The 56,299-nt window shown below is 60.2% G+C and carries 52 protein-coding genes, 2 tRNA genes and 1 pseudogene (2 of these 55 running past the window's edge); 32 read left to right on the top strand and 23 right to left on the bottom strand.

All coding sequences use genetic code 11. The features are described 5' to 3' along the window. The 4 genes from G518_RS0105645 to G518_RS0105625 form a co-directional block, all read left to right on the top strand. A protein-coding gene (locus tag G518_RS0105645; RefSeq protein WP_028601698.1) for an enoyl-CoA hydratase/isomerase family protein crosses the window boundary here: on the top strand, positions 1–122 show its final stretch. Its footprint begins 688 nt before the window's first position; only the last 122 of its 810 coding nucleotides appear in the window; its start codon lies beyond the left edge, outside the window; the stop codon is at positions 120–122. A gap of 160 nt (positions 123–282) precedes the next feature. Further along, entirely contained in the window at positions 283–1,197 is a 915-nt protein-coding gene (locus G518_RS34020; RefSeq protein ID WP_051236074.1) for a PhaM family polyhydroxyalkanoate granule multifunctional regulatory protein, read from the top strand. Positions 1,198–1,319: 122 nt separating this feature from the next. Further along, the gene (locus tag G518_RS0105630) at positions 1,320–2,582 is read left to right on the top strand and encodes an FIST signal transduction protein (RefSeq protein WP_028601697.1); all 1,263 of its coding nucleotides are present in this window, start codon (positions 1,320–1,322) and stop codon (positions 2,580–2,582) included. A gap of 119 nt (positions 2,583–2,701) precedes the next feature. Further along, complete coding sequence (locus tag G518_RS0105625; RefSeq protein ID WP_028601696.1) at positions 2,702–3,664, top strand: NAD(P)H-dependent flavin oxidoreductase; 963 nt, start codon at positions 2,702–2,704, stop codon at positions 3,662–3,664. Positions 3,665–3,669: 5 nt separating this feature from the next. Here the strand turns inward: G518_RS0105625 and G518_RS0105620 are convergent, their stop codons facing one another. Beyond that, complete coding sequence (locus G518_RS0105620) at positions 3,670–4,401, bottom strand: helix-turn-helix domain-containing protein (RefSeq protein WP_028601695.1); 732 nt, start codon at positions 4,399–4,401, stop codon at positions 3,670–3,672. 120 nt (positions 4,402–4,521) lie between these two features. Between G518_RS0105620 and G518_RS39855 the strand changes: the two genes are divergently transcribed. The 4 genes from G518_RS39855 (at position 4,522) to G518_RS0105600 (ending at position 9,135) form a co-directional block, all read left to right on the top strand. Then, the gene (locus G518_RS39855; protein ID WP_156909288.1) at positions 4,522–5,376 is read left to right on the top strand and encodes a hypothetical protein; all 855 of its coding nucleotides are present in this window, start codon (positions 4,522–4,524) and stop codon (positions 5,374–5,376) included. Beyond that, entirely contained in the window at positions 5,373–7,307 is a 1,935-nt protein-coding gene (locus G518_RS0105610) for an MFS transporter (protein ID WP_051236072.1), read from the top strand. The genes G518_RS39855 and G518_RS0105610 overlap by 4 nt, the downstream gene beginning before the upstream one ends. Positions 7,308–7,381: 74 nt before the next feature. After that, positions 7,382–8,335: a Bug family tripartite tricarboxylate transporter substrate binding protein gene (locus tag G518_RS0105605; protein ID WP_028601692.1), complete on the top strand. Its 954-nt coding sequence runs from the start codon at positions 7,382–7,384 to the stop codon at positions 8,333–8,335. Next, the gene (locus G518_RS0105600; RefSeq protein WP_036593617.1) at positions 8,335–9,135 is read left to right on the top strand and encodes a cyclase family protein; all 801 of its coding nucleotides are present in this window, start codon (positions 8,335–8,337) and stop codon (positions 9,133–9,135) included. Before G518_RS0105605 ends, G518_RS0105600 begins: the two co-directional genes overlap by 1 nt. A gap of 49 nt (positions 9,136–9,184) precedes the next feature. On the opposite strand, the gene tgt is transcribed toward G518_RS0105600, so the two are convergent. Further along, a complete protein-coding gene (gene tgt, locus G518_RS0105595) occupies positions 9,185–10,357 on the bottom strand; it encodes a tRNA guanosine(34) transglycosylase Tgt (protein WP_028601690.1) in 1,173 nt (390 codons plus the stop codon). 11 nt (positions 10,358–10,368) lie between these two features. Continuing rightward, entirely contained in the window at positions 10,369–11,697 is a 1,329-nt protein-coding gene (locus G518_RS0105590) for a methyltransferase (RefSeq protein ID WP_028601689.1), read from the bottom strand. 188 nt (positions 11,698–11,885) lie between these two features. On the opposite strand from G518_RS0105590, the gene G518_RS0105585 reads away from it, so the two are divergent. Continuing rightward, a complete protein-coding gene (locus G518_RS0105585; protein ID WP_028601688.1) occupies positions 11,886–12,197 on the top strand; it encodes a non-heme iron oxygenase ferredoxin subunit in 312 nt (103 codons plus the stop codon). 29 nt (positions 12,198–12,226) lie between these two features. Here G518_RS0105585 and G518_RS40345 read toward each other — a convergent pair whose 3' ends face one another. Beyond that, entirely contained in the window at positions 12,227–12,367 is a 141-nt protein-coding gene (locus tag G518_RS40345; RefSeq protein WP_169457900.1) for a hypothetical protein, read from the bottom strand. 73 nt (positions 12,368–12,440) lie between these two features. Further along, positions 12,441–13,472 (bottom strand): tRNA preQ1(34) S-adenosylmethionine ribosyltransferase-isomerase QueA, encoded by a 1,032-nt coding sequence (queA, locus tag G518_RS0105575; protein WP_028601687.1) that lies wholly within the window; start codon positions 13,470–13,472, stop codon positions 12,441–12,443. A gap of 69 nt (positions 13,473–13,541) precedes the next feature. Here queA and recG point away from each other — a divergent pair, with 69 nt between their 5' ends. The 4 genes from recG to ubiA all read left to right on the top strand — a co-directional run bounded on the left by recG (position 13,542) and on the right by ubiA (position 18,744). Further along, positions 13,542–15,659, top strand: a complete 2,118-nt coding sequence (recG, locus tag G518_RS0105570) for an ATP-dependent DNA helicase RecG (RefSeq protein ID WP_036593717.1) — start codon at positions 13,542–13,544, stop codon at positions 15,657–15,659. A gap of 277 nt (positions 15,660–15,936) precedes the next feature. After that, complete coding sequence (locus G518_RS0105560) at positions 15,937–16,929, top strand: LysR substrate-binding domain-containing protein (protein WP_028601685.1); 993 nt, start codon at positions 15,937–15,939, stop codon at positions 16,927–16,929. Beyond that, positions 16,926–17,753, top strand: a complete 828-nt coding sequence (locus G518_RS0105555) for a phosphatase PAP2 family protein (protein WP_084651495.1) — start codon at positions 16,926–16,928, stop codon at positions 17,751–17,753. The genes G518_RS0105560 and G518_RS0105555 overlap by 4 nt, the downstream gene beginning before the upstream one ends. Positions 17,754–17,850: 97 nt before the next feature. Further along, the gene (ubiA, locus tag G518_RS0105550; RefSeq protein ID WP_036593615.1) at positions 17,851–18,744 is read left to right on the top strand and encodes a 4-hydroxybenzoate octaprenyltransferase; all 894 of its coding nucleotides are present in this window, start codon (positions 17,851–17,853) and stop codon (positions 18,742–18,744) included. Positions 18,745–19,079: 335 nt separating this feature from the next. Here ubiA and proC read toward each other — a convergent pair whose 3' ends face one another. Both proC and G518_RS0105540 read right to left on the bottom strand, forming a co-directional pair. Further along, positions 19,080–19,910 (bottom strand): pyrroline-5-carboxylate reductase, encoded by an 831-nt coding sequence (gene proC, locus G518_RS0105545; protein ID WP_028601682.1) that lies wholly within the window; start codon positions 19,908–19,910, stop codon positions 19,080–19,082. Between the two features lie 51 nt (positions 19,911–19,961). After that, positions 19,962–21,029, bottom strand: coding sequence for a CDP-6-deoxy-delta-3,4-glucoseen reductase (locus G518_RS0105540; protein ID WP_028601681.1), 1,068 nt, complete (start codon positions 21,027–21,029; stop codon positions 19,962–19,964). Positions 21,030–21,078: 49 nt separating this feature from the next. Between G518_RS0105540 and G518_RS0105535 the strand changes: the two genes are divergently transcribed. The 6 genes from G518_RS0105535 to G518_RS0105510 all read left to right on the top strand — a co-directional run bounded on the left by G518_RS0105535 (position 21,079) and on the right by G518_RS0105510 (position 27,635). Beyond that, positions 21,079–21,990, top strand: coding sequence for an SDR family oxidoreductase (locus G518_RS0105535; RefSeq protein WP_028601680.1), 912 nt, complete (start codon positions 21,079–21,081; stop codon positions 21,988–21,990). A gap of 356 nt (positions 21,991–22,346) precedes the next feature. After that, the gene (locus tag G518_RS38290) at positions 22,347–23,303 is read left to right on the top strand and encodes a class I SAM-dependent methyltransferase (protein WP_051236068.1); all 957 of its coding nucleotides are present in this window, start codon (positions 22,347–22,349) and stop codon (positions 23,301–23,303) included. Next, on the top strand, positions 23,300–24,688 hold the full coding sequence (locus G518_RS34010) for an APC family permease (RefSeq protein ID WP_036593614.1): 1,389 nt from the start codon (positions 23,300–23,302) through the stop codon (positions 24,686–24,688). Before G518_RS38290 ends, G518_RS34010 begins: the two co-directional genes overlap by 4 nt. Positions 24,689–24,952: 264 nt before the next feature. After that, complete coding sequence (locus tag G518_RS0105520) at positions 24,953–25,294, top strand: helix-turn-helix domain-containing protein (RefSeq protein ID WP_028601679.1); 342 nt, start codon at positions 24,953–24,955, stop codon at positions 25,292–25,294. Between the two features lie 39 nt (positions 25,295–25,333). After that, positions 25,334–26,677: a type II toxin-antitoxin system HipA family toxin gene (locus tag G518_RS0105515; protein WP_028601678.1), complete on the top strand. Its 1,344-nt coding sequence runs from the start codon at positions 25,334–25,336 to the stop codon at positions 26,675–26,677. A gap of 448 nt (positions 26,678–27,125) precedes the next feature. Then, the gene (locus tag G518_RS0105510; RefSeq protein ID WP_084651493.1) at positions 27,126–27,635 is read left to right on the top strand and encodes a MarR family winged helix-turn-helix transcriptional regulator; all 510 of its coding nucleotides are present in this window, start codon (positions 27,126–27,128) and stop codon (positions 27,633–27,635) included. Positions 27,636–27,678: 43 nt separating this feature from the next. Here G518_RS0105510 and G518_RS0105505 read toward each other — a convergent pair whose 3' ends face one another. Genes G518_RS0105505 through G518_RS0105455 form a run of 11 tightly spaced genes read right to left on the bottom strand, consistent with a single transcriptional unit; the run spans position 27,679 to position 40,738 of the window. Next, positions 27,679–28,413 carry an SDR family NAD(P)-dependent oxidoreductase gene (locus G518_RS0105505; protein WP_028601676.1) on the bottom strand — a complete coding sequence of 245 codons (735 nt, stop codon included), beginning with the start codon at positions 28,411–28,413 and terminating at the stop codon, positions 27,679–27,681. Beyond that, positions 28,410–29,228: a cyclase family protein gene (locus tag G518_RS0105500; protein ID WP_028601675.1), complete on the bottom strand. Its 819-nt coding sequence runs from the start codon at positions 29,226–29,228 to the stop codon at positions 28,410–28,412. The genes G518_RS0105505 and G518_RS0105500 overlap by 4 nt, the downstream gene beginning before the upstream one ends. Before the next feature lies 1 nt (position 29,229). Next, positions 29,230–30,483, bottom strand: a complete 1,254-nt coding sequence (locus tag G518_RS0105495) for an SDR family NAD(P)-dependent oxidoreductase (protein ID WP_028601674.1) — start codon at positions 30,481–30,483, stop codon at positions 29,230–29,232. Further along, positions 30,480–31,658 (bottom strand): thiolase family protein, encoded by a 1,179-nt coding sequence (locus G518_RS0105490; RefSeq protein WP_028601673.1) that lies wholly within the window; start codon positions 31,656–31,658, stop codon positions 30,480–30,482. Before G518_RS0105490 ends, G518_RS0105495 begins: the two co-directional genes overlap by 4 nt. A gap of 3 nt (positions 31,659–31,661) precedes the next feature. Next, the gene (locus G518_RS0105485; RefSeq protein WP_028601672.1) at positions 31,662–33,263 is read right to left on the bottom strand and encodes an ATP-dependent acyl-CoA ligase; all 1,602 of its coding nucleotides are present in this window, start codon (positions 33,261–33,263) and stop codon (positions 31,662–31,664) included. A 7-nt stretch (positions 33,264–33,270) separates the two neighbouring features. After that, positions 33,271–33,753, bottom strand: coding sequence for an aromatic-ring-hydroxylating dioxygenase subunit beta (locus G518_RS0105480; protein WP_028601671.1), 483 nt, complete (start codon positions 33,751–33,753; stop codon positions 33,271–33,273). After that, complete coding sequence (locus tag G518_RS0105475; protein ID WP_028601670.1) at positions 33,750–35,081, bottom strand: aromatic ring-hydroxylating dioxygenase subunit alpha; 1,332 nt, start codon at positions 35,079–35,081, stop codon at positions 33,750–33,752. The genes G518_RS0105480 and G518_RS0105475 overlap by 4 nt, the downstream gene beginning before the upstream one ends. A 4-nt stretch (positions 35,082–35,085) precedes the next feature. After that, a complete protein-coding gene (locus tag G518_RS0105470) occupies positions 35,086–36,045 on the bottom strand; it encodes a tripartite tricarboxylate transporter substrate-binding protein (RefSeq protein WP_028601669.1) in 960 nt (319 codons plus the stop codon). Between the two features lie 47 nt (positions 36,046–36,092). Continuing rightward, a complete protein-coding gene (locus G518_RS0105465; protein ID WP_028601668.1) occupies positions 36,093–37,061 on the bottom strand; it encodes a PDR/VanB family oxidoreductase in 969 nt (322 codons plus the stop codon). 12 nt (positions 37,062–37,073) lie between these two features. Next, complete coding sequence (locus tag G518_RS0105460; RefSeq protein ID WP_028601667.1) at positions 37,074–38,573, bottom strand: indolepyruvate oxidoreductase subunit beta family protein; 1,500 nt, start codon at positions 38,571–38,573, stop codon at positions 37,074–37,076. A gap of 8 nt (positions 38,574–38,581) precedes the next feature. After that, complete coding sequence (locus G518_RS0105455; protein WP_028601666.1) at positions 38,582–40,738, bottom strand: thiamine pyrophosphate-dependent enzyme; 2,157 nt, start codon at positions 40,736–40,738, stop codon at positions 38,582–38,584. 526 nt (positions 40,739–41,264) lie between these two features. Here G518_RS0105455 and G518_RS0105450 point away from each other — a divergent pair. Then, positions 41,265–42,125, top strand: coding sequence for an SIR2 family NAD-dependent protein deacylase (locus tag G518_RS0105450; protein WP_084651492.1), 861 nt, complete (start codon positions 41,265–41,267; stop codon positions 42,123–42,125). 41 nt (positions 42,126–42,166) lie between these two features. After that, positions 42,167–43,258: pseudogene (locus G518_RS34005) on the top strand (agmatine deiminase family protein). A 202-nt stretch (positions 43,259–43,460) separates the two neighbouring features. Here G518_RS34005 and G518_RS0105440 read toward each other — a convergent pair. Both G518_RS0105440 and G518_RS0105435 read right to left on the bottom strand, forming a co-directional pair. Beyond that, positions 43,461–43,536: transfer RNA gene (locus tag G518_RS0105440), tRNA-Lys, on the bottom strand. Between the two features lie 43 nt (positions 43,537–43,579). Beyond that, positions 43,580–44,368, bottom strand: a complete 789-nt coding sequence (locus G518_RS0105435; protein WP_051236066.1) for a tRNA threonylcarbamoyladenosine dehydratase — start codon at positions 44,366–44,368, stop codon at positions 43,580–43,582. A gap of 416 nt (positions 44,369–44,784) precedes the next feature. Between G518_RS0105435 and G518_RS0105430 the strand changes: the two genes are divergently transcribed. Both G518_RS0105430 and galU read left to right on the top strand, forming a co-directional pair. Further along, positions 44,785–47,634 (top strand): valine--tRNA ligase, encoded by a 2,850-nt coding sequence (locus G518_RS0105430; RefSeq protein ID WP_028601663.1) that lies wholly within the window; start codon positions 44,785–44,787, stop codon positions 47,632–47,634. 48 nt (positions 47,635–47,682) lie between these two features. Next, entirely contained in the window at positions 47,683–48,570 is an 888-nt protein-coding gene (gene galU / locus G518_RS0105425) for a UTP--glucose-1-phosphate uridylyltransferase GalU (protein WP_028601662.1), read from the top strand. 7 nt (positions 48,571–48,577) lie between these two features. Here the strand turns inward: galU and G518_RS0105420 are convergent, their stop codons facing one another. The 3 genes from G518_RS0105420 to cysM are packed head-to-tail and all read right to left on the bottom strand — an operon-like array spanning position 48,578 to position 50,331. Continuing rightward, on the bottom strand, positions 48,578–48,805 hold the full coding sequence (locus tag G518_RS0105420) for a sulfurtransferase TusA family protein (RefSeq protein ID WP_028601661.1): 228 nt from the start codon (positions 48,803–48,805) through the stop codon (positions 48,578–48,580). Positions 48,806–48,813: 8 nt separating this feature from the next. Then, positions 48,814–49,377, bottom strand: coding sequence for an NUDIX hydrolase (locus G518_RS0105415; protein WP_028601660.1), 564 nt, complete (start codon positions 49,375–49,377; stop codon positions 48,814–48,816). A gap of 51 nt (positions 49,378–49,428) precedes the next feature. Beyond that, positions 49,429–50,331 carry a cysteine synthase CysM gene (gene cysM, locus G518_RS0105410; protein WP_028601659.1) on the bottom strand — a complete coding sequence of 301 codons (903 nt, stop codon included), beginning with the start codon at positions 50,329–50,331 and terminating at the stop codon, positions 49,429–49,431. 38 nt (positions 50,332–50,369) lie between these two features. Here cysM and G518_RS0105405 point away from each other — a divergent pair. The 9 genes from G518_RS0105405 to rplF all read left to right on the top strand — a co-directional run. Next, a tRNA-Leu gene (locus G518_RS0105405) sits at positions 50,370–50,454 on the top strand. A gap of 104 nt (positions 50,455–50,558) precedes the next feature. After that, a complete protein-coding gene (gene glpK, locus G518_RS0105400) occupies positions 50,559–52,091 on the top strand; it encodes a glycerol kinase GlpK (protein ID WP_028601658.1) in 1,533 nt (510 codons plus the stop codon). 37 nt (positions 52,092–52,128) lie between these two features. After that, on the top strand, positions 52,129–53,736 hold the full coding sequence (locus G518_RS0105395; RefSeq protein ID WP_028601657.1) for a glycerol-3-phosphate dehydrogenase/oxidase: 1,608 nt from the start codon (positions 52,129–52,131) through the stop codon (positions 53,734–53,736). A gap of 189 nt (positions 53,737–53,925) precedes the next feature. Beyond that, entirely contained in the window at positions 53,926–54,294 is a 369-nt protein-coding gene (rplN, locus tag G518_RS0105385) for a 50S ribosomal protein L14 (protein ID WP_028601656.1), read from the top strand. Between the two features lie 13 nt (positions 54,295–54,307). Then, the gene (rplX, locus tag G518_RS0105380) at positions 54,308–54,628 is read left to right on the top strand and encodes a 50S ribosomal protein L24 (RefSeq protein ID WP_028601655.1); all 321 of its coding nucleotides are present in this window, start codon (positions 54,308–54,310) and stop codon (positions 54,626–54,628) included. 12 nt (positions 54,629–54,640) lie between these two features. Continuing rightward, a complete protein-coding gene (rplE, locus tag G518_RS0105375; RefSeq protein WP_028601654.1) occupies positions 54,641–55,180 on the top strand; it encodes a 50S ribosomal protein L5 in 540 nt (179 codons plus the stop codon). A gap of 11 nt (positions 55,181–55,191) precedes the next feature. Then, on the top strand, positions 55,192–55,497 hold the full coding sequence (gene rpsN, locus G518_RS0105370) for a 30S ribosomal protein S14 (protein WP_028601653.1): 306 nt from the start codon (positions 55,192–55,194) through the stop codon (positions 55,495–55,497). A gap of 18 nt (positions 55,498–55,515) precedes the next feature. Further along, on the top strand, positions 55,516–55,911 hold the full coding sequence (rpsH, locus tag G518_RS0105365; protein WP_028601652.1) for a 30S ribosomal protein S8: 396 nt from the start codon (positions 55,516–55,518) through the stop codon (positions 55,909–55,911). A gap of 12 nt (positions 55,912–55,923) precedes the next feature. Further along, a protein-coding gene (gene rplF, locus G518_RS0105360; RefSeq protein WP_028601651.1) for a 50S ribosomal protein L6 crosses the window boundary here: on the top strand, positions 55,924–56,299 show its 5' portion. 158 nt of this gene lie beyond the right edge of the window; only the first 376 of its 534 coding nucleotides appear in the window; the start codon lies at positions 55,924–55,926; its stop codon lies beyond the right edge, outside the window.

Here is a 56,299-nt window from a genome sequence, read left to right as displayed (position 1 = left end):
GGTACCGGCAAGCTGGCCCGAGTTTCGACACCTCGCTCGCACTGGAGTTCATGGGTTTTGGCGGACCAGACGTGCAGGAAGGCGTGGCCTCGCTGCGCGAGCGGCGGGCGCCCAAGTACTGATCCTCGACGCACCCACCGCTTTAGTGCTCTTTCTGGAGCTTACGCTCCAAATCCACGGAATCATGGGCGCCACCGCCCTGGTTTCGGGTAAGCTGTATGCGCGTCGCGTGAAGGGCATTCGCGGCGCCCCATTCATTCCATGAATTCGAAAGGCGCTGCCATGAATGATGACTCCGGCGTATCTGCATTCGGCAAATTCATTCCCGGTTTCGACTTTTTAAAGAATCTCGCGAGCGGCCAGGCGGCCGCGGGCAAGGGCGCAGCGTCGCCCTTATCCGGGCTGGGAAACTGGGTGGCTCCCACGGTGAGCGTGGAAGAGCTGGACAAGCGCATCAAGGAATTGAAGGCGGTGCTGTTCTGGCTTGAGCAGAACGCCACCGCACTAAAGGCGACCGTACAGGCGCTGGAAGTGCAGAAAATGACCTTGGCTACCTTGGCCGGTATGAACATGAGCATGGCCGAAGTGGCCAAGGCGTTCACCATTCCTACGGCACCCGATCAACCTTCCAACTCCGGCACCTCGGCTCCAGCCGCTCCAGCCGCGTCTCCTCAGCCGTGGCCTTTCGGTGTTACTCCACCAGCCAGCACTGTTTCGCCCCCAGCTTCCGAACCGGAGCCAGAGCTTGAGCCAGAAGAAGAGTTAGAAGACGAGCTGGAAGAAGAGCCCGTGCAAGCGCCCGCACCCGCACCTGCTGCGCGCTCCAAGAAAGCCGCAGCGACCCACGAAGCGCAAGCTCCTGCAGTGGCTGATCCCATGCAATGGTGGGGAGCGCTGACGCAGCAGTTTCAGCAAATTGCCGCTGACGCCTTGCGCGATGTCGCGTCTCAAGAACCACTCGCCAAAGCCGCTGCAAAATCGGCCGGTACTGCGCCTGCACCGAGCGCTGGCAAAGCCACCAACAAGCCCGGTATCAAGAAGGCGGTTGTCAAGGCCAAACCACCAGCAGCCAAGAAAGTCGCAGCTAAAAAGCCCGTGGCCAAAAAACCGGTAGCCAAAGCGCCTGCGGCCAAGAAGGCAGCGGCAGGCCCTGCGGCTGGAGGTTGGCCGCTACCACCGCCTTCCAAACGGAAGTGAATCGAATCTAAGCTGGTCGCACCCCTGTATTCAGGGGCGCGACCAGCTTCTCTCTCTACCGTTGGCATCGCCTCTCTTCCTCCGCCCACCACCCGTGTGGCGGAGTTCCGCTTCCAATTGACATGAAACTTTTTCCTCACGGGCACGCCACTCATCCGCAATGGCAAATGGCGGCGGGTCTGGTCCTGGCGCAACTGCGTGCCTTGATGGCGCTGCCCGAGTACGCCAGCGTTCCATCGCTGGGCCTCATCTACATCACCGATCCCTATGCCCCCTACGCGAGCGAGATCCTCGATCACCTCAGTGCGGAGTTGCCTGAGGTCACGGATTGGGCTGGCACGGTGGGTGTTGGCGTGGCCGCCAACAACGCCGAATACATGGATGAGCCAGCGCTCAGCGTGATGCTGTGCGAGTTGCCCAGTGATCAATACCGGGTTTTTTCCGGCGTTGCACCGCTTTCTGCCAACCTGGGCTTCGAGCCCTTCACAGCCCTTGTGCATGCGGATGCACAGACGCCGGATCTTGCCGAATTGGTTGCCGAATTTGCTGGCACCACAGAGACCGGCTATTTGTTCGGTGGCCTCGCCTCAAGCCGTACGCAGGCGGTGCAATTCGCTGTGGGAGGCAACGGCAATGTCCGAGGGCAAGGGGCTGCCAGCGGTGTATTCAGCGGAGGGTTGTCAGGCGTTGCATTTGGTGCCGGCGTGCCGCTCATCTCTCGCGTGACGCAGGGCTGCCAGCCGATCGCGCCTGAGCGCGTCATCACCGAGGTCGAAGGCAATGTGCTGCTGGCCCTGGATGGTGAGCCTGCGCTGGATGTACTTTTGCGTGATCTGGGGATTAACCTTGATCAACCGCGCGAAGCTCTGGAGACTGTCCGCCGCACGCTGGTGGGGCTGTCCAATCCTGGCGAAGAAGCGGTTCGCCGCACCGGTAGCTTCGGCGCAGAAGTGGTGGTGCGCCACATCATTGGCCTGGATCCGGCTCGGAAGGGGGTGGCCATCGCAGAGAAGCCCACTGTGGGCCAACGAGCTGCCTTCTGCCAACGCAACGTAGAGGCCGCACGTGCTGATCTGGTGCGCATATGTGCAGAGATCCGCGAAGAGCTGGAACCAGAGGAGCTAACCCAGACCACCGCCCAAGCGCTGGCGGCGTCTTATCAGGACGCATCACCACATCCTGCCAGGCGCATCGCCGGCGCCGTATACGTTAGCTGTGTCGGTCGAGGCGGTCCGCACTTCGGAGGCCCGAGCGCAGAGCTCCAGATCGTACGCCGCGCTTTGGGCGATGTGCCCCTGGTGGGTTTCTTTGCCGGCGGTGAGATCGCGCGCCACCATATCTATGGATATACCGGTGTTCTGACCGTGTTCGCCAGCCCGGATTGACCCTGTCAGCGTTAGCCCGCACCTGCACCTGCACGCGCGCTCCACTGAGTAGATTTTTTCACATTCCAGACTTGACTGAGTGGTGCCGGCGTTCGAGTTGAGTCCACCCGGAGAAGAAAATGATCAAGACAGCCCTGACCCGCCTTTTCGACTTGCGCTACCCCATCGTGCTGGCGCCCATGGGTGGCGTGACAGGAGGCGCGCTGGCCGCTGCGGTTTCCAACGCAGGTGGCCTGGGCTTGGTGGGTGGTGGCTACGGGGATCCCGATTGGTTGCGCACGGAGTTGGCACTCGTCAGGCAGACCACTTCCGCCCCATGGGGTGCCGGCGTGATCACCTGGGCGGTGGGGCCCGAAATCATCCGGCAAATCCTGGCGCAAGAGCCGCATGCGGTCATGCTCTCTTTTGGTGATCCGCGTCCCTATGGCGAGATGATCAAGGCAGCCGGTTGCAAGCTCATCTGTCAGGTGCAGGATCTGGCGGGCGCGCTGCTGGCGCGTGAGGCCGGGGCTGATCTCATCATCGCCCAGGGAACTGAAGCTGGCGGCCACGGGAGCCAGCGCTCGACGCTGGCGTTAGTGCCCGCTGTGGTGGATGCTGTGGCGCCTGTACCCGTGCTGGCAGCAGGCGGTATTGCGGATGGCCGGGGCTTGGCGGCAGCCTTGATGCTGGGAGCGCAGGGGGTGTTGATAGGTACGCGCTTTGTCGCCAGCGACGAAGCCTTGGGATCACCCCTCGCAAAAGAGCGCATCGTTCGCTCGACTGGCGATCAGACCGCGCGCACCACTGTGTTCGACATTGTGCGTGGCCTATCCTGGCCGGAGCCTCATACCGGGCGGGCGCTGCGCAATCAGTTCATGGCCCGCTGGCACGGAAACGAGCCAGGCCTGGTTGACGCCTTAGCCGCGCAATCACTGGCCTTCAAGCAGGCCCAGCAGAGCGGGGACTTTGATACCGCCATGGTGTGGGCGGGTGAAGGCGTTGATTTGATCCAGTCTGTGGAGCCGGCTGGCGATATCGTGCGGCGCATCGGGGACGAGGCCGAAAGCCGGCTTTCGGTTGCCTCCGCCCTCGTAAGCTAAGCTTTTTAGCGCCGCAGGCGCTCGAACGCCGCAAACTCCCATTCCCGCATGCAAAGCAGCAAGGTATAGCCCTTGCGGTCGCTCACTTTCAGTTTCTGATCCGTCTGGTGTTGCTGGGCGAAATCCTGCGCAACACGCTGCAAACGCTCCAGAAACGAAGGCGCTAGCGCGCGGCCTATGCTGCCGTGTACCAGCTGTAGCCCTTCGGCAGGGCCGTCGAAGCCGCCACTGAAGTAGTCCAGCACGACGTGTTCCCGAAAGTAGTCCATCACGGGGCCGTGCGGTCGCCACCGGAAGGTCTTGGCCACTTTGAGGCGGTAGCGGTTCAGGGGCTTGAGCTCGATGATGCCAATTCGATCCAGCTGCGCCAGGCATTTGATGACTTCGGCGTTTGTCACTCGATAGCTCGCCACGATCTGCTCCAGCGTCCATTGGCTCAACACATTGATAGCGACCAGCAGCAGTTTTTCGTCTTGCACCACGGTCCGTTCCTGCTCAGCAGTTAGTTCTCGGAGCAGCGGCTGCTCGTCTGCCACGCGCCGGGCCAGCTCGGCAAAGTCGAGTTTGAGTGCACGGCAGATGGCGTCGATGCGCGAAAGCGGCATATCGCCCTTGGCCAGCATCCGCTTGACGCTGGATTCAGCCATGCCCAATGTCTGGGCTAGATCTGCATAGGTCATCTGCGCGGATTTCAGCTCCTTTTTGAGGGCGGAAATCAGGTCTGCCGTGGTGCTCATGGAGTTAAGTATCAAAATAAGATACTCAGAGCGTAACCTAATGGGTAAAAGTTGCAAATTCGGCTGCTGTCAGCCTTGCCATGGATAAATTCCGCGCATTCTTTGCCAATAGGAGCTTATGTGCCCTCCCTCAGATTGACCGCCATCTTTTCTCGCTGGGTATCCAATGCCCGGCAAAGCGCCTCCGGATCGCCTTCCGTTACCGAGTTCATGCTGGCCGCGTTCGTCCTGCTGGGCTTGCTGGTTGCGGTGTGTTCGCCAGTGGTTGGTTTGCCGCACACCTACCATGCGTTCGCTGATCAGCGAGACTGGCTGGGTCTTCCCTACGCCATGGATGTGCTCACCAATCTACCGTTTGCGCTGATGGGTTTTTTCCTGCTTCGCGCTGCCAGACAATCGCGCGGCCAGGTGTCTTCTGTCCATTCGGCGCTGGCGACCCTGACCGGCCTGGGTCTGGTGACGACCATGCTCTGCTCGTCGATCTATCACTTGCAGCCAGACGCCAGTGGCCTGGCCTTGGACCGCCTGGGCATGGCGTTGGCTTTTGCGGGCGTGCTGGGGCTGGCGTCGGCCAACCGCGTGAGCGATCGAGCTGGGTGGATGATGGCTTGCGCGGTGGGGGTGTTGGCTCCGCTGGCGGCGTGGTGGGATCTGTCCACCGCCAATATGACCCCTTGGGCCGTGCTGCAAGGGGCGGGACTTGTGCTCTTGCTGGTGCTGGCGGTGCGCCCGGCGCGCGCAGGCGCCGTGCGCATCCCCTTGTGGCCCGTTTTGTTCTTCTACGCACTGGCTAAAATCCTTGAGCTTGCTGATGAGCCCGTGCTGGCGCTCACGCAGGGCTTGATCTCAGGCCACAGCGCCAAGCATCTGGTCGCCGCCTTGGCGTTGTGGCCAGTAGCGTCCTCTTTTCAACGCCTAGGTCCAAGAAAACCAGCGGCAGTTGAAAAATCCAAATTTAGCAAGCAGGGTGCATGAACATGGCTTTAGATCCCACGCCCGGCGCGAAGGCGCCGAACCAATTCGCGTTGCTGGGGCAGCGTCGCTTCGCGCCTTTCTTCTGGACCCAGTTCGCCGGAGCCGCCAACGACAACCTGTTCAAGTTCGCCTTCACGGTATTGGTCACTTACCAACTCAGCGTAGGCTGGCTGCCGCCCGCTATGGCGGGCATGGTGATCGGGGCATTGTTCATTCTGCCTTTCTTGCTGTTCTCGGCCACCAGCGGCCAACTCGCCGACAAGTTCGAGAAAACAGCCATGATCCGCCTGGTCAAGAACCTGGAGATCGCCATCATGGGGATCGCCGCTTGGGCTTTCATGGTGTCCAACGTGGCGGTGCTGCTGCTCTGTGTGTTCCTGATGGGATTGCACTCCACGCTTTTTGGGCCGGTGAAGTTTGCCTATCTGCCCCAAACACTCAACGAGCGTGAATTGACCGGTGGCAACGGCATGCTGGAGATGGGCACCTTCGTGGCCATTCTGCTCGGAAACGTGGTGGGCGGTTTGCTGATGTCCATTCCTTCCATTGGCCATGGTGCCGTGGCCGTGAGTTGCCTTGTGCTGGCAGTGGCTGGCCGCGTGACCGCGCAGTTCATTCCGAGCGCGCCTGCCACGGACCCTGGCCTGGCCATCAATTGGAACCCCGTCACTGAAACCTGGCGCAACCTGAAGCTGGCTCGCAGCAACACGGTGGTGTTCCGATCCATGCTGGGTATCTCATGGATGTGGTTCTTCGGTGCTGTTTTTCTGGGTAACTTTCCGGCCTTCGCCAAGGACGTCTTGCATGGCAACGAACAGGTCGCCTCCTTGCTGCTGGTCTTGTTTTCCGTGGGCATAGGCGTGGGGTCTCTGCTCTGCGAGCGCTTGTCGCACCGGCATGTCGAAATCGGATTGGTGCCCCTGGGTGCCTTGGGCATGACAGTCTTCACCGTCGATCTGTACTTTGCCTTGCAGGGCTTGCCTGCTTCTTCCGGGCACACGCTGGGCAGTTTCCTGGCCCAGCCGTCACATTGGCGTGTGATGGCTGATCTGATGCTGCTCAGCCTCTTTGCGGGTCTCTACAGCGTGCCTATGTACGCATTGATCCAGTTGCGCAGCGCACCCACGCATCGTGCCCGCATCATTGCCGCCAACAACATCCTGAACGCGCTGTTCATGATTGCCAGTGCATTGTTGGCGGGCGCCTTGCTTGGTGCCGGGTTCAGCATCTCGCAGATATTTCTGATCCTGGGCCTGGCCAATGCTGTCGTAGCGCTCTATATTTTTCTGCTGGTGCCGGAATACCTGCTGCGCTTTGTGGCCTGGGGAGCTTCGCATTTCGTTTATCGCCTCCAGGTCAAGGGCGGCGAACGTATTCCGGTGGAAGGGCCCGCAGTGCTGGTGGCCAACCATGTGAGTTTCATTGATGCCGTGCTGCTGATGGCCGTCAGCCCGCGTCCCATCCGCTTTCTGATGGATCACCGCATCTTCAGAGTGCCCGTATTGGGTTGGCTCTTTCGCCTTGCCAAATGCATTCCCATCGCGCCCAGGGAGGAAGACCCGGCAGCCTACCAGCGTGCCTTTGACGAGGCGGCCCGGGTGCTGAGTGAGGGCGAGTTGCTAGGTTTGTTTCCCGAAGGCGGCATCACGCGCGATGGTCAGCTGCAGCCCTTCAAGGGCGGAATCATGAAAATCATGGAGCGGGCCGAGGCTGATGGTCAGCAGGTGCCTGTGATACCCATGGCGCTCACGAACCTATGGGGTTCATTCTTCAGCCGTATCGAGAAAAACGGCGCCATGACCCGGCCCTTCCGCCGCGGATTTTTTAACCGGGTGGGCCTGAATGTGGGTGAAGCGGTGGCTGCAGAGCAGGTTTCACCAGAGGGTTTGCACAACAGGGTGAATGCCTTGGTAGCGTCCTCCGATAAGTAGAAACGCTTTGGCTCAAGCGGCCGAAAAGGCGGTGCTACGATGGCATGGTCAATACCTAAAATGAGGAGAGTCCCATGCATCGTTTCCTGTGGATCAGTCTGTTGAGTTTCGTCTGCGCGCTCGCTGCGCCCGCTTGGGCGCAGGATAAATATCCTTCGCGCAACGTTGAGATCATCTTGCCTTATGCCGCCGGCGGTGGCGTAGACGCCATGGGCCGAGCCTTTGCGCGTGGCGCTGCTCAATTGGCGGGCGGTCAATGGGTGGTGGTCAACAAGGATGGCGCTGCAGGCATGCTGGGTTTCGCCGCGCTTGCCAACGCGACGCCTGATGGCCATACCCTCGTCTTTTCACCGGCCTCGCCGCTGGTCATTACGCCCTTCGTCAGCAAGACCATACCGTTCAAGCTCGACAAGATCGAACCGGTGTGCCAGGTATTCGAGAACGTGTTTGCCATCGTTGTCACGCAAGATTCACCCATTCGTTCCATGAAGGATCTCGTCGAGCGGGCCAAGGCAGCGCCTGGCAAGCTTTCATATGGCCACGCGGGCACCGGCTCGGTTCCACACCTGTCGGTGGCATCGATTGAAAAAACCCTGGGTGTCAAATTCAACCCCATTCCTTATCGCGGAGATGGGGCGTTGATGCCTCAGTTGATCGGAGGCCAGTTGGACTTTGCGGCGCCCGCCATGTCGTCGATCAGTGGCCGGGGCCTTCGCGTGCTCGCCGTGATGTCAGACAAAGCGCACCCCGGTGCGCCTGAAGCACCCACCCTCACGCAACTGGGCTATCCATCCGTTGTGCCTGGTCTCAACGGCGTGTATGTGCCGGTAGGTACTTCGAAGGCGTTGGTTGATCAACTGCAAGGCATCTGCCAGAAAGTCACTGAATCGGAAGACTTCCGCAAGACGGCGCAAACGCTGCAGCAGGCCACGGCTTATCTGCCGGGAGCTGCGTTCAAGGCACGTCTGGAGAAAGTTTATCGCGAGAACGCCGAGCTCATTCCTTCCATCGGTTTGGAGAAAAACTGATGTTGGATGCTTCGCAGCTTCGCTTCGTGGATATCTCCATGCCGCTCGAAAACGGCGTGCGCTCAGACCCCGATATTGCGCGCCCCAAAATCGAGTACTTGGGGCATGACGAGACCGTACCGCGCATTCAGAGTTTTTTTCCAGGGCTCGAGGCCGAGGATCTGCCGGATGCCGCAGGGTGGGCGCTGGAGAAAGTACAGCTCACCACGCACAACGGCACGCACCTGGATGCGCCCTACCATTTCCACCCGACGATGAACCATGCCTCGGGTCGTCCCGAGCGGTCGATGACGATTGACGAAGTCCCACTCGATTGGTGCTTGCGCCCTGGCGTGAAGCTGGATTTCCGGCACTTCGAAAATGGCTATGTGGTCACCGCCGCTGACGTAGCCGCTGAACTCGATCGCATCGGGCACAGTCTGCAGCCGTTCGATATCGTAGTGGTCAACACCAGGGCAGGGGGGCTTTACGGGAAAGACGAATACGTGGATTCCGGCTGCGGCATGGGCCGGGAAGCCACGCTATACCTGCTCGAACGAGGTGTGCGGCTGACGGGAACTGACGCTTGGAGCTGGGATGCACCGTTCGTCTACACGCAGAAAAAGGTAGCTGAGACGGGCGACAAATCCTTGATCTGGGAGGGCCATAAGGCTGGCCGAGATATAGGTTACTGTCATTTGGAAAAGCTGCACAACCTGGAAGCCCTGCCGGCCCATGGCTTCACCGTGAGCTGCTTTCCGGTCAAGGTGAAGGCTGCATCCGCGGGGTGGACGCGCGCAGTGGCTATCTTCGGCTTGTAGCGTGCCCTGAAAAAACCTGCGTGGCTATTTCCACGCAGGTGGGGTGCGTTCAAACCCCGCGTGCTCGCTCAGCGTGAAAGCGCGCCACAAATTCGCTGAAAGCACCTGCCTCCAGCGCCGCCCGCACCTCATTCATGAGCTGAAGATAGTAGTGAAGGTTGTGTACGGTGGCCAGCATGGGGGCCAGCATCTCACCGCAGCGTTCCAGGTGATGCAGATAAGCGCGGCTGAAACCCTCCCGGCCACCGTCTTGCCAAGCGACGCCAGAGCTTCCCGCGCAGGCGTGGCAGGTGCAGCTTTCGTCGATAGGCCGGTGGTCGTTCTTGTGCCGGGCGTTACGAATTTTCAGGTCACCAAAGCGCGTGAACAAATGGCCGTTTCGCGCGTTTCGGGTGGGCATGACGCAGTCGAACATGTCTACGCCATGTTGCACGCCATAAATCAGGTCTTCGGGCGTACCCACGCCCATGAGATAGCGAGGCTTGTTGGCGGGTAAACGGTGCGGCGTATGCGCGGTGATGCGCTTCATTTCCTCTTTGGGCTCGCCCACGCTCACACCGCCAATGGCATAGCCCGGCAAATCCATCTCTACCAGGGCATCAAGCGATTCCTGGCGCAGATGTTCGAACATGCCGCCCTGCACGATTCCGAACAAGGCGTTAGGGTTTTCCAGCCGTGTGAACTCAGCTTGGCAGCGCTTCGCCCAGCGCAGCGAAAGCTCCATGGAGGTGCGTGCTTCGCGCTCGGTGGTGAGTTTCCCCTTGGTCTCGTAGGGTGTGCACTCATCAAACTGCATGACGATGTCGCTGTTCAGCGTCGTCTGAACCTGCATGCTGATTTCAGGGGTGAGAAACAGCTTGTCGCCGTTGACGGGCGAGGCGAATTTCACACCTTCCTCGCTGATCTTGCGCATTTCACCCAGAGACCAGACCTGAAATCCTCCAGAGTCGGTCAGGATAGGTTTTTGCCAGTTCTCGAAGCCGTGCAAGCCTTCAAACGATTGAATGACGTCAAGACCCGGCCGCATCCACAGATGAAAGGTGTTGCCCAGGATGATCTGGGCGCCCATTTCATGCAGGCTGCGCGGCATGACCCCCTTGACCGTGCCATAGGTGCCCACGGGCATGAAGATGGGGGTCTCCACCACACCGTGATTCAGGGTCAGTCGCCCTCTCCGGGCATGGCTGGAGGCGTCCGTGGTTAGCAGTTCAAAGCGCAGCATCGATACCCGTGTCAGTGAACAGTCTGGCTTTTACGGGCCGTCACCAGGAAACCTGGCAGCGGCTCGCCGCCTTCCCGGCGGAGTTGCGGCAGCTGTTCGATCGTGATCTCGTCAAAGCCAGCTTCCTCGCACCAGCGCTGCACCGCAGAGGCTTTGTGCGCGAATCGTTCGGAAGGCCGCAGAACGATGTCTTCCTCTTCTTCTGTGGCTGATTCGCAAGAAAAAATGAAGTGGCCGCCCGCTTTGAGAATACGCAGCGCGTTGGGTATGACCTCTTTGGGGTCGCCCACATAAACCAGTACATCGCAGCAGGTGATGGCTTCGTAGTGATCCCCGGGGGTGGTTCGAAGTGCGTCGAGTATGTTGACGTTGTGAAAACGCTCGTAGACCCCGTGTTGAGCAGCTTTGCGGATCATTTCATCGGAAAGATCGACGCCAATGATGTATCCATCAATGCGCCCAAGGCATGCACCCACTAAACCAGTTCCGCAGCCGAGGTCCAGCAAGTTGAACTTGCGGTCGGGGTGTGCCTGCAAGAGAATGTCAGCGGCTTTTTGAGGCACTCGGTATTCCAGAGCAGTCCAAAGCGTTTCATCAAAGCGTTCTGCGAAGCTGTCGAACAGGGCCTTGACACCTTCTTCCGGCAAGGTCTTGGGTGACTCACCTCGTGACAAAGCGAGCACATGCTGGTGTGACTTATTGGAGGGCTCCAACTGCACAAGCGCCTCGGCGTCTTGCTGAGCCTGAGTAAGTTGGCCCAGCGTCAGCGCGGCGCGCGCGCGTCCGGACAGCGCTTCTGTGTCCCAAGGTTGTTCCTGAACCAACTCGTTGTACATCGCCAATGCTTCTTCAACTGCCCCGCTGGTGAGCAATTGCTTGGCCAATAAAGAGCGGAAGGTGTATTCCTGGGGTTTGAGTGAAACGAGCTTTCGCAGCCATGCCACAGTGGCTTGCAGATCATCGGCCTGAATGGCTATGCCCGCAGCTCGCCGAACCACGCTTAGGTCATCGGGTGCGAGCTCCACAACGCGCCGGGCGCGGGCCAAGGCTTCCTCGCGCTTGCCTTGGCGCAGTAGCAGCAGTGCGAGCTCCATTTCAGCTACCGGCCAACCTGGCGCTGCCTGCTGGGCTTGCCGTGCGGACTGGAGCGCCCCTTCAGCATTGCCCGCCTGTTCTGCCAGCCGCGAGGCAAGCAGGAAAATGCGTGCATCCCCGCCATAGCGCTTCCTGGCATCATTAAGGGCAAGGGCTGCCTGCTGCAGCTCACGTTTCGCAATGAGCGAGCCGATGCGTTGCAGTTCCTGAGTCAGGACGTCATTGGGAATGGAGTAGTTGCTCATGAGCGCCTGAGGGCTGTGAAGGTCAGTAGAAATCAGCGGGAAAGGTCGGAAACGGCCAAGCCAAGGCGCTGACCGCTAAAACCCCAATTATCGTGCATCACACACCGCCTGAATGGATGCTCGATTTACCCGTTGAGTCAGAATGTCAGTTGGGGTAACAAGCCCACTTAAGAAAGAAAAATCCCACCATGAGTCAATGGATCGATGTAGCGGCTGAAGACGAGATATTCGAAGGCTCGGCCATCGCCGTCACGCCGCAAGGCCGGGACATCGCCGTCTACAAGACAGAGAGCGGGGAAGTGTTTGCCACGAACAACATCTGCTCTCATGGCAACGCACGCCTGTGCGATGGCTATCTGGAAGGACACGAGGTCGAGTGCCCCCACCATCAAGGCCGCTTCGATATCAGGAGTGGCCAACCGACCGAGCCCCCTTGCATCGCGCCGATCAAGACCTATCCGGTCAAGATCAATGGAGGGCGGGTATTCTTGGAAATATAGCCACCTGGCTCCAAAGGCCAGGGCGAGGCTTATTTATTTTTCAGCTTGCCGCGCAGCGGCACGGTGGTCACCGGCGCCACTGGCCGGTCAGAGCCGCCAGACGGTTTTGGAGGTGAAGTGTCTTTTTTCGGCTTCTTCACCATTTTGTTCTGCTGCATGCCTTTTGCCATGGGGTTTCTCCTGTGAGGTTTTGGGGTTGAATGGCCTTAGTGCTCTTGATGCATATCGTAAGCCACAAAAGCGCTACAACTCGCGTCTCTCCAGCCACATGGCATCGCCATAGCTGAAGAATCGGTATCTCTCACGCACCGCATGCGCATACAAGGACATGATGTGTTCATAGCCTGAAAACGCGCTGACCATCATCATCAGTGTGCTCCGGGGCAAATGGAAGTTGGTGACCAGCGCATCGACCACCTGAAAGCGAAAGCCCGGCGTGATGAATATTCCGGTATCTCCGCTGGCCTCACCGCTTTGTGCCCAGGATTCCAGTGTGCGCACGCTGGTCGTCCCCACAGCGACCACCCGCCCGCCACGTGCTCTGCATTCGGCAATCGCTTGTTGTGTGGTTTCTGACACGTCGTATCGCTCGCGGTGCATCACATGATCGGCGATGTTCTCTGTCTTCACGGGCTGGAACGTACCTGCTCCCACGTGCAGGGTCACGAATGCGCGGTGCACACCGCGCGCTTCGAGCAGCGCCAGAAGAGCTTCGTCAAAGTGCAATGCCGCTGTGGGCGCCGCGACTGCCCCAGGATTTTTGGCAAACACGGTTTGATAGCGCGCGGTATCTTCTTCCGTGTCGGTGTGGGTGATGTAGGGCGGTAGCGGTACATGGCCGTGTGCCGCCATGAGAGCGTAGGGCTCGCGAGACAGGCGCAGATGAAACAAGGGGCCATCCGCGTCGGGCCACCGGCCGAGCAACACGGCCTGCGTATTCCCCGCCAGACGCAGGGTATCGCCCACCCGCGGCTTCTTGCTGACTTTCATGTGCGCGGCCACTTCGTTACCGTTTAGCACGCGCTCGATCAGAAGTTCCAGCTTGCCGCCGGTGGTTTTTTCACCGAACAGGCGAGCCTTGACCACTTGGGTGTCGTTGAAAACCATTAAATCACCCTCGCGCAGGAGCGTGGGTAAATCGCGAAACTGGCGGTCGACAGGCGTCTGGCCGCTACCATCCAGCAGGCGAGAGCCGCTGCGGTCAGTGGCAGGGTATTGGGCGATGAGTTCGGGAGGCAGAGCGAAGTCAAAATCGCTCGTGGAATAGCTGCGCATGAAAAAAAGATAGTGGTTCGTGTTGCAATGGCGTTGCCCGTGCATTTGCCAACGCGGCAGAATTGTCCCATGCCCTCCTCGGCCTTGCCTTCCACACCCCCCAAACTGAGTGCGCCACAGAAGGCGCTGCGCAAGCTTGGTCTCGCGCGCGACATCGATCTGGCGCTTCATCTTCCCATGCGCTATGAGGACGAAACCAGAATCGTGCGGCTGCGTGATGCCCGCCATGGTGATGTGGTTCAGGTGGAGGCAGAAGTCACCCACTCTGAAGTCACGTTCCGCCCGCGCCGCCAATTGCTGGTGACTATGGATGACGGCAGCGACCACTGCGTTCTGCGATTTTTCAATTTCTATCCTTCGCTGCAAAAGCAGATGGCCGTGGGTGCACGTCTGCGAGTACGAGGGGAGGTGCGCGGCGGATTGGCCGGGTGGACCATGATGCATCCGGTGGTGCGTGCGGCGGCAGGCCAACTGCCGGCATCGCTGACCCCCGTGTACTCCACCGTGGCCGCGTTGCCGCAGGCCTACCTGCGAAAAGCGGTGCTCGCCGGGTTGTCACGCGCCGATCTCTCCGAAACCGTGGCAGCACCCTGTTTGAGCCAACTTCACCAACTGGCGTCTTGGACTCTGCGCGACGCCCTGACGTTTTTACACCTGCCTACACCCGATGTGTCATTGGTTCAGCTGCAAGACCGCACCCATCCCGCCTGGCATCGGCTGAAGGCGGAGGAGCTGCTGGCGCAGCAGCTGTCTCAGTTCGAGGCACGGAGGGAGCGTGAGCACCTGCGGGCGCCCCAATTGGTGGCGGCTCGGGACGGCTTGCATGAGAAGTTGCTGGCTGTGTTGCCTTTCGGGCTGACAGGTGCTCAGCGCCGGGTGGGTGAGGAGATCGCGCGTGATTTGTCCCGCGTGCAACCCATGCACCGCTTGCTGCAAGGTGATGTGGGCAGTGGCAAGACCGTGGTGGCCGCGCTGGCAGCGGCCATTGCCATCGACGCCGGTTGGCAATGCGCCCTGATGGCCCCTACCGAAATTCTCGCAGAGCAACACTTTGCCAAGCTGGCCGAATGGCTGTCCCCTTTATTGCAGGAGCGAGGCCAACGCGTGGCCTGGCTCACGGGTAGTCAGAAGAAAAAAGCACGTGGAGAAATGCTGGCACTCATCGCCAGCGGCGAGGCCGCCCTGGTCGTCGGTACGCATGCGGTGATCCAGGAGCAAGTGAATTTTTTCAAATTGGGCCTTGCCGTCATTGATGAGCAGCATCGCTTTGGCGTGCAACAGAGGCTGGATTTGCGGCAGAAGACGGCGGGGGCGCCAGATGCACCAGGCTCTTCAGCCAGGGATGGGGCGCAAGAGCCACATCTGCTGATGATGAGCGCCACGCCCATTCCACGCACGCTCGCCATGAGCTACTACGCTGACCTGGATGTCTCCACGCTAGACGAGCTTCCCCCGGGCCGCACGCCCGTGGTGACCAAGCTCGTCGCCGCGCACCGCCGAGACGAAGTCATTGAACGCATCCGGTCCCAGATTTCGCAAGGCCGGCAGGTGTACTGGGTGTGTCCTCTGATCGAGGAAAGTGAGGCGCTGGATTTGCGCAACGCGACTGAAACCCACGATGAGTTGGCCGCCGCTTTGCCTGGCGTCACGATCGGCCTGCTGCATTCGCGAATGCCCAGCGCAGACAAGAAAGAGGTGATGGGCAAGTTCACCTCCGGCGAGACCTTGGTGTTGGTTTCCACCACAGTGATTGAAGTCGGCGTAGATGTACCCAATGCGAGCCTCATGGTGATTGAACATGCGGAGCGCTTTGGACTCAGCCAACTGCATCAACTGCGGGGCCGCGTAGGGCGAGGTAGCGCGGCCTCCGCTTGCATATTGCTCTACGAGGTTCCGCAAGGTGGGCGATTGAGCGAATCTGCTCGCGCGCGGCTGAAGGCCATGGTAGAAACCAGTGATGGTTTCGAAATCGCCAGGCGCGATCTGGATATCCGGGGGCCAGGCGAATTCATGGGTTCACGCCAATCTGGCGCCGCCTTGCTCAAATTCGCCAATCTGGAGGAAGATGGCGATCTTCTGGCGTGGGCTCAGCAGGCTGCTCCACTGATGCTTAGAAACCACCCGAACCTTGCCCGCTTGCACATCGAACGATGGTTAGGCGGAAAATCAGAGTACTTGAAGGCCTGATATGACGCTAACTGAGCTGAAGTACATCGTAGCTGTGGTCTTCCGTAGGAGAGGGCGAGGGGCCCTGCGTAGCGGGGATCGACCCCGTAGGGAGATCGAGGCCACGGCGTCAGCGTTCGAGAAGAGCGGGGTGCTGGCATGACACTGACTGAATTGAAATATATAGTCGCCGTGGTCTTCCGTAGGAGAGGGCGAGGGGCCCTGCGTAGCGGGGATCGACCCCGTAGGGAGATCGAGGCCACGGCGTCTTCGTATCTAAGGGTAGGGGGGCGGTGATATGACACTGACGGAATTGAAGTACATCGTAGCCGTGGCCCGCGAAAAGCACTTCGGCAAAGCGGCTGAAGCCTGCTTTGTTTCCCAGCCTACGCTTTCAGTGGCGATCAAGAAGCTGGAAGACGAGTTGGAGCTTAAGCTCTTCGAACGCAGCGCAGGAGAAGTGAGCGTCACCCCTCTGGGCGAGGAAATTGTGCGGCAGGCGCAAAGCGTTCTGGAGCAAGCGGCTGAGATCAAGGAGATCGCCAAGCGCGGCAAAAGCCCTTTGAGTGGCCCGCTCACGCTGGGCGTGATCTACACCATAGGCCCCTACTTGCTGCCCGATCTTGTGCGCCAGATCATCCGAAATACACCGCAGATGCCCCTCATGCTGCAGGAGAATTTCACAGTGCGCTTGCTGGAAATGCTGCGCACGGGTGAAATCGATTGCGCCATTCTGGCCGAACCGTTTCCCGACACCGGCCTGGCCATAGCACCTCTATACGACGAGCCCTTCATGGCGGCTGTTCCTTCGACGCACCCGCTGGCCAAGGGGGCGGCGGTCAGTACCGAACAACTGAAAAACGAAACCATGCTGCTGCTCGGAAACGGGCATTGCTTTAGAGACCACGTGTTGCAAGTCTGCCCTGAGTTCGCGCGCTTTTCCAGTGATGCGGAGGGCATCCGTAAAAGTTTCGAGGGCTCATCCCTGGAGACCATCAAGCACATGGTGGCCGCCGGTATGGGGGTGACCCTCGTGCCTCGTTTGTCGGTTCCAGCCGATGTGTTGCGAGCGCAAAAGCAGGCGGAGAAGGGCCGTGATCAGGCGAGTGCCGAGCGGGCGGAGGAATCTTACGTCCGTTACCTGCCCATCGAAGACAAGGGCCCTGGCGGCCCGCCCATGCGCCGGGTGGTACTGGCCTGGCGGCGCAGTTTTACCCGCTACGAAGCGATTGCAGCGCTGCGCAACGCGGTCTATGCCTGTGAGCTGCCTGGGGTTCACCGGCTGTCATGAGCGTCCCTGCGGAGCCGACATTGCCTCAGACCGCTGCTGCTCAGAGCGCCTCGGTTTTCGATCCCTACGCGCCCTGGCTGCTGGCAGCTTTGCTGCTACTGGCGGCTTGGGGTTTGCAACGGCGCTGGCAGCGTGCGCGGCTGCGCCAGCGGCTGGGAGTTGCCGCACCAGAGGCACCAGCCGCGCAGCTTCGGTGGTCGATCGCCGGCCCCGTTCTGATCGTCTGCGCGCTGTTGATCACCGTCTTGGCCTGGGGCGTCACAGCCGGGAAAGCCTCAGCCCTCGGTCAGCGCTTGCAGGGATGGGACGAGACCGCTCAGCTTTGGGCTCAAAGCCTCACTTTGCCCGGGCTTCATGAGTTTGCGGTGCTGTTGACCGATATCGGGCGCGGCGGCGCTTTAGTGCCACTGATAGGGCTGGTTGCGCTGTTGCTTTTGCGGCGGCAACAGAGCTTTTTAGCCTTGGTCTGGATCATTGGCTGCGCTACCAACGGTCTGACGGTGCGGGTGCTCAAGAATTTCATAGGGCGCGCGCGTCCTCCGCAGGCACCCACGGATGCGTTCGCCGGCTTGAGCTTTCCCAGCGGACACGCGGCAAGCGCGTTGCTTGTCTTTGGGCTGCTCATCTGGCTGATGCAAGATTGGGTTGCGCCTTCTCGCCGTGTTTTCTGGGCGGTCTTAGGAGCACTATTGATCACCGGTATCGCGGCCAGCCGGGTGATCTTGCAAGCGCATTTCCTGACCGATGTGCTCGGGGGTTTGCTGTTGGGTGCTTTCTTCCTTGTGTTGACCATAGCGGTGACTGAACACGCACGTCGCTGGTGAGCCGGGAGCGCGACCATCGAGGACAGGTGGTCAGCACGACCGGTGCGCGACAATGCCGACAAATAAGCACTCGCACGCTCGTCTCCAATTTTTCAGAATGACTTCAACCCCAATTGATCCAGCCCTAGCGCCCCGCAGTCGGCTTTCCTTGTACCTGGATCTCATCCGATGGAACCGGCCTGCCGGTTGGCTGCTGTTGTTATGGCCCTCGCTCAGCGCCCTCTGGATGGCCAAGGGGGGCTTTCCGGGTGTGCACCTCCTGATTGTCTTCACGCTGGGCACGATCTTGATGCGCTCGGCAGGCTGCTGCGTCAATGATGTGGCTGACCGCGAGTTTGACCGCCACGTCAAGCGCACGGCCAACCGGCCTGTCACGAGCGGCCTGATTAGCGTCAAGGAGGCACTGGGACTGGGGGCGGTGCTGGCGGCACTCGCTTTCTGCCTGGTGCTCACGACCAATGCCCAGACCATTGCATGGGCCTTTCCAGCGTTGGCGGTCACACTCATCTATCCCTATGCAAAGCGCTTTGTGTCCATGCCACAGGCTGTGCTCGGGGTGGCCTTCAGCTTTGGGATTCCAATGGCCTACTCGGCGGTGCAGGCACACATCCCGCTGGAGGGCTGGGTGCTGTTGCTTGGGAATCTGTTCTGGGTTCTGGCGTATGACACCGAGTACGCCATGGTCGACCGCGACGATGACCTGCGTATCGGCATGAAAACGTCGGCCATCACATTGGGCCGGTTCGACGTGGCGGCGATCATGGGCTTTTACCTGGCTTATCTGGGCATCTGGCTGGTAGTCAGCTGGAGGCATGTACCTGGCGCCATTTTGCTCACGGCGTTCGCCGTGGCCTTGGCGCAGGTGGTTTGGCATTACACCTTGATCAAGAACCGCACCAGGGAAGGCTGCTTCAAGGCATTCCGCCTCAATCATTGGCTAGGCTTCACCCTGTTCGCAGGTATCGCCTTAGCCTATTCATGGCCCAATTGAAGGTCAGCCACCAGACCCTCGCATCGTTGGTCTTACTCCTTCCCCCGCTGGGGGAAGGTGGGGCGGGGCCGGCCAACCGGTGGGGGCAAGCGGCGATCGATTGAAGCGCTGCGGTTGGATACCCTTTCGGGCCATTGCTGCGCTCGGCCTTGAAACCGTCAGTCGCGCGCGATGGGCTTTACTCCCTCTCCCGCATGCGGGAGAGGGTGGGGGTGAGGGCAAGCAGCGATCGATTTGTTCGCGGCGCTTGATGGCCTTCGCAGCGACTTCATAGCCAGGTGTAAGCACGCGACACCGCACCTGCCCGCTTCCCAGCCCGTCGCCTGGACTAATCACTACCGCCCAAACTCATCTCCCAACTCCACCGCTCGTTGCTGCGCCGCCTGCATAGCGCGGATGAACGCCTCCTTAACGCCACTGCCCTCCATAGAAGTCAACGCGGCATAGGTGGTGCCCCCTTTGCTGGTCACACGCTCTCGCAGCACGCCAAGTGGGTCTGGCGATGCCGCCGCCAGCGCGCTCGCACCATCAAACGTGCCCACCGCCAGTTGGCGCGCTTGGGCGGCGCTCAAGCCCATTTTTTGCCCCGCTTCCTGCATCGCCTCCAGGAAGTAGAAGACGTAGGCCGGTCCGGAGCCAGAAAGTGCAGTCACAGCGTCAAGCTGCTCCTCGCGTTCTACCCATAGCGCATCACCCGTGGTACGGATGACTTGCTCGGCCCGGGTGCGGTCTTTGTCATCCAATTCAGCAGGGGCAAAGAGCGCTGTCATCCCACGGCCAATCAGAGCCGGCGTATTGGGCATACAGCGCACAATGCGCTGAGTGCCGCAAGCAGCTGCAATGCTGCCTGAACGGATGCCCGCCATCACGCTCAGGTGCAAAGCATTGCTGGCAACAGCTCGCACGGGAGCCGCCGCCTCCATGAACACCTGCGGCTTCACAGCCCAGACGATCAGCGACGTCCCCCTGAGGAACTCTCCTGCTGCGGCTTCCACCTGAACGCCATGCAGCGCAACCAGCGCCGCACGCGTGGACTCGAAGGGCTCCACCACGCGGATGTGTTCGGGCGCCACCCCCTGGCGGATCAAGCCACCAATGATGGCGCTCGCCATGTTGCCGCCGCCAATGAAGCCAATGAGTTCGCGGGAGGGTTCAATAGAAGTCATGCTGTGGTTCCGGTGTGGTCGTTCACGGTCAAAAATGAGGGAAGTGGGATATCAACCAGGCGTATGGGCCTTGTCCGCCTCGCTGGTGAACGAATCGGCAAAAAACTCTTCTTCAGGCAATCTCGCTTGTGCCACATACTCATGCCGCGCTGAATCCACCACGATGGGTGCGCCGCAGGCATACACCTGATAGCCAGAAAGATCGGGGAAGTCTTCCAGCACCGCCTTGTGGACAAAGCCAGTGCGCCCATTCCAGCCATCCTCGGCCAGAGCATTGGAGATCACTGGCACATAGTGCAGGTGGGGCATCTCGGCCAAGCGCTCCTTGATCCAGCTGTCCATATACAAATCCTCCGGCCTGCGGCCACCCCAGTAGAGCGTGGCCTCGCGTGTGATCCCCATGAACTGCATGTGTTCAACGATGGCTTTGATGGGCGCGAAACCGGTGCCCGAAGCCAGCAAAATCATGGGCTTAGGTGAGTCGTCGCGCAGATGGAAACTTCCGTAAGGCCCTTCAACCCGCAGGATTTCCTTTTCCTTCATGGCGCTGAACACGTGATCGGTGAACTTGCCACCTGGCATGTGACGAACGTGCAATTCCACGATGGGCGCACCTGCTCCTCCACCGGCAGGTGCCTGAACCAGCAGATGCGGTGCGTTGGCCATGCTGTAGCTACGCCGCGCGCCATCACGTAAAAGAAACTCAATATATTGGCCTGCGTGGTATTGCATCACGTCGTTGGCCGGTAGTTGCAACCTGATGGACATCACATCGTGAGACTTCCTTTCCAGCGAAGCCACCCGCGCAGGCATCTTGCGGATCGGGAACGCGCCAGCATGGGTCACTTGCCGTGATTCCAGCACCACATCGCTTTGCGCCACGCCGCAGCAGGTGAGTACATAGCCCTGGGCTTCCTCCTCTGCGCTCAAAGCCTTGTCCTGGTGCGGGCCATGGGCCACGGTGCCAGACAGCTTCTTGCACTTGCACGAGCCGCAGGCGCCATCCTTGCAGCCATACGGCAGGCCAATGCCTTGGCGAATGCCCGCAGCCAGCATGGCTTCACCGGGCTCTGCTTCGAAGCTGCGGCCGCTAGGCTCCACAGTAACTTGATAGGTCATGGGATAGGTATCCTTGGGGATTCTTATTGTGTTTCCAGATTGGCTGATTTTGCCTTCAAACCTGAACCCCCTCGGAGCCTTGCCGGCTCGCTTCCGGCGTCAGCGGGTGCTGATCGTCGGTTGTGGCGATGTAGGCATGCGCGCGGCGCAGCTCCTGCGTCAACGCGTGCGAGTACTGGCTTTGACATCCAACTCGGAGCGGGTGCCAGCGCTGCGCGCCGCCGGCATCGTTCCACTGTTGGGTGATTTGGATCGTCCGGGCACGCTGGCCCGGGTGGCTGGGTTGGCTTCACGCGTGATCCATCTGGCCCCGCCTCCGGGTGAGGGCATGGCGGATCCACGCACGCAGGCACTCACGCGAGTACTTCTCAGGCGGGAGCTGCCTCTGTCCATGGTTTACGGATCGACAAGCGGCGTGTACGGCGATTGCGGGGGCGAATGGTTGAACGAGACTCGCGCCGTCAACCCGCAAACACCCCGTGCCTGGCGCCGGGTGGATGCTGAATTGCATATGCGCTCCCTCGGTCGCCGGGGTGTGCGCGCCAGCATTTTGAGGATTCCAGGCATATACGCACCTGATCGGGAAGGCGGCACACCGCGCGAGCGCCTGTTGAAAGCTACTCCCGTGCTGGTGGCCGAAGAAGACGTATTCACCAACCACATCCACGCCGATGATCTGGCTCGCGCCTGCGTGCTCGCGCTTTGGCACGGCAGGCCGCAACGTGTGGTGAACGTCAGCGACGACAGCGATCTGAAGATGGGCGACTACATGGATCTGGCCGCCGATCTTTATCAACTTCCCCGCCCACCACGCACCACCCTGGCGCAGGCGGCCGAAACGCTCTCTGCCATGCGGCTTTCCTTCATGCGCGAATCCCGCCGGTTGGACAACCAGCGCATGAAACGTGAGCTTCGGCTTCGGCTGGCCTATCCAACCGTTCATCAAGGCCTGATTGATTAGCTGAGGGACGAGCCAGGATGGCGGCGAAAACCCATGAAGCAAGAAAGGACATAAAAGCAGTTGGGTATTACGTTGTGAAGCGTCTATGGCTTTTATCCTCTCAATAGTATTTGTTACTGCACGGTAAGAGCGTGTCCAAAGCCTCCTCGCGGTCTCACTGCGGCCCAAAAACTGCGTCTGCGGCGTTAAAAATACTCGCGATACCATGGGGTATCCCTGCGTTTTTCGCCTTGCATCCACAGCTTTTCGACCACAATGATCCTCGCGCAGAGACTTCGAACACGCTCTAGAGAACTTCCTTCTTTTGTTCGCGGTACAACCCCACCGGTTTCGGCCACTCTTTCGCGGAGAATTTTTTGACCCTCACCGATTTTTCCTACATGCCTCGCCGCTCGTTCCTTGCTCGTTCGGGTGCGCTGGCTGCAAGTGGCCTGCTGGTTTCTCCTGCCCTGTTCGCTCAAAAGCCGGCTACCCCCGGTGGCGCTTACGAACCTACGCGCGGCCAATTTGGCAAGGATGTCATCTGGATTCCCTCGCCCGACACCTTGGTCACCCGCATGCTGCGCCTGGCGAACACCACGCCGCAGGATTACGTCATTGACCTGGGTTCGGGCGACGGCAAAATCGTGATTGCCGCAGCGCGCGAATTCAACGCGCAGGGGAAGGGCATTGAATACAACCCGGATCTGGTGGAGTTGTCCAATCGCCGAGCACAGGCTTCTGGTGTGGGTAAGCGCGCTGAGTTTGAAAAAGCGGATATTTTTGAATCCGATTTTTCGCGCGCCACAGTGATCACCATGTACCTGCTGCCGCACCTGAATCTGAAGTTACGCCCCCGCATCATGGCTTTGAAGCCTGGCACCCGAGTGGTTTCGCACGCTTTCAACATGGGGCGCTGGGTCCCAGACGAAACTTCGCGCGTGGGCACCGCCTCAGTTTATTTGTGGCTGGTGCCGGCCAATGTCGGAGGGGACTGGGAGCTGTCTTTTCCGCAGCAAGGCGGTCCCGCGGATGTCAAGCTCAGCTTGGCGCAGACGTTCCAGAATTTCACTGGTGAGGCCCGCTTCAAAGATTTCAGCACCAGCGTGCGAAATCAGAAAGTGGCGGGCGATCGCGTCACTTTTTCGCTGACCGATGAAGATGGCCACCTGCGCCGGTTCGAGGGGCAGGTGTCCGGGGACCGTATCAACGGCTCTGTCTTTGAAGACAACAAGCGCGCGCCCTTTACAGCGCGCCGGGTAGGTGCGGCTCCCGCCATTGGTGGCTCCGGGCCCGCCCCTGAAAACGAGGCTGACTCACTGTACTCAGAATGACCTCGTCCGCGAGCGAGCATTCGCAGCCGCAGCCCACTCTAGGGCTGCGCGAGGCTGTGGCCATCATCGTCGGCATCGTCATCGGTGCGGGTATCTTTAAAGCCCCCTCCTTGGTGGCGCAATTCACCGGGTCTCCGGGCTGGATGCTCGCAGCCTGGGTGGCCGGTGGCGTCATCTCCTTCATCGGCGCGCTCTGCTATGCCGAATTGGCAGCCGCTTGGCCGCACGCGGGGGGTGACTATCATTTTCTGCAGCGCGCCTACGGGCGCCGCGTATCGTTCCTTTTCGCATGGGCGCGCTTTTCGGTCATCACCACCGGCTCCATCGCCTTGCTCGCCTTTGTATTCGGCGACTACATGAGCGCCTTGCTGCCACTGGGTAGCTATAGCGCGGCAATCTGGGGTGCTCTAGCCATCTTGGCGCTCACCTGGGTCAATGCGCGCGGCATCAGTGCCAGCGCCAGCACCCAGAGCTGGTTGACGCTCGCCGAAGTACTGGGGCTGGTGCTGATCGTGGCCGCCGGGTTGTGGTTGTGGCTGGGAGGGGAGGGCGCTGCACCCGTGGCGCCCATCATTGGAGAGGCCGCCGCCTCTGCTACCTCCAGTACCCCCAGCATGGCCATGCTGGGATTGGCCATGGTGTTTGTTTTGCTGACCTATGGCGGATGGAACGAGGCCGCATACCTTAGCGCTGAGCTGCGTGGCTCACGCCGCAGCATGCTTCACGCACTGGGCATCAGCCTTGCGCTCATCACGGTGCTCTATCTGGCTGTCAACCTGGCCTACTTGTATGGTCTTGGTATCCAGGGCATGGCCAAAAGCGAAGCCGTAGCGGCTGATCTGCTACGGGTTGCCTTTGGCCGTACAGGGGAAACCTTGATCTCGCTGGCCGTGGCAGTAGCCGCATTGACTTCCATCAATGCCACCATGATCGTCGGCTCCCGCACCAACTTCGCGGTCGGCCGAGACTGGCCCGCGCTGCATGCGCTCGGTCGCTGGCACCCGGAGCGTGGTGTGCCTGCCGCAGCCCTCTATGCGCAATCAGCTTTCGCTTTGGCGCTGGTGGTTTTTGGCGGCAGCTTGCGCAGTGGCTTTCAAGTCATGGTGGATTACACCGCGCCGGTGTTCTGGACCTTCTTCTTCCTCTGCGCCATTGCACTCATCGTCTTGCGCGTGCGTGAGCCCCAGACACCGCGGCCATTCAAAGTGCCGCTTTATCCCGTGCTGCCCTTGTTATTCGCCTCGGTGTGCTTGTACATGCTGTGGTCTTCACTGGCTTATGTGAAGGCCGGGGCCTTGGCTGGCGTCGGCGTGTTGGTCATTGGTGGGGTGTTGCTATGGGTGTTGGAGCGAAAGCGGACGCAAGAGGTCATAGGCTCCTCCTGACTCGCTACGGTTCAGCCTTGGGCTTTGCTTTGGCTTGAATTTAAAAAATCAGGGGCGACGGCGACCTAGGACTGCGGTTTTATGGATGTCAAAGTCTGCAGCGCGGCACCAGGGATGGTCTGCATAGCGCCAATACATGATCGTTAAATCGATCCTTATGTCAATTATGATCGATTAATAGAGCATAATTTGACGGTGTACTCACCATGAAGTAGCATGCTCGTTAAATCACTCTTTAAAAAGTTATAGGGTGATTTAAAGAACATGAAAATAGAACAATCTGCAGTTCTTAGCCCGCGCATCGCTCAGGAGGTTGTCCACCTCGGACATCTCCTGGCGCGCTTACGCCAGGCACGCAAGGTCAAGCAGGCTGATGCTGCACTGCGCGCAGGGTTGTCGCGCAATACGGCCTACCGCCTGGAGAAGGGAGACCCCGGCTTGGCCATTGGGCAAGTGCTTCGGTATCTGGATGCCGTCGCACCAGGCACCACGCTGGCAGAACTCTTGAACCAGGCCGACCCCGCGCTGACTGCCCTTCAGGCCCGGGAGGCGACGAAGCGCGTTCGCGACCTGAGCGCCGCTGAACTCGACGAGCTGAACTTTTAAATCTGTGAAGGTAGTGCTTTCATCTGAAGCGGAATTTCCATGGCGGCCAAAGAACTGAAGCTGATGACCTTTGCGCACCTCGGCGAAGGCTGGGCGCCTTGCGGACAGCTCACACTGACCGAGCAGGGCCCTGAGTTGCTGGCATCGCGCTTTGCCTACGGCATGAACTACCTGAATCGCGCCGATGCCCTGGAGGTTGACCCGGTTAGCCTGGATATCCATGGTCCGCAGCCCGTCAGGGGCAAGTTATTGCTGCCAGCTAACAATCTGGTGAGCTTTGGTGGCATCCGGGACGCCGCGCCGGATTCCTGGGGGCGCCGGGTTATCGAGGCTAAGCTCAAGGTGCCTGCCAACAGCCTTGCCGAGTCGCAATACCTGCTGCATGCAGGCAGCGAGAGGGTCGGCGCGCTGGACATCCGTTCCAACATCTTGGATGAGCCAAAGGGCGCCATCGGCGGCGTCCACGCGCTCGCTTACTTGATGGAAGCTGTGGAGCGCATCGAGGCCGGTCAGGATATCCCGGCACACCTCGATGACATCTTCATGGCTGGGACAGCACTGGGCGGCGCCCGACCTAAAGCTTCTGTGCGCGATGAAAGCGGCCTCCTCTGGCTGGCGAAGTTTCAAAGCAAGAATGACGCCTATGACATCCCTGCGATCGAATGTGCTTCACTGAGGCTCGCAGGCGAGACCGGCTTGAACGTGCCCCCTGTGGTCACGCGCCATCTGGGAGGTCGCCGCATCATGATGATTCGACGCTTCGACCGCTACTGGCTGGCGCAAGGGACACATCCAACCGCGGCAACGGACTTCATGCTCGTACCCACCGGCGCCTTGAACGAGCGCCGCATGGGCTTCGTGAGCGGGTTGACCCTTGTGGGATGCGAAGAGACCGAGTCGCGAACGAAATCGTATGCCGACCTGGCCACCGCCGTACGTTGTTACTGTCATCCAAGCGTGATTCGTGCGGACAACGAAGAGCTCTTCAAGCGGATGGTTTTCAACATCTTCGCTAGCAACGACGACGACCACCTGCGCAACCATGGGTTCCTCTGGGATCCCAGGCTGCCCGGCTGGCGGCTTAGCCCTCTCTATGATGTGCTGCCGCGGCCGAGCTTGGCGACTGAGCGCTTTCTTCACCTGGGTATTGGCCCGCAGGGTCGCCTTGCGACGCTCAACAACGCGTTGGAGGGACATCCCATGTTCTCGTTGAGCCGAGGCCGCGCTTGCGAGTTAATGGGCGAGGTCTGGCGGGTCGTCCGGGAGTGGAAGATATCGTTTGAGCGCTCGGGCGTCTCGGCTGACGACATTGCCAAGATTGCGCCCGCGTTCCGGCACCTGGACGAGATCAGCACGGCAGAAACTCGCAAGCTTTTGCCCTGAAGCTCCGGACCAGAGCTGTTTGCGGCCACGCAAAGAAGGTATGTTCGGCAGGGGGTAACGACCCCCATTTTTCAGCACGCGCTAGGACTCTGAGACTGGAATCTGCCTCCCAATCTCAGATTTGAAACTCCGACGCCGCCCTCCGCAGGCGCCACGTAACCACATCCGAAACAGAGGCGTTGTTTGCGCAGGGCACCTCGTCAGGAGAAGCCAACGTGTGCAACGATTGGGATGGGAGAGCAAGCCAGTGCACGAAACCAGACGCTCATCTCGGGACGTTCGAAAAACATTCAAGCGTGTCAGAGCTCGAATTGCTTACGACGTATGGGTAAGTGGATTCAGCACCACTATCGGCCATTGCTCCATGGTTATTGCCGAAACACGGCCACTAGATCAGTATGATTCGATGTCGCCGCCGCATGCGGCACCCAGCGATTGACGTCGACGAATGACCGCATCACCCCTCTCTCATCGGGACAACGCCCGTCCCGATGAAGACGCCCCTGAGTTCGATGAAGAGCTATCTTTGCCCTTCGTCGATGACTACCTGCCTGCGTTGCTGGCGCAAGCGAGCAAGCTCATATCAACGGAGTTCCATCGCGAGGTGCAGTTGGCTGGGTTCTCTGTCACTGAATGGCGGGTTCTGGCTTCATTGACCGGCCAGCCCGGGATCAGCATTGGTGGGCTTGCGCAGATTTCCGTCAGTAAACAACCCACTGTCACGCGCCTGCTCGATCGCATGGAGGCGAGGGGTTATGTGGAGCGTTTTCCGCATGAAACTGATCGCCGCATCACCATGGTGCGCATCACTGAGGCTGGGAAAACCATTGTGGCCAGTTTGATCAATAAGGCCAAAGAGCACGAACATCGTGTGTTGCAACCCTTTGGTTTAAAGCGGGCCGAAGCGCTCAAGGTCACCTTGAGGCGCATCATTGAACTGCATCGGCCCGCAGGCTGATCACCTGATGGGCAGGCTACGCATTAAGCCGCCAAAGTAAAAGCTACAGAGCCAGGCTGCCGACGCTGGTGCCACCGCAGACATACAGTACCTGGCCGGTGACGAATCCGTTGGCCGCATCGGCAAAGAAGGAAACGGCACGTGCCACGTCTGCGGATTCACCTAGGCGCTTGACGGGCACCGAGGCGGCGAGCTGGCGCTCCTTGTCACTGTCCTTTTGCACCACGTCGTAGAACATATCCGTGCGGATGGGGCCCGGTGCCACCACATTCACCGTGATGCCCTCGGGCGCCAGCTCCAGCGCCCAGGTGCGCGCCATGCCCAGCATGCCTGCTTTGGTGGCCGAGTAACTGGTACGCGTTTGCAAGCCGAGCGCTGCACGCGAGGACAGCAGCACAACGCGACCAAAGTGCCGTGCACGCATTGTCGGCAGTGCGGCTTGAAGCAACTGCACAGCGCAGCCAAGGTGCAGGTCAACCAGCGCGTCCAGATCTGAAAGCTTGACATCGGGCAGTAGCGCCGCGCGGATCACACCGGCGTTGTGCACCAGCGTTGTGACCTCGAAGCGGCGGGCCATGTCGCGCGCTGCCTCGCTGGTGGCCGCGCGGTCGGAGAGGTCGACCTCAATGTTGTGCAAGCGTGGATGCGTGAGTGGGCTGGCACGGCGTGAAAGCGAAACGACCTCGTAGCCTTGTTCCAGTAGCTGTTCGCAGATGGCCTTGCCAATGCCAGCGCTACCGCCCGTGACAGCGGCGACCTTGTGGACGGGCGCGTTCATGCGCCTGCTCCTACCAGGGCCAGCACGCGCAATGGGCTTCCACTGCCTTTCTGGATCTTGAGCGGTGCACTGAACAGCACGGCGCCTGTGGGGGGCAACTGGTCCAGGTTGGTCAAGCATTGCAGCCCGTACTTGCCAGCCCCGTGCATCAGTGAATGGCAGGGGTAGGGTGGCAGCAGGTGGTAGCCCTGTCCGGCGTCAGTGCCAATGGCTTCGGACCCAAAACCCAGCACGTCGCGTTGCTCCACGAGAAAGCGCACGGCTTCTGTGCTGGGCCCTGGGGTGTGTTGTCCAGTGGCGTCAAAATTCTGAAAGGCTTCCCCGTCCTGGCCTTTGGACCACCGGTGCGACCAGTCGGTACGCATCAGCACCCAGGCGCCCGCCGGGATGCGCCCGTGTGAAGCTTCGAAGGCCTCGATGTCGGCCACGGTCATGAGGTAGTCGGGGTCAGCTGCGGCTTGCTTCGAACAATCGATGACGCAGGCCGGAGCCACGAGCTTCTGAGGATCAATGGTGTCTACAGAATTGTTTGGAAGGTCGCGGCCCGAAATCCAGTGGATGGGTGCATCAAAATGCGTTCCCGTGTGTTCACCGCACGAGAAGTTGTTCCAGTACCAGCCCGGACCGCGTTCATCGTAGGCTGAAATTTGCTCAACACGGAATGGCTGGCACTGGCCCATCTCCGGCGGCAGCACAATGGCGGGGAACTCCGGCACCAGCGTCTGTGTGAGATCCACTACCCGGATTTGACCAGTGGCCAGAGCGGCAACGAGGTTGCCCAGAATGGGCGAAGCAATTGGGGGGGGTGTCGCCATCTCAAGATCCTCCGGCTGCGAGTTCACGCTCTAGTACTTTTGGGTTGTCGCGCCAGCGGGCCAGCCACTCTTGCGCAATGTCTCCGGGGTAAACGTCTTCCACCCCGTCTTGCAAGGCCTTGACGATGGCTGAGGCCAGCGCAGCCGGGCTGAGTTTTGGCGGTGGCATGTTCTGGTTCCATTCGTCATCCACGGGGCCGGGGAACACATTGACCACGCGCACGCCGGCTGGCCGCATCTCCGCGCGCAGACATTGCGACAGCGACAGCGCAGCTGCCTTGGACGCTGAGAACGTGCCTTGAGCCGGGTAGTTGGCCAGCGCATAGATGGACAGCACGTTGACCCAGGCGCAAGCATGGGTCGCGCCATCTGCTGATCTACCGCGCAATGCCGGCCCGAAGGCCTGGGCCAGCCGCAGCAGTCCAAAGTAGTTGATCTCCATCTCTGCCTTGGCCACATCGGTGCCACGCCGGGCTGCGATGCCGAAGCCCCGGTGCAGTTCTGCGGTGTTGATCACAATATCGACCTTGCCGCCGATCTGGCCAGCCAGCTCCATGACCGAGCGTTCGTCGCTCAGGTCCAGGGGTACCAAGGAAATGCTAGGCAACGCAGTGAGCTCGGCGAGCCCAGGGGCTTTTTTCCACGGCTCGGCATGGCCTACCCATACAAGGTCAGCGCCTGCCTTTCTCAGCGCGTGCACTACGGCTTGGCCCACGGGGGTCTTGCCATCAGTCACCAGCACCTTGCGAAAGCGCGGGTTGCTGGTCATTTCACGCAGCATCTTGTCGTCTTCCATGTGTTCACTCGCTTTCTCGGGAAATCCGATCAATACGGCCTGACCGGCCCGGTCGATCCTGGCGCCCACCCGCACGCGGGTTGGTGCAGCGCCCACAGCGCTGTGCAGGTGCACCATCACGCTAGGGCCCTCGTCCAACTGCACCATGCCCAGGCGCCACGGCAGGCGCTCGCGGAAGTACAGGTCGTTGCTGTGGTCCAGTGTGGTCTCAGCCAACAATTGGCCGCTACCTGTCTGCTGGCGCCAGCGAAGCCGTGCTGACACGCAGCGCAAGCAGGCCTCGCGCGGGGGGTACTGCACAGCACCGCAGTCCTCGCAGGCTTGCAGCTCGAAGCGACCCTCGGCCGCAGCGGCTGTAAGCCCCAAGGCCACGCGGCCACGGGCACTGGGCGGCAGATTGATCTGCGGTGTACGAAGGATCGGGTTCTTACGCGCGGGGCGTGGCATCGGGATGCTCATGTGCTGCTCCCCAGAATCACAGCGCCCGTACAAAGGCAGCGGTCGTACGTGACCATGCCAAAGCCTCCCACCAGGCCCAGCTTTGCGTTCGCTACAGCCCTCTCGCCAGCGGCACCGGTCAGCTGACGAATGGCCTCGGTCATTCCCAGGAACCCTCCCGCCGCACCGGCTTGGCCAGCAGAGAGCTGGCCCCCGCTGGTGTTGTTGGGAAAGTCGCCGTCATGTGTCATGCGGTGTGCGCGCACGAAGGCCGGCCCCTCACCTTTATCGCAAAAGCCCAAGTCTTCGAACTGCATCATCACGATCACGGGGTAGTCGTCATAGGTTTGCACGAAGTCGATATCAGCCGGCTGTACGCCGGCCATGGCATAGAGCTCGTCGCGATCCATGCGCCAGCCGCCGCGCAGCATGACCGGATCTTCAGCGTAGGCGTTGTGGCGCTCGATGGCTCCGTGTAGGAGCACATGGGGCAGCCCCATGTCGCGTGCACGCGTCTCGGACATCACCAGAAAAGCCTCAGCGCCTGCGCAGGGCATCACGCAGTCGAAAAGATGGATAGGGGCCGAGATCGCCTTGGCGCCCATGTATTCGTCCAGAGTCAGCGGCTTCTTGAACAAGGCGTTGGGGTTGCGCAGGGCGTTGCTGCGTTGGTCCACGGCGATACGTCCGAAATCCTCACGAGCAGCCCCACAGGTTCTCATGTAGTGCGCGGTGATGAACGCAAACATGGAGTTCGGCCCGCCCGCACCATACGGGTAGGTCGCATCACGTGCAAAGTGGCTGAACGCGCCAAGGGTCTGGCGAAATGAGTCGACGTGGTTGGTATCGGCCGCGATGCAGGCCACGATGTCTGCGTCACCAGCTTGAATGGCCCGTGAGGCGCGGCGCAGTGCCATCACGCCGCTGGCTCCACCGGTGGGAATGTGATCCAGCCAGCGAGGGGAGAGGCCCAAGTGCTGGGTGACACCTACAGCGGTATCCGGGGCCAGTGAGAAGCTGCTGATCGTTAGCCCGTCGATGGCGTTCTTGGGCAAGCCGGATTGCTCCAGGAGTGCGTGCAACGCGCGGCCAATGAACCAGTGCGCGCCGCGCGTGGAATAGCGCTCGTAGGGCACCGTCACGGGCACCGCGACGGCCACGCCTTCGTAACCCTTGCGTTGTTGGAAGTGGGCCATGCTTCAGCGCTTGAGTTGGTAGCCTGCGGCCTCGCGGTCCCAGGTTTGTTGGCTGGTGCCGCGTTCACGTAGCTTGAACTTTTGAATCTTGCCGTTCTCGGTGGCAGGCAGTTGCGCCATGAATTCGACGAAGCGCGGAACCGCGAAATACGCCATGCGCGGCTCGCAAAATTGCATCAGCGCCACGGCATCCAGGCTTGCGCCCTCGCGCAGCACGATGGCCGTCATCACTTCGTCCTCGGCCATCTCGCTCTTGACTGGGAACACGGCTGCTACCGCAATAGCCGGGTGGCTCAAGAGCACTTGCTCTACTTCGTAGGACGAGATGTTCTCGCCGCGCCGCCGGATCGCATCCTTGAGCCTGTCCACGAAGGTGAAATAGCCGTCGGCATCGCAGACCACACGGTCACCCGTGTGGAACCACAGATTGCGCCAGGCCTCGACTGTCTTGTCGGGTAAGCCAAAGTAACCGGTGGCAAAGGCAAAGGGGTCGCGTGCACGCAGCAGTAGCTCGCCCGGCTGGCCTGGGGGCAGCGGATTGTCATCTTCGTCAGCGACGAAAGCCTCGAAGCCATCACCAATACGCCCCATGCTGCCAGGGCGTTTTTCAGCATCCAGCCCGATCACAAAGTTCGTCTCGGTCGAACCATACCCATCCAGCAAGCGCATGCCAAAGCGCTCAGTGAACACCGCATGAAACTGCGATGGCACGCCCGGTGCAAGGGCGACGCGCACACGGTGGCCCCGGTCGTGCACGGTCGCATCCTTGGACAACAAGATCGGCACCATCGCGCCCAGCACGTAGGTTACCGTGGCTTGGTGTCGCACCAGCGATTCCCAGAAAGCAGAAGCTGAGAAGCGCTTTTCCACGATCAGTGTGGAGCCGCTCAGCAAGGCCTGGAAGAATGCGTTCATCGCATTCGTATGAAACAACGGCAGCGTGGTTACCAGCACCTCGCCTTGTCCCAAACCCAGCAAGCTGCCGCTGTGCGCGCCCCACCAGAAGTATTGCGCATGGGGGCAGCACACGCCCTTGGACAAGCCAGTGGTGCCAGAGGTGTAGAGAATGAGCAGCGTGTCGCCCGGGCGCACAGCGGCTGGCTTGGCGACCTCGGTGGGCTCTGGTGGGAAGGGCGTGCAGCCAGCCTCGCCTTCGAGGGGCATATCGAGCAGCCAGATCGTCTGTAGCGGCAGCGCGGGGGCATCCAGAACGGCGAGGGCGCGAACAGCTTGCAAGCCCTCGGTCTCAGTCACCAGCAAGCGGGCGCCTGAGTTGGAGAGGATGTGCTGCAGCTGGCTCCCGCGTGAGGCGGTGTTGATCGGTACCGCAACAGCGCCGATCCATGCACAACCCAGCACAACCTGCATGAACTCCGCGCGGTTCGAACACAGCAGTGCCACGCGGTCACCAGCTTGTACGCCCGCGTGTTGTAGCGCCGCGCCGTAAGCACCCGCCATGCGTAGCGCATCGGCAAAACTCCAGCGCTCCGCGCCGGCAACAAAGAGCGTATGGTCGCCAAAGCGCGCAGCCTGGTTCTGAAGCATGCGCGGCAGCGTGCGATCGGCCGGCGCGAAGGCGTCCGCCAGTGAGTTGGGGGTATGCATGTGGGTCTTACATGAAGAGCTGTATGCTGCCGAAGGCCGCATCACAATTGACGAGATCGACGCGCTTCAAACGGATGCGCAAACCATCTGCCTGCTGCACCAATGTATGGGTGGTCCATCCGGCGTACAGCGTCTGCGTGTCTTGCCGGGCCTCGACGTAGTGAAAGGAGGTGCGGCAGGTGTACACACCCGCAGCCTCATCGCGTGTCAGCACGCGAGGCTGCTGCAGCAAGTGGTGACAGCGGCTGACTGGCTGCTGCGAGAAGGTGCGTGCACCGGCCAGGCGCGCCACGCGCACCTGCAGCAGCAACTTGTCCTCATACATCAGGGAGGCTTGTAGCCGGGGATCAGACTGGCCGTGCGTGAGCGGCATCCAGTAATGGCCGTCTTCACTGAAAAGCGCTAGCCAATCTTCGAAGCGCAGTTCGTCGAGCAGGGTAGCTTCGTCCAGTACGAAGTTCACCAATTGGGCATCGGTAGGTGGGCTCATGCGGATTTTCCTTGTGGCATGCCCGCTGTCATGAAGCGCACCCAGGCGCGCATCTGGCTGCGCATTTGCCATTCGTTGGTGCCGTTGGTGACGGCTTCGGTCTGGCCGTGTTCAGCGCTGTCATACAGCCGACCCACATTGACCCAATTAGCGCCACGCGCATGCAAGCCTTGCTGGGCACGTTCATACATCTCCAGGTCGTCATGCCCAACCACCGAAGTCGGCGCATTGACGAGGCGGTTGTACATGAGCGTGCGCTCCAGCAGAAGATCGGGCGCGCCAACGAGGCGGAAGGTCCAGCTTTCCACCAGGGTCTTGTTGGCGGCCAAGGGCTTGAATAAGCGCAAGGTCTGGATCGGCCCCTTGACCATGATGTTGGGAAAGTACACCGTGTTGTGCCGAACCTCGCCAAGGATGGCCTGCGCGCGCTCTTCCCCATAGGCCGCCACCATGCTCTCCCAGTAACCCGGCGCGGGTGAATAGGCCGCGTGAATGGAGTCGCTGACGCCGGTATGGCCGTGGCCGTTTTCCCAGACGCGAATGCCCATGTTCTCGAAGAACTCATAAGGGCTGACAAAAGGCGCAAACAGCTCGACCGCCATCGGTTTGGGCGTGCCCTCTGGCGCTTCCTGCCAGACCTTCACAGCCGTGCCGGCCGACGACTCGTGCGCCACCATGGGGTGGCAGGTGTCGGTCTGGTTATCCACCAGCATCTTCCAGTTGCAGTGGTGCATATAGCGCATGACGCCACCAGCGACCTCAAGGCGCCCTTCGGGTGAGCGATCCACCATGTTGTCCAGGGTAGACAGCGAGGGGCCAAAGAATTCCGCGAACGAAATGCCCTCAGGGTTAAGCCTGCAGAACACGAACTCGCGGTAGACCTCCACCGCCCCCACAGCGGCCAGACCGCGACTGGCCTCGCAGTTCTCGAAGCCAGTGTTGTCATAGCCCTTCTTGAGCGGGATGGACAACAGCTTTCCGTCGGTGCGGTAGGTCCAGGCGTGGTAGGGGCAGCGAAAGAACTTTCCAGTGTTACCGCATCCCTCGGGTGCAATCTGCACACCTTTGTGCGCACAGCGGTTGTAGAGCACCTTGATGCTGGCGTCCGTATGGCGAACCATGACCACCGGCTGGTCTCCAACCGTGGTGCCGTAGAAATCTCCGGATTTGGGAATCTGGCTGGCATGGCCCACATACACCCAGGTGTTGGCGAACAATTGCTCCATTTCCAGCGCGAAGATTTCCTCGCTGATGTAGCAGTCCTTGTGCACCTCGGTGTCACGCACGAGTGCGGCCACCGCCGCGGGGCTATCGTGGTAGTGGCTCATGGTTTCAGTCCAGCTTGATGTTGGCATCGCGGATCACGCGACCCCAGCGATCGCGTTCCTGCTTGGCATAACGCGTTGCCTCAGAGGGCGTGGTCGGCAATGGCTCTATGCCCAGCGTCTGCATGCGTGCTTTCACGTCGTCGGAGTTCAGCGCCACGTTCAGCGCCTTATTCAAGGCTTCTACAGTAGCGGGCTTGGTGGCTGAAGGTACGACAAGCGCCTGCCAGGCATACGCCTCAAAGCCAGGCAAGCCCTGTTCGGCCAGTGTGGGTACATCTGTCAACGATTTGAGGCGTTGCGGGCTGGCCACACCGATAGCCCGGACCTTGCCTGAGCTGATGAAAGGGCCGCCGCTGGATGTGTCTACGAACATGAAGGGCACCTGGCCACCGGCCACGTCTGCGAGAGCGGGTGCGGCGCCGCGATAGGGCACGTGGATGAGATTCAGCCCGGTCTGGGCGCGAAACAATTCCACCGCGAGGTGATGAGGGCTGCCAGCGCCAGGCGTGCCGTAACTGGTGCCCTTGGGGTCACTCTTGGACCATGCCAGAAATTCCTGCAAGTTCTTGACGGGAACAGACGGCGCTACGACAAGCACCAGAGGAAAGCGAGCGATCATTCCCGCCAGGGCAAAATCCTTTTCCGCACTGTAGGTGAGCTTGCTGTAGAGAAATGGGTTGGCCGCGAGTACCGCGGAATCGACTGTGGAAACCGTGTTCTCAGGGCTGCGCGTTTTCGCCACGTAGTCCGCAGCGATGTTGGCCCCTGCGCCCGGCTTGTTCACGACGATGAAGGACTGATTCATGGTCTTGCTCATAGCGTCGGCCAGCATGCGGGCGACCACATCAGACCCACCACCCGGGGCATACCCCACGACCCACTCCACGGGCTTGCCGTCGTTAGCCAGAGCTGCCAGTGGGAAAAGCGCCAGCGCCGCTAGGCGTCTCAAAGTTTTATGCATCATCTCGTGTCTCCTGGAGTGGTGGTTTAGTTTTCTGGGGGGTGGGGAAATCAGAGATCCAGTACCAGGCGCTGCCCCTTGGCGCGCGAGATACAGATCTGAATCACGTTGCCGGCCGCTCTTTCGCTGGCGTTCAGCACGTAATCGCGGTGGTCAATATCGCCTTCAAGCACGGACACGGCGCATACGCCACACTCACCGCGCTTGCAGTCAAACATCGGATCACATCCCTGGTCGATAAGGCACTCCAGGATGCTCTGGTCTGCGGGCACCGTGTAGCTCTGGCCGCTTTGCGACAGCACCACCTCAAAGGCATGGTCGCCTGCTTGGGGTACGGGAGCCGTGAATAATTCGAAGTGCACACGCTCGCTGGGCCAGGCCCGGGCCTGCGCTGCTGCCAGCACGGCGTCCAGCATGGGTTGGGGGCCGCAAACATACAGGCGATCGCTGGGCCCGCATTCATCCAGCAGCGCGGCTATGTTCAGCGGTTCGCCGGCTTCCTCATCGGTGTGTACGCGGAGCTCGTTGCCGAGCAGTGTTTGCAGCTCAGGTAGCAGGGCCATCAATGATTGGCTACGGCCTGCGTAAATCATGCGTACGGGCCGACTCTGCGCCAGGCATCGCGCCGCCATGCTGGCAAGCGGCGTGACACCAATGCCACCTGCGACCAATACTGCGCAGCCTTCATGGGCGGCCAGCGGGAAGTCATTGCGTGGCGGTTCGATGGTGATCTCATCACCTTCGTCTAGCCCATGCATGAAGCGCGAACCTCCGCGGCCCTCTGTGTCCAGGCGCACCGCTATCGTGTAGGTAAGAGGTGCGGGATCGGCCTGGACCGAGGTGGAAAAATCGATCAGAGAATAGTGGCGCCATTCATCGGGTTGGCCAGTGCGAACTCGCACATGGGCGCCGGCGTCGAAAGGTGGCAGCGTGCTGCCTTGGGCGCTTTGCAACGTGAATCGACGCACCAGAGGGTTCAGCATCTCGATCCGGGTGACGCGCATGAGGATGGTGGACATATCTATTCCTGTTCAACCCAACGCGTGTCGGGAGAGCTCTGCCTGCAACTGTTTGCCGTGTTCGTCTGCGAGAGCGGCTTCGCGCAGTGCGCGCAGCGTGGCCGGTGCCAGCGTGGAGCCGGCGCGGCGCACCGTGTACATGAGCAACTGGTAGTTCGCCAGCCCCCTCGCATGCGTGTCGCCATACCCCTTGACCAGACGTTGGCACTGAGCGACTTCGGCAGCCAGCGCCGGATTGACAGCGGCTGCGCTGGCAATCTGCTCCAGCCACTGCTCTATGCGCATGTTCTCGTTCTGGTAGCGCAGCGATCCTCGTCGGATGCTCCGCAGCCGCGCCAGCCCCCACAAGAGCAGAAAGCCGCGCAACGAACTTGTTGAAACTGTGCGCCCATGCTGCGTGAAGCGCGCCACCATGCGATGGACCGCGTGCGGTTTGGCCAACCACCGGCCCAGGCCAACCGGGAGGGTGTCACAAATCTCTTCAATCCGGGGGTGCATGAACTCGTGAATGGCGATCTGCTGGTCAGATTGCAGCCGCACTTCAGACTGCACACGCGCAAAGCGGGAGCCACGTGTCTTGAGATCGGCTACCCGCACGGTGTCCTCATAGGCCATCCACAGCGCAAGGTAGCGCGCGGTGTCGCGTAGCAATGCTCCGGTGCCGTCGCCCGGCAATGTCTGCACAGCAGCCAGGCGGTCGAGGTAAAGCGAAGCGTAGGGTGGATCCTGGTAGTCGATCAGACGGCGCACACCTTCCGTGATCAGCGTGCGTGCATCTTCGGGAAAGCCGCGCACACGCGCCAGCAGTGCAATCACGCTGGGGTCACTAGGCGCTGGCTCCGGGGCGGCTGTCGTCTCATCGACCTGAGGCGTCGTCTCTGGCGCAGCCGCGCGCGCATAGGCCGCGCCGAACGCCTTGAGGCTGGATTTGACGCCTACGCCGCCGCGTTCAATCGTGGCTTCAAATTGCGCACGGTTCCAGGGTAGTGCGCCTGTGCCTGCCAGCGCACCGAACAGCGCGGCGCTCACTACGCTGCCGGCTTGCTCAGCCAGTTGGGCCATATCAAAGCCCACAAAGCGCTGAGCCGATTTTTTTGAATGGGCGAGCAGCTCGGTGCTGTCTACGCGCCCGTCGCCCATCGCCGTCTTTTCGCCAATGGAATAAACGCGATGGGTGGACGCCACAAGTGTGGTGCGATCTGGCGTGACCAGACCACGCTGCACGGCACGGCCAGCCTCCATGAGTTCGGACGCCAGTACCACGTCCACGTCGCCGGGCAGCGGCATCAGCGCCAGCACGGGTTGGCCACCATCTTGCTGGGCACGGGCCTGCGGATACAACTCTACGTAGTAGATGGTGGCGCCTGTACGTTGAGCCACGCCTGGTACCGAGGTGGTCTGAGCGATGTAGCCGTTGAATTCTCCAAGGTCCACAAGCCAGTCGGCCAACACGCCGCCACCCTCGCCGCCCATGGCGAGAATGGCAATCTTGATAGGTTGCAGAGTTGCCATTGGTGGTCTTAGAAGGCGTATCGCGCACGCCGACGGGCATCGCGCTGTTGCAGCCGGCCGATGACGGCCGTGCGTAACCGCTGCAGCCAACGGTCCCAGCGACTGGGGTTGCTGACAATCTGCGCGCGGTAGAACGATGGGCAAAGCACAGCCGCGTGCGAAACCTCACCACACAGACCGCAACCTACGCAGCTGTCAAGCACCGTCGCCACCGGATCGGTACGCAGAGGGTCGGGATTGGATTTGATTGACAAGGAGGGGCAACCAGACAGGCGGATGCAGGAATGGTCACCGGTGCAGGTGTCCGGATCTATACCGAATCGCTCGCGCACCACGCGCTTGCCACTGGCGATAGCCTGGCGAACCTTGGGTTTTTCGCGCCGCTGCAGGTTCAACATGCACTCGCTCTGCGCGATCAAAACCTTGGGGCCCTTAACGGTGGAGGTCAGAGCCTCGCGCAGCGTACTCACCATGGTTTTCAGGTCGTAGGTGCGGCGCACGGTCTGGACCCATTGCACCCCTACACCACGAACGGCTTGCTCAATCGCATGATTGGTGCTGCGCGTAGGGTTTTGTGCCTTGGATGACAAGATGTCTTGCCCGCCAGTAGCCGAGGTATAGCTGTTGTCAACGACGATGGTCAGGTTGTCACTGCGGTTGAAAACCGAGTTGGCAATGCCGCTCGTCAGGCCGTTGTGCCAGAAGCCGCCATCGCCCATCACCGAGATCGCCCGCTTGCTCGCATCCACGTTAAGCGCCGCTGCGCCGGCTGCACCCAGGCCATAGCCCATGGTGGTGTTGCCCAGGTTGAACGGTGGCAAGATGGAAAAGAGATGGCAACCGATGTCGGCGCTGACGTGATGCTCGCCCAGCTCTCTCTCAACCAGCTTCATGGCCGTGAAGATCGGGCGCTCAGGGCAGCCAGTGCAAAACCCAGGAGGGCGGCCATGCACATTAGCTTCAATAGGCAAAGCTGGCTGGGCTTGCATCTCCACCAAAGGAATGGTTTTGCGTGCAGGAGTGGCCGATGCCGGCAGCTTGTCGTACTTGCGCAGGAAACCTCTCAGGCCCTTGAGCACGGTGGCGGTGGTGTATTCGCCAGCCATAGGCAAGAGGTCTTTGCCGTGCAATAGAGTGCCGGAGCTGGCTTGGCGTAGCACCGTGGCGACGTTCTGCTCAACAAAGTTGGGTTGCCCTTCCTCGATCAGCAATACCGCCCGCTTGCCTGTGCAAAAGCGCAGCAATTCATTGTCGACCAGCGGATAGGCCACGTTCATCACGTACAGCGGGATCTGCGTGTTGCCGTAAGCGTCGGCCAGGTCGCAATGTTGCAGCGCGCGAATCAGCGTGTTGTAGCAACCACCCTGCACGATAAGCCCCACATCGTCCGCATCTTCTGAAAAGAACTCGTTCAGGCCGCGCTCGGTAATGAAGCGCAGCGCGGCCGGCCAGCGTTCATGCACCTTTTCCTGCTCGTGCGCGAAGCTGGCCGGCGGCAACACAATGCGGCTCACATCGCGCTGCGGCTGCTCCATCGCTTCAGCGATGCTGTAGCTAGGACGGCGGTTGTTCGCCGCTACGAATTGACCGTGTACATGGCAGGCGCGAATGCGCAGCTGCAACATGACGGGTGTATGGCTCGCCTCAGACAGGTCAAACCCATCCTTCACCGCCTGCACAATGCTCGGCAGGTTGGGGCGCGGATCGAGCATCCACATTTGCGACTTCATCGCGAACGCGTGGCTGCGCTCTTGCATGATGGAGGAACCCTCACCGTAGTCCTCTCCCACGATGATGAGTGCGCCGCCAGTCACGCCACCGGAGGCCAGGTTGGCAAGCGCGTCAGAAGCCACGTTCGTGCCCACCGTGGCCTTGAAAGTCACCGCGCCGCGCAACGGGTAGTTCACGGAAGCGGCCAGCGTGGCGGCTGCCGTGGCTTCACTGGCGCTATTTTCGAAGCGGATGCCGTACTCGGAAAGAATGTCCTGTGCATCGGCCAGCACATCCATCAAGTGCGAGATAGGCGAGCCCTGATAGCCAGCGACGTAGTTCACCCCCGACTCAAGCAAGGCCTTGGTAACGGCAAGAATGCCTTCTCCATGAAAAACCTCGCCCTCACCCAGGCGGAGTTTCTTGACTTCCTCGACGAACGAACGCTCAGCCATGTGGGTCCTATTTGAGTCTCGCTGGATGCCGAGAATTCATGATTTTGGATGAATTGTATGGGTGTGAGAATAAAAGTAAATACATCCATAATCATGGATTTCCCTAATGCTTGGCGTTACGTTTTGGGCTGTCAACGGGCGCGGCAGGAGCTTGGTCACCTAGAACCCTCAAGGCATGACTCATCCCTGATGCGCTGGGTAAGGCTGAGGCGCATAGCGGACAGGTTGCTATCTGTGCGACTTCCTCCATGGTTTCGCTACGCGCAGTCCTGGTCAGCGCTTCGAAGCGCGAGAAACATCAAAGCTCCACGGCTCTAGCTGGGAGAGACTGACGCAGGCGCGCCTGCCGACTTGAGCCCCAGAACCCGAGACAGTGAGCTGGTTTTACTCCCTCTCCCGCAGGCGGGAGAGGGTGGGGCGGGGCCGGCCAACCGGTGAGGGCAAACGGCGTGTCCATGGCTCGCGCGTCCACGACATGAGCCTAGAAAGGCATTCGTACGCTCAAGGAACCCGGTAGGATTTGGGAATGAAATCCACAGCAAGCACGCCAATCAATGCGGGTGACCTGGAGCACGCTGCCGACCTGGTGATGCAGTCTGACGCTTTGATAGTGGCAGCGGGAGCAGGGATGGGCGTTGACTCAGGCTTGCCAGACTTTCGTGGCACAGAAGGTTTTTGGAAAGCCTATCCAGCCTTGGCGCATGAGCAAGTAGATTTCACCAGCATTGCCTCCCCGGAAGCATTTCGTGCTCATCCTGAGCGCGCCTGGGGGTTCTATGGTCACCGGCTCCAGCTATACCGAGCAACGCAACCTCATGCAGGCTTCCAAATATTGAAAGCCTGGGGAGAGCGCATGGAACTGGGCAGTGCCGTGTTCACGAGCAATGTCGATGGGCAGTTCCAAAGAGCAGAGTTCGCCCAAACCAGAATCAACGAATGCCATGGTTCCATTCTTCACCTGCAATGCTCAAAGCCTTGTAGTGATGCCATTTGGCCCGCCGATGACTTTGTCCCCGAGGGGGATGAAAAGCGCTGCTTATTGCTTAACTCGCCCCCGGCATGCCCTCACTGTGGCGGTCTGGCACGACCCAACGTGTTGATGTTCAACGATTGGCATTGGAACGATAGCCGCCAAGCCGCGCAAAGCCGGCAGCTGGAGCATTGGCTTTTGGGCGCGCGCAGGCCCGTTGTTGTAGAAATTGGCGCCGGAACGGCCATTCCTTCTGTGCGTCATTTCAGCCACAGAGTCATTCAGGCATTTGGCGGGCGGTTGGTTCGCATCAATCCCAGGGAGTTCAGTGTTCCAACGCCTTTTGATGTGGGATTGGCTTGCGGTGCGCTCCGTGCCCTCCAGTCGATCGATGCATTAATACGGAAAGACCAATGAGCCGTGGGGCCGCGCCACGTCCCTTGATTTCGGAGACCGACATGCCTCTTCTCCTGACCCGCCGCCGCTTGCTGCACCGCTTGGGCTTGGCCCCGCTGGCGTGGGCTGCCACGTCCACCGCCGCAGCACCCGACACCTGGCATATGCCTGATGAGGGCGATGCGCACCGGGCCACCTGGATGTCCTTCGGCCCTAGCGAACGTGTCTGGGGGCGGCGCCTGCTGAAGCCAGCGCGCGAGAACCTGGCGCTGATCGCCCGCACCATCGCCGCGTTTGAGCCCGTGCACCTGTTGGTGCGCGAACAGGAGCACGACTTGGCCGCACGGCTATGCGGCCACCGCGTGAAGCTCGAGGTGCAGCCAGTCGACGACCTCTGGATGCGGGACACTGGCCCCGTGTTTGTGCGCAATGGCGCTGGTGAATGGGCTGGCGTTGATTTCAACTTCAATGGCTGGGGCAACAAGCAATCGCATGCGCGCGACGCCGAAGTCGCCGAATACGTGACTGGCTCTGCCAAAGTACAGCGCCTGCGCACGCGGCTGGTGCTCGAAGGCGGTGGCATCGAGGTCGACGGCGCGGGCACCGCCATCATCACCGAGAGCTGTGTGCTCAACGCCAACCGCAACCCCGGTCTGCGCAAGGAGGCCTGTGAAGCCGAACTCAAGCGCCTGCTGGGTCTGCGCAAGATCATCTGACTGCCCGGTATCGCGGGCCGCGACATCACTGACGGCCATACCGATTTCTACGCGCGCTTTGCCGCGCCGGGCGTGGTGGTCGCAGGGCTGGAAGACGACCCGGACTCTTACGATCACGCTGTGACCCGGCGCCACCTGGAGATCCTGCGCCAGGCCACAGATGCACGCGGGCAACGCCTGCGCGTGGAAGTCCTCCGCGGCCCGGAGACGGTGCGCAGCACCTTCGAGTCGGATGAGTTCGCGGCGGGTTACATCAACTTCTACCTCTGCAATGGCGCGGTCATCGCGCCACAATTCGGCGATGCACGTGCTGATGCTAACGCCCGTGCATTGTTGCGCGAGATGTTTCCCAAGCGCGAGGTGGTGCAACTCGACATCGACGCCATTGCCGCCGGCGGTGGTGGCATCCACTGCACGACGCAACAGCAGCCGCGCTAAATCATCGGCGTGGAATGCGCCCGCGAGTCATGCTTCAAACGCTCTTGCATCTGCCGCTACAAGGAAGGCTTCCGGGTCGGTGGTCTATCCATTGTCGGTGATGGGCCCTCCGCTTGTGGCCAAGTTGCCCTGAGATTGTGTGCAAGCGCGCCAAAAGAAAAACCGCGCTACCTTTTGGATAGCGCGGTTTCCTTATATACCTTGGTGGGACGTGCGGGGGTCGAACCCACGACAAACGGATTAAAAGTCCGCTGCTCTACCAACTGAGCTAACGTCCCACTTTCCCGGAGAACCGGGAAGCCTCAAATTATAGCGTGCTTTTTAGGCTCTTTTGGAAATCTCGTTTAAAAGTTCTCCGGCGGCACAAAAACCGAAGGTTGCAGTGACCGCAACCGTGGATCCGTAGCCGTGGCAATTGAGGGTGCCATCGGTTTCTTCTCCCTCGCAAACTGCTGGTGGCAGTGCGACGCTTTCACGGCTGAATATACAACGAACGCCTATGCGTTTGCCCGCAGATGGGGCGCCGTGCTCGCGCCGCAGGCGATAGCGCACTTGCGCCAGCAAGGGATCGTGGGTGGCGTCGGCGATATCCGCCGCTTCCACCAGATCGCCCCGAAGCTTGCCGCCAGCGGCGCCCACACTAATAAAACTACGCCGCTCACGGCGCGCCCAGGCGGCCATGGCGACTTTGGCGACGACCTGATCACAAGCGTCAATAACGGCATCCACCGATGTCGGCAAGATTTGCGGCCAATTGCCTGGCTCAGCAAACGCATCCACGGTGTGGACTACACACCCAGGGTGAATTTGCGCAATTCGCTCGCGCATGGCTTCTACCTTGGCTTGGCCAAGCGTGGAAGTCACCGCGTGAATCTGGCGGTTGACGTTTGACTCAGAGATATGGTCCATATCTATTAGCGTGATCTGGCCAACCCCGCTGCGGGCCAGTGCCTCTGCCGCCCACGATCCCACGCCGCCAATTCCCACCACGGCCACATGAGCGGCGCGGATGCGCTTCGCGCCCTCAACCCCATAAAGGCGGCTGAGTCCGCCAAAGCGCCGCTCCAGGTCGGGTGAGGTGTCGATGGCAGTGTCTGCAAGTGAAAGCATGGTGGGATTCTAGTGTCGTGAATTGGAAGTTCGCTGAACAAATCCGCCGAGAATCGGCGCCATGCGGCGTCACAACTCCTCGCGATACCACTCGGTATCACTGCGGTTTGTTCCTTGCCTGACGCCAATTTCGACAGATTTTTATCTTCAGCGAACTTCCAACTCACGACACTGGAGATGCTCTTGATATATGTGGGAATAGGGGGCTCTCTGGGAGGTGCTTGGGGGCTCCGGGGGCAGGAAGGGAGGGTAACGCCATGATCTGTCCGCTCAGTTCTCAAGGCAAAGCTCCATGGACAATGGGGCCGCCCCGCATGCAAAAAGGTCCGCGAAGCTAAAATCAACCCTTCTAGGCCCGCTCCCGGCTTTTTCTGGCATTGCGGGCCATACTATTTGCGGTTACGCCGCCCGCCACCATGTCTGATCAAGAGCTTTCGCAGCCGGGCCTCGCCGCCCTTTCCAAATCTTTCGATCCAGCCGCCGTTGAGTCGAGCTGGGGCCCCCTGTGGGAGCAGCGCGGCATGGGGCGTGCCGGATTTCGCGGGACGGGCCAGGCCAGCGCCGAAGCCGCAGCCAAGGGCGAAAACTTCGCCGTACAACTGCCGCCACCCAATGTGACCGGCACGCTGCACATGGGGCATGCGTTCAACCAGACCATCATGGATAGCCTCACGCGCTATCACCGGATGAAAGGGTTCAACACGCTCTGGGTTCCGGGGACTGATCACGCCGGCATTGCCACGCAGATCGTCGTGGAGCGGCAGCTTCAGGAGCAAAAGCAAAGCCGGCATGATCTGGGCCGCAAGAATTTCGTCGCCCGTGTGTGGGAATGGAAAAAGCGTTCCGGCGACACCATCACGCAGCAGATGCGCCGCATGGGTGCCAGCGTCGATTGGAGCCGCGAATACTTCACCATGGACGACAAGCTGAGCAAGGTCGTCACGGAAACCTTTGTTCAGTTGCACGATCAAGGCCTGATCTATCGCGGCAAACGCCTGGTGAACTGGGATCCAGAGCTTAAAACCGCCGTGAGCGATCTCGAGGTGGAAAGCGAAGAAGAAGACGGCTTCCTTTGGCATATCGCCTACCCACTGGCAGATGGCAGCGGTCAACTGGTGGTGGCCACTACACGGCCTGAAACCATGCTGGGTGACGTGGCCGTGATGGTGCACCCAGAAGACGAGCGCTACAAGCACCTGATCGGAAGCCAAGTCAAGCTGCCGCTGGTGGGCAGAGAGATCCCGGTCATCGCCGACGATTATGTTGATAAGGAATTCGGCACCGGGGTCGTCAAGGTCACGCCTGCCCATGATGCCAACGATTACGCGGTGGGGCAGCGCCATGGACTGCCCATCATTGAAGTGCTCACGCTGGACGCCGCTATCAACGACAACGCGCCCGAGAAGTACCGAGGCCTGAATCGCTTCGTGGCCCGCAAGGCCGTGGTGGCTGATCTGGAGGCACTGGGCCTTCTGGTGGAAACCAAGAAGCACCGTTTGGTCGTGCCGCGCTGTGCGCGCACAGGGCAGATCATCGAACCCATGCTGACCGACCAATGGTTCGTGGCGATGAGCAAACCCGATGAAACCGGTAAAAGCATCGCCCAGAAAGCGATCGATGTCGTTCAATCTGGCCAGGTGCGATTCGTTCCTGAGCAATGGGTCAATACCTACAACCAATGGATGAACAACATCCAGGATTGGTGCATCAGCCGCCAGCTCTGGTGGGGACACCAAATTCCCGCCTGGTACGGGGACAATGGCAGCATCTTCGTTGCCCGCAGTGAAGAAGAAGCGCGTGCCAAGGCAACGCAGGCCGGCTATAGCGGCTCCCTGACCCGCGACGAAGACGTGCTCGACACCTGGTATTCCTCCGCGCTGGTGCCGTTCTCCTCGCTCGGATGGCCTGAAAAAACAGAAGACCTCAGCCTTTACCTGCCAAGCAGTGTGCTGGTCACCGGCCACGACATCATCTTCTTTTGGGTCGCCCGGATGATCATGATGACCACGCACTTCACAGGCCAGGTGCCTTTCCGCGATGTCTACATCCACGGCCTGGTGCTTGATGCGCAGGGCAAGAAGATGAGCAAATCCGAAGGCAATGTGCTTGACCCAGTCGATCTGATCGATGGCATTGCCCTTGAACCGCTGCTGGAGAAGCGAGCCACCGGCCTTCGCAAGCCGGAAACAGCGCCCAAGGTCCGCGCGAACACCAAGAAAGAATTCCCGGAAGGAATTCCCGCTTATGGCGCAGACGCGTTGCGCTTCACGTTCGCGGCCATGGCTACCCTGGGGCGCACCGTCAATTTCGACAGCAAGCGTTGCGAGGGTTACCGCAATTTCTGCAATAAGCTGTGGAATGCCAGCCGCTTCGTGTTGATGAACTGCGAAGGCCATGACTGCACGCCCGCAGAAGATGTGGCAAGCCACCGCTCAGCAGCCGATAAATGGATCATCAGCCGCTTGCAAAAAACTGAGGCTGACGTGGCCAAGGGCTTTGCCGACTACCGCCTCGACAACGTCGCCAACACCCTCTACGATTTCGTATGGAATGAGTTCTGCGATTGGTATCTTGAAATCGCCAAGGTGCAGATCCAGACTGGCGATGCCCAGCAGCAGCGCGCCACACGCGGCACCCTGGTTCGAGTGCTCGAAGCCATTCTCCGCTTGGCTCATCCCATCATTCCCTTCGTGACCGAAGCACTGTGGCAGGCGGTGGCACCCGTCGCCGGCAAGGTCGGAGACTCGATCGCCGTCGCGCCATATCCACTCGCACAGGCCGCCAACATCGATACCGCTGCTGAAGACGAAGTCGCTCAGCTCAAGCGCGTGGTTGAAGCCTGCCGAAACCTGCGTGGTGAGATGGGCGTCTCTCCCGCGCAGCGTATGCCCCTGTTCGTGCTGGGTGACACCAAATTCATGCGAGCCAATGCGGCCGTGCTGCAGGCTCTGGCGAAGCTGAGCGAAGTGAAGGTATTTGACGAAGAGGGCGCTTGGCAAGCTGCTGCGCAGGCCGCACCCGTGGCCGTGGTGGGCGATGCCCGCATGGCGCTCTTCATGGAGGTCGACATCGCGGCCGAGAAGATCCGGATCGGCAAGGAGGTGGCTCGTCTGGAAGGTGAGATCGCCAAGGCGGATGGGAAGCTCAGCAACGAGGCTTTCGTTGCCAAGGCGCCGCCCGCTGTGATCGAACAAGAGAAAAAACGCCTAGCTGATTTCAACGCGGCGCTGGAGAAAAACCGTAGTCAATTAGCGCGTCTTGGTTGAAACTTTCGTCGATCCCCGCTTATTCACGTTTCTCAATTTCATTTCTGTATGACATCCCCCAGCCAAGTCACTACCGCCGTCTTTCCCGTTGCTGGGTTGGGTACGCGTTTTCTTCCAGCCACCAAGGCCAGTCCCAAGGAGATGCTGCCCATCGTCGATAAACCGCTGATCCAGTATGCAGTGGAGGAGGCTTATGCCGCGGGCGTGCGCCATATGGTTTTCGTGACAGGCCGCAGCAAGCGTGCCATTGAAGACCACTTCGACACCGCCTACGAACTGGAAAGCGAGCTGGACGCCGCTGGTAAAACAGAGCTGCTCTCGGCTGTGCGCGCGGTGCAGCCAGACGACATGGTTTGCACTTATGTTCGCCAGGCGCGCTCGCTTGGTCTCGGTCATGCTGTGCTATGCGCCGCCCACATCGTGGGTGAACAACCGTTTGCCGTCCTCCTGGCCGATGACCTGATGGTAGGGCCACCCGGAGGCCCCGCAGTGCTGACGCAGATGGTGAAGGCGTTTAGCGCGCTGGGCCGCTCGGTGTTGGCCGTGCAGGAAGTGCCAGAAGACCAGGTCAAGCGTTACGGTATCGTCGCCGGGCAAGCTGCTGGGGAGCGTTTGATCAGCATCGATCGCATCGTCGAAAAGCCAACGCCTAGCGAGGCACCTTCCCGCATGGGCGTGGCCGGGCGCTACATCCTCACGCCACGCATCTTCGATGAAATCCGCAATCTGCCTCCAGGCGCAGGTGGGGAGATTCAGCTCACCGATGCCATTGGCAACCTGATGGCCAAGGAGCGCGTTTACGCCTATCAATACAGTGGGAAACGATACGACTGCGGCAGCAAAGATGGCTTTTTGCAAGCCACAGTCGAATTGGCTTTGCAGCACCCTCAAATGGGCGCAGAGTTCCGCCAATACCTGAAGTCGCTGGAGCTGTAAGAGCCTCCTAGCGCCGCCGCAGCACGTGGATGAACTCGCCTTCAACCGTTTGCTGCTCGGTCAGCTCATTGCCGGTTTGCTTCGCGAAAGCCTGAAAATCGCGCACAGACCCGGGGTCGGTGCAGAGCACTTTCAGCAATTGGCCGCTTTGCATCTCTGACAAGGCCTTCTTGGCCTTAAGAATGGGCAGCGGGCAATTCAATCCGCGGGCGTCTACTTCCTTGTCGATATTCATGGCCGGTTCTAAGTACTGGAAGCTTCGCCGAAGCCGCGCCGGCGTTCGGCGTTTTCCTCAGGCGTGAAGAATACGGGTTCGTGCCCGCGCGTGCGAAGCCAATCGGCCAGTGCGTACCCGGTGCCCGCCGGCCAGCATTTCAGATCAGCCAGGTCGTAGAGTTTGTAGTCTGCTAACTCAGGTGATAGGCGCACCTCACCCTCAGCTACCACGTGGTAGGCAATGATGACCTGATTCATGCGCAGGAACTCATAGGCTCCCACAAGCTTGGACGATCGCACGTCCAGGTTGGTCTCTTCCTTGACCTCCCGGGCAATGCCGTCTGCAGGAGACTCCCCAGCTTCCATGAAGCCAGTGATCAAGGCGAACATCTTGTGCGGCCAAGCGGCGTTGCGCGCCAGGAGCACCTTGCCATCGATTTCCACGATAGCCGCCAGGACGGGCGTTGGGTTGTTCCAGTGTGTGAAGTCGCAAGCCGGGCAGCGCAGGCGCTCTTGAGGGCCACCGTCTTCTTCGAGGGTGATCATCTCCAGTGGCGTTGCGCACTGAGGGCAGAAATTCCAATGGGCCATACGGGATCGTTACCAGGCAGTTGACGGGGGAGGGTGAATGGACAAGTGGTCTCAGGCGGGAAACACGCCAGTGGACAGATACCGGTCCCCGCGATCGCAGACGACGAACACGATGGTTGCATTTTTCTCGCGCAAGGCGACCTGCTGGGCCACCCAGGCTGCACCGCCGGAGGAAATACCACCAAAGATGCCTTCCTCGCGCGCCAGGCGCCTTGCCATTTCCTCTGCGTCATCCTGCGTCACGAGCATTTCCTCATCCACCAGTTGAGGGTCGTAGATTCTTGGCAGGTACTCCTGCGGCCATTTACGAATCCCGGGAATCCGGGAGCCTTCGGCTGGCTGGGCGCCAATGATCTTCACCGCTGGATTTTTTTCTTTCAGGAACCGGGCAACGCCTGTAATGGTTCCGGTGGTCCCCATTGCGCTGATGAAGTGCGTGATGCGGCCACCAGTCTGTTCCCACAGCTCAGGTCCTGTGGTTTCGTAGTGAATGCGCGGGTTGTCGGGGTTCGCAAACTGGTCGAGCACCACGCCCTTGCCTTGTCCCACCATCTTGTCGGCCAAGTCGCGCGCATATTCCATCCCCCCTGAGCGGGGCGTGAGGATCAGCTCAGCGCCAAACGCCTTCATGGTTTGCGCGCGTTCCACTGACAAATCTTCCGGCATGATCAGCACCATGCGGTAGCCCTTGATGGCCGCCGCCATGGCCAGCGCAATGCCGGTATTGCCCGACGTAGCCTCAATCAAGGTGTCACCTGGTTTGATGTCACCGCGCTCTTCGGCACGTCGAATCATGGATAAAGCCGGCCGATCCTTCACAGAACCCGCCGGATTGTTGCCTTCCAGCTTAGCCAGCACAACGTTCGCGCGAGCCAAAATGTCTTGTGCGCCAATGCGTTGCAGCTGCACCAGCGGTGTTTTGCCAACTGCGTCTTCAATTGTTGGATAGTTCATGCTGATACTGTGCCATAATTTTGGTCTGTCATCTTCCTGCCCGGGTGGTGAAATTGGTAGACGCAGGGGACTCAAAATCCCCCTCCGAAAGGAGTGCCGGTTCGATTCCGGCCCCGGGCACCAAAAATAAGAAGCCGCTTACTCGCTTGAGTCAGCGGTTTTTTTGGTTTTGGTGACCAGGAAAATACCCGTTCTACGCCGCCTGATCCCAGGTTACGCTAGCGGTCATGGACTATTTGCTTGCGCTCGACCAAGGCACCACCAGCTCTCGTGCCATTGCTTTTGATACCCACGGCCGGGTAGCAGCGCTAGCGCAGCGTGAGTTCACGCAGCACTTCCCTAAACCGGGTTGGGTCGAGCATGATGCGGCGGAAATCTGGTTAACGCAGCTCAGCGTAGCGCGTGAATGCCTGGAGAAGCTAACGGCGCAGCAGGGTTCAGCGGCGGGTCCGGTGAAAGTCCGGGCTATAGGCATCACCAATCAGCGCGAAACCACCGTTCTGTGGGAGCGTGCAACGGGGCACCCAGTGGCCCCGGCGATTGTTTGGCAAGACCGCCGCACAACGCATCGTTGTGAGGCATTGCGCCGTGCTGGTAAAGCAGGGCTTATCCAGCGCAAGACCGGCTTGGTGTTGGATTCCTATTTCTCTGCCACCAAGCTGGAATGGTTGCTTGATCACATCCCGGGCATTCGGGCGCGTGCTGAGGCGGGAGAGCTCGCGTTCGGTACGGTAGACAGCTGGCTCATCTGGAATCTGACTGGCGGGCAAGTACACGCCACTGACGCCAGCAATGCCTCCCGCACATTGCTCATGAATATCCACTCTCTGCAGTGGGATGAGGAGCTGCTGCGCCTTTTCAACATACCTCGCGCAGTATTACCGCGCATCGTGCCGTCCAGCGGCGTGCTGGGAGAGGTTTTGCCCAAATGGCTGGGCGAGCCTATTCCCATCTCCGGAGTGGCCGGTGACCAACAGGCCGCTACGTTTGGCCAAGCCTGCTTCGGCCCCGGAATGGCTAAGAACACCTATGGCACTGGATGCTTCATGCTCATGAATACCGGTACGGCCGCTGTGACCAGTCGCAATCGTTTACTGACCACCGTGGGCTGGCAAGGTCCGGAGGAGGGCGGCGAGCGGCGCACGGCCTATTGTCTGGAAGGATCGGTTTTCATGGCTGGCGCAACCATTCAGTGGTTACGCGATGGCCTGGGAATCATCGACAACGCTGCGCAGGTAGAACCACTGGCCGCCAGCGTACCTGATACCGGTGATGCGTTTCTCGTTCCGGCCTTTGCTGGCTTGGGCGCCCCCGATTGGGATGGCTGCGCACGCGGTACCCTCGTTGGGCTGACGCGCGGCACTACCCGCGCCCATATCGCGCGCGCTGCCTTGGAAGCCATTGCATTGCAATCGGCGGACCTGTTTGGTGCCATGATGCGCGACTCCGGGATTGCACTGACCGAGTTGCGGGTTGACGGCGGAGCCAGCCGCAATGACTTGTTGATGCAGATGCAGGCTGATTTTCTCGGCGTGCCGGTGGTGCGCCCCCGCATCACTGAAACCACTGCACTGGGCGCAGCCTATCTGGCTGGCTTGGCCATCGGAACGTGGGCTAACGGATCGGCTATTGCTCAGCATTGGGCCATCGATCAGCGGTTCGAGCCCCGCCTGACCGAACCTGCGCGGCGCGCGCGCCTGGATCGTTGGCGGGAAGCGGTGGCGCGTTCTCGGGGCTGGGCTCACGAGTCCAGGGCTTGACGACGTTCTCAGGGGCATTCTCGGTGAAAATCAAGCCATGACTGCTGCTCCGCTGCCCACACGACGTGAAGACATACTGGCTCGCCTGGCCGAACCTGAGCGATATGACATCGTGGTGGTTGGCGGTGGTGCGACTGGCTTGGGCGTGGCTCTGGATGCATCTCTGCGTGGCTACTCGGTAGCGCTCGTCGAGGCGCACGATTTCGCCAAGGGCACCTCCTCGCGGGCTACCAAGCTTGTGCACGGGGGCGTGCGCTACCTGGCCCAGGGCGATATTCACCTCGTTCGGGAGGCGCTGCATGAGCGTCTGAATATCCTTCATGGGGCGCCGCATCTGGCGCAACCGCTGCCCTTTGTCATGCCCTCCTACAAATTGTGGGAAACGCCGTTCTATGGAATAGGCCTCAAGATTTACGACGCGTTGGCGGGGAAAGCCGGGTTGGGGCGCACGCAGTGGCTGACCTCGGGGCAGGCGCAGCGCTTGCTCCCCGGGGTGCAGTCGCGGGGATTGAAGGGCGGTGTCAAATACTGGGATGGGCAATTTGACGATGCTCGCCTGGCATTGGCCATCGCCCGCACAGCGGCGCAGCATGGCGCGAGGATCGTCAACTATTGCGGCGCAACGGGGTTGGTGCACGAAGGTGGCAAGGTCACCGGAGTCACTTGTCGAGATGCGGAAACCGGGCGTGAATTGACGCTGAATGCGCGCTGTGTGATCAACGCCACTGGTGTTTGGGTGGATGCCTTGCGCCAGGAAGATGCGCGGGCCCTGGGCCAGAATACCAGTGCCATCGTGGCACCGAGCCAAGGCGTCCATTTGGTTGTGGATCAATCTTTTTCCCCCGGGGCGCATGCCTTGCTGGTCCCCAGCACTGCAGATGGCCGGGTGCTGTTTGCTGTGCCCTGGCTGGGAAAGTTGATTTTGGGCACCACCGACACGCCGCGTCAGGACGTTCCTCTGGAGCCGACGCCTTTTGAGCACGAAGTCGATTTCATCTTGCGTGAAGCAGGCCGTTACTTGCGCCGAGCGCCCGGACGGGCAGACATTCTGAGTCAATGGGTGGGCCTGCGACCGTTGGTTCGTCCGGGTGGCGAAAGTGGCGCCCCCACCCGTGCGATCAGTAGAGAGCACACGGTCCTGGTGTCAAAAGCCGGGTTGGTCACGGTGACTGGCGGCAAATGGACCACTTACCGCGCCATGGCTGAAGATGTACTGGCCCAATGCGTGTCCAGTGGGCTATTGGCAGGGCGGGGCAGGGCCAGTACAGCCGGTCAGCGGCTCGTAGGGGCGCCCGCTCCTGGTGCGGGCGCTGTAAGCGTCAGCGCTGATCCGGGCCTTCATTTGTATGGCAGCGAGGCTGGGGAAGTGTCGATGTTGCCTGGAAGCGACAGGTATCTTGCCGATGGCCTTAGTGAGGCGATGGTCCGCTTCGCGGTTCGATTCGAATATGCCCGTACGGTAGAAGATGTCTTGGCACGGAGATCGCGCCTGTTGTTTCTTGATGCCACCAAGGCCGTGGCTGCTGCGGACGCCGTAGCCAGCATCCTGGTGAAAGAGTTGGGGGGCGATACGGGTGCCTCTGCGCAATACTCTCCAGGCCTGGGTGAGTTCCAGGCCCTGGCCAAGCACTATGGTGCAAGATAAATACGATTTAGCAGCTTGGGTAGTTGACGCACCTTCTGATCCACTGCATAATCGAGAGCTTCGCCCGAATTGGGCTTAGAGAATCTGCCCCAAGCGCAGCGCCTGGAAAAGTTTTTTCAGGCGCGGTGACGGGCCCAAGACTGATCCGGTGGCTTTTTGCTGCGCTGGGTACAAGTTGGGAAATTTGAAATGATCCAGACTGAATCTCGACTAGAGGTCGCCGATAATACCGGCGCCAAGTCCGTCCTGTGCATTAAGGTGCTGGGCGGCTCCAAGCGTCGCTACGCGAGCGTTGGAGACATCATTAAAGTGAGCATTAAAGAAGCTGCTCCGCGTGGTCGCGTCAAAAAAGGCGAGATCTATAGCGCGGTTGTGGTTCGCACCGCCAAGGGCATCCGCCGCGGTGATGGCTCGCTGATCAAGTTCGACGGCAATGCCGCCGTGCTGCTCAATGCCAAGTTGGAGCCTATCGGCACCCGCATCTTCGGCCCAGTTACGCGTGAACTGCGTAACGAACGCTTCATGAAGATCGTGTCGCTGGCACCAGAAGTGCTGTAAGGAAAGACACATCATGAACAAGATTCGCAAAGGCGACGAAGTGATCGTGCTGGCTGGGCGCGATAAGGGCAAGCGCGGCACAGTGACGCTGCGCGCTGCTGAAGACCGTGTTGTCATTGAGGGCATCAATGTCGTCAAGAAGCACGCCAAGCCTAATCCTATGAAGGGTGTGACTGGCGGCATCATCGAGAAATCCATGCCGATTCACCAGTCGAACGTGGCAATCTTCAATAAGGCCACCGGCAAAGCTGATCGCGTGGGTATCAAGTTGTTGGCGGATGGTAAGCGTGTGCGCGTTTACAAGTCCAGCGGCGACGAAATCAAAGTGGCCTGAGGGTAGAAAATCATGGCACGACTGCAACAAATTTACCGTGAAAAAGTGGCGCCCGAACTCATTGCGAAGTTCGGCTACAAGTCGCCAATGGAGGTGCCGCGCATCACCAAGATCACTCTCAATATGGGCGTGAGCGAGGCAGTGGCGGATAAGAAGGTCATGGACAACGCTGTGTCTGACCTCACCAAGATCGCTGGCCAGAAGCCAGTGGTTACCAAGGCCAAACGCGCTATCGCCGGTTTCAAGATCCGCGAAGGCCAGGCTATTGGCACTATGGTCACATTGCGCGGTGTGCGCATGTATGAATTCCTGGATCGCTTCGTTACCGTGGCTCTGCCCCGTGTACGCGATTTCCGTGGTATTTCTGGGCGTTCCTTTGATGGCCGCGGCAACTACAACGTTGGCGTCAAAGAACAGATCATTTTCCCTGAGATTGAGTATGACAAGGTTGATGCCTTGCGCGGCCTCAATATCAGCATCACTACGACGGCCAAGAACGACGAAGAGTGCAAAGCGCTGCTCTCGGCTTTCCGTTTCCCGTTCAAGAACTGAAGGTAACGTAAGTGGCTAAAGTAGCTTTGATCGAACGCGAACTCAAACGTGACAAATTGGTGGCCAAGTACGCCAAGAAGCACGCTGAGTTGAAGGCCATTGCAGGCGATGTCAAACGCAGCGATGACGAACGTGCGCAAGCGCGTTTGGCGCTGCAAAAATTGCCGCGCAACGCTAACCCTACACGCCAGCGTAACCGCTGCGCAATCACTGGTCGTCCTCGCGGTACTTTCCGTCAGTTCGGTCTTGGTCGTGCAAAGATTCGCGAAATGGCTTTCGCCGGCAATATCCCTGGTATCACCAAGGCTAGCTGGTAAGTCGGCAGGAGTAACAAGATGAGCATGAGTGATCCCATTGCCGATCTGTTGACCCGCATCCGCAATGCGCAGATGGTGGCTAAGCAGACCGTGTCCGTGCCCTCTTCCAAGGTGAAGGTGGCTATTGCCCAAGTGCTGAAGGACGAAGGTTATATCGATAGCTTCGAGGTGAAGACTGAAGACGGCAAGTCCGAGCTTCTGATCGCCCTGAAGTACTACGCTGGCCGTCCGGTCATTGAGCGTATTGAACGTGTGAGCCGCCCAGGCCTGCGCGTCTACAAAGGCACTGGCAATCTGCCGGAAGTCATGAACGGTATGGGCGTGGCGATTGTCACTACTCCCCAAGGCGTCATGACAGACCGCAAGGCGCGCGCTACCGGTGTCGGTGGCGAAGTGCTGTGCTACGTGGCGTAAGGAGAACCTGAAATGTCACGTATCGCAAAAATGGCCGTCAACGTCCCCGCGGGCGTCGATGTGTCTATCAAAGACGAATTGATCACCGTTAAAGGCGGCGGCGCTGAGCTCAAACTCGTGCCAAACGCCCTGGTGAAAGTCTCTTCCGAAGGCGGCAAATTGTCTTTTGCTCCTGTCGATGAGTCACGCGAAGCAAACGCCCTGAGTGGCACCATGCGTCAGCTGGTGAACAACATGGTGGTGGGTGTGAGCAAGGGATTCGAGAAGAAGCTGAATTTGGTTGGCGTGGGATTCCGCGCTGCAGCCAGCGGCAACAAATTGAATCTGGCGATTGGTTTCTCTCACCCAGTGAACTTCGAGATGCCTGAAGGCATCACGGTGACCACTC

Origin of the sequence: Ottowia thiooxydans DSM 14619, from assembly GCF_000422885.1 — a bacterium.
Taxonomy (GTDB): Bacteria; Pseudomonadota; Gammaproteobacteria; order Burkholderiales; family Burkholderiaceae_C; genus Ottowia; species Ottowia thiooxydans.
The sequence above is the reverse complement of the archived record's forward strand: the minus strand, read 5'-3'. Positions and strand labels throughout refer to the sequence as shown.

Bases quoted from the DNA above. Each gene is read 5' to 3' on its own strand.
- G518_RS0105450 (WP_084651492.1), top strand. From the start codon at position 41,265: ATGAAATCCACAGCAAGCACGCCAATCAATGCGGGTGACCTGGAGCAC.
- G518_RS0105590 (WP_028601689.1), bottom strand. From the start codon at position 11,697: ATGAGCAACTACTCCATTCCCAATGACGTCCTGACTCAGGAACTGCAA.
- G518_RS0105470 (WP_028601669.1), bottom strand. From the start codon at position 36,045: ATGATGCATAAAACTTTGAGACGCCTAGCGGCGCTGGCGCTTTTCCCA.
- G518_RS0105610 (WP_051236072.1), top strand. From the start codon at position 5,373: ATGAACATGGCTTTAGATCCCACGCCCGGCGCGAAGGCGCCGAACCAA.
- G518_RS0105620 (WP_028601695.1), bottom strand. From the start codon at position 4,401: ATGAGCACCACGGCAGACCTGATTTCCGCCCTCAAAAAGGAGCTGAAA.
- rplE (WP_028601654.1), top strand. From the start codon at position 54,641: ATGGCACGACTGCAACAAATTTACCGTGAAAAAGTGGCGCCCGAACTC.
- G518_RS34020 (WP_051236074.1), top strand. From the start codon at position 283: ATGAATGATGACTCCGGCGTATCTGCATTCGGCAAATTCATTCCCGGT.
- G518_RS0105500 (WP_028601675.1), bottom strand. From the start codon at position 29,228: ATGGCGACACCCCCCCCAATTGCTTCGCCCATTCTGGGCAACCTCGTT.
- G518_RS0105460 (WP_028601667.1), bottom strand. From the start codon at position 38,573: ATGGCAACTCTGCAACCTATCAAGATTGCCATTCTCGCCATGGGCGGC.
- G518_RS0105480 (WP_028601671.1), bottom strand. From the start codon at position 33,753: ATGAGCCCACCTACCGATGCCCAATTGGTGAACTTCGTACTGGACGAA.
- G518_RS0105520 (WP_028601679.1), top strand. From the start codon at position 24,953: ATGAAAATAGAACAATCTGCAGTTCTTAGCCCGCGCATCGCTCAGGAG.
- G518_RS0105395 (WP_028601657.1), top strand. From the start codon at position 52,129: ATGACTGCTGCTCCGCTGCCCACACGACGTGAAGACATACTGGCTCGC.
- G518_RS0105455 (WP_028601666.1), bottom strand. From the start codon at position 40,738: ATGGCTGAGCGTTCGTTCGTCGAGGAAGTCAAGAAACTCCGCCTGGGT.
- G518_RS0105490 (WP_028601673.1), bottom strand. From the start codon at position 31,658: ATGGCCCACTTCCAACAACGCAAGGGTTACGAAGGCGTGGCCGTCGCG.
- ubiA (WP_036593615.1), top strand. From the start codon at position 17,851: ATGACTTCAACCCCAATTGATCCAGCCCTAGCGCCCCGCAGTCGGCTT.
- tgt (WP_028601690.1), bottom strand. From the start codon at position 10,357: ATGCTGCGCTTTGAACTGCTAACCACGGACGCCTCCAGCCATGCCCGG.
- G518_RS0105430 (WP_028601663.1), top strand. From the start codon at position 44,785: ATGTCTGATCAAGAGCTTTCGCAGCCGGGCCTCGCCGCCCTTTCCAAA.
- queA (WP_028601687.1), bottom strand. From the start codon at position 13,472: ATGCGCAGCTATTCCACGAGCGATTTTGACTTCGCTCTGCCTCCCGAA.
- recG (WP_036593717.1), top strand. From the start codon at position 13,542: ATGCCCTCCTCGGCCTTGCCTTCCACACCCCCCAAACTGAGTGCGCCA.
- G518_RS0105435 (WP_051236066.1), bottom strand. From the start codon at position 44,368: ATGCTTTCACTTGCAGACACTGCCATCGACACCTCACCCGACCTGGAG.
- G518_RS0105600 (WP_036593617.1), top strand. From the start codon at position 8,335: ATGTTGGATGCTTCGCAGCTTCGCTTCGTGGATATCTCCATGCCGCTC.
- G518_RS0105465 (WP_028601668.1), bottom strand. From the start codon at position 37,061: ATGTCCACCATCCTCATGCGCGTCACCCGGATCGAGATGCTGAACCCT.
- G518_RS0105585 (WP_028601688.1), top strand. From the start codon at position 11,886: ATGAGTCAATGGATCGATGTAGCGGCTGAAGACGAGATATTCGAAGGC.
- G518_RS0105505 (WP_028601676.1), bottom strand. From the start codon at position 28,413: ATGAACGCGCCCGTCCACAAGGTCGCCGCTGTCACGGGCGGTAGCGCT.
- rplN (WP_028601656.1), top strand. From the start codon at position 53,926: ATGATCCAGACTGAATCTCGACTAGAGGTCGCCGATAATACCGGCGCC.
- G518_RS0105515 (WP_028601678.1), top strand. From the start codon at position 25,334: ATGGCGGCCAAAGAACTGAAGCTGATGACCTTTGCGCACCTCGGCGAA.
- glpK (WP_028601658.1), top strand. From the start codon at position 50,559: ATGGACTATTTGCTTGCGCTCGACCAAGGCACCACCAGCTCTCGTGCC.
- G518_RS0105540 (WP_028601681.1), bottom strand. From the start codon at position 21,029: ATGACCTATCAAGTTACTGTGGAGCCTAGCGGCCGCAGCTTCGAAGCA.
- G518_RS0105415 (WP_028601660.1), bottom strand. From the start codon at position 49,377: ATGGCCCATTGGAATTTCTGCCCTCAGTGCGCAACGCCACTGGAGATG.
- galU (WP_028601662.1), top strand. From the start codon at position 47,683: ATGACATCCCCCAGCCAAGTCACTACCGCCGTCTTTCCCGTTGCTGGG.
- G518_RS0105475 (WP_028601670.1), bottom strand. From the start codon at position 35,081: ATGAGCCACTACCACGATAGCCCCGCGGCGGTGGCCGCACTCGTGCGT.
- G518_RS0105560 (WP_028601685.1), top strand. From the start codon at position 15,937: ATGACACTGACGGAATTGAAGTACATCGTAGCCGTGGCCCGCGAAAAG.
- G518_RS0105605 (WP_028601692.1), top strand. From the start codon at position 7,382: ATGCATCGTTTCCTGTGGATCAGTCTGTTGAGTTTCGTCTGCGCGCTC.
- rpsH (WP_028601652.1), top strand. From the start codon at position 55,516: ATGAGCATGAGTGATCCCATTGCCGATCTGTTGACCCGCATCCGCAAT.
- G518_RS0105555 (WP_084651495.1), top strand. From the start codon at position 16,926: ATGAGCGTCCCTGCGGAGCCGACATTGCCTCAGACCGCTGCTGCTCAG.
- G518_RS34010 (WP_036593614.1), top strand. From the start codon at position 23,300: ATGACCTCGTCCGCGAGCGAGCATTCGCAGCCGCAGCCCACTCTAGGG.
- G518_RS0105420 (WP_028601661.1), bottom strand. From the start codon at position 48,805: ATGAATATCGACAAGGAAGTAGACGCCCGCGGATTGAATTGCCCGCTG.
- G518_RS0105630 (WP_028601697.1), top strand. From the start codon at position 1,320: ATGAAACTTTTTCCTCACGGGCACGCCACTCATCCGCAATGGCAAATG.
- cysM (WP_028601659.1), bottom strand. From the start codon at position 50,331: ATGAACTATCCAACAATTGAAGACGCAGTTGGCAAAACACCGCTGGTG.
- rplX (WP_028601655.1), top strand. From the start codon at position 54,308: ATGAACAAGATTCGCAAAGGCGACGAAGTGATCGTGCTGGCTGGGCGC.
- G518_RS0105510 (WP_084651493.1), top strand. From the start codon at position 27,126: ATGACCGCATCACCCCTCTCTCATCGGGACAACGCCCGTCCCGATGAA.
- G518_RS40345 (WP_169457900.1), bottom strand. From the start codon at position 12,367: ATGGCAAAAGGCATGCAGCAGAACAAAATGGTGAAGAAGCCGAAAAAA.
- G518_RS0105485 (WP_028601672.1), bottom strand. From the start codon at position 33,263: ATGCATACCCCCAACTCACTGGCGGACGCCTTCGCGCCGGCCGATCGC.
- proC (WP_028601682.1), bottom strand. From the start codon at position 19,910: ATGACTTCTATTGAACCCTCCCGCGAACTCATTGGCTTCATTGGCGGC.
- G518_RS0105625 (WP_028601696.1), top strand. From the start codon at position 2,702: ATGATCAAGACAGCCCTGACCCGCCTTTTCGACTTGCGCTACCCCATC.
- G518_RS0105495 (WP_028601674.1), bottom strand. From the start codon at position 30,483: ATGAGCATCCCGATGCCACGCCCCGCGCGTAAGAACCCGATCCTTCGT.